Source organism: Maribacter sp. Hel_I_7, from assembly GCF_000688315.1.
In the GTDB taxonomy this organism is placed as follows: domain Bacteria; phylum Bacteroidota; class Bacteroidia; order Flavobacteriales; family Flavobacteriaceae; genus Maribacter; species Maribacter stanieri.
Genome location: NZ_JHZW01000003.1, coordinates 2018499 through 2076169, shown reverse-complemented (window position 1 = coordinate 2076169; position 57671 = coordinate 2018499). Strand labels below are relative to the sequence as shown.

58 protein-coding genes and 1 tRNA gene (2 of these 59 cut by a window edge) are annotated in these 57671 nt (G+C 35.6%); 28 read left to right on the top strand and 31 right to left on the bottom strand.

The annotated features are described in order from the left end of the window. The 5 genes from P178_RS0120690 to rlmN all read left to right on the top strand — a co-directional run. Window positions 1-1526, top strand: the 3' portion of a protein-coding gene (locus P178_RS0120690; RefSeq protein ID WP_027068034.1) for a DUF3857 domain-containing protein. Its footprint begins 451 nt before the window's first position; 1526 of the gene's 1977 nt are visible here — the last part of the coding sequence; its start codon lies off the left edge, out of view; its stop codon occupies window positions 1524-1526. A gap of 8 nt (window positions 1527-1534) precedes the next feature. Beyond that, on the top strand, window positions 1535-1861 hold the full coding sequence (locus tag P178_RS0120685) for a nucleotide pyrophosphohydrolase (protein ID WP_027068033.1): 327 nt from the start codon (window positions 1535-1537) through the stop codon (window positions 1859-1861). Window positions 1862-1898: 37 nt separating this feature from the next. After that, window positions 1899-3128, top strand: a complete 1230-nt coding sequence (gene aroA / locus P178_RS0120680) for a 3-phosphoshikimate 1-carboxyvinyltransferase (protein ID WP_027068032.1) — start codon at window positions 1899-1901, stop codon at window positions 3126-3128. A gap of 79 nt (window positions 3129-3207) precedes the next feature. Then, window positions 3208-4257 (top strand): tRNA preQ1(34) S-adenosylmethionine ribosyltransferase-isomerase QueA, encoded by a 1050-nt coding sequence (gene queA / locus P178_RS0120675; RefSeq protein ID WP_027068031.1) that lies wholly within the window; start codon window positions 3208-3210, stop codon window positions 4255-4257. A gap of 104 nt (window positions 4258-4361) precedes the next feature. Continuing rightward, on the top strand, window positions 4362-5405 hold the full coding sequence (rlmN, locus tag P178_RS0120670; RefSeq protein ID WP_027068030.1) for a 23S rRNA (adenine(2503)-C(2))-methyltransferase RlmN: 1044 nt from the start codon (window positions 4362-4364) through the stop codon (window positions 5403-5405). 197 nt (window positions 5406-5602) lie between these two features. Here rlmN and P178_RS23330 read toward each other — a convergent pair whose 3' ends face one another. Further along, window positions 5603-5836 carry a phosphotransferase gene (locus tag P178_RS23330; protein ID WP_155941678.1) on the bottom strand — a complete coding sequence of 78 codons (234 nt, stop codon included), beginning with the start codon at window positions 5834-5836 and terminating at the stop codon, window positions 5603-5605. A gap of 110 nt (window positions 5837-5946) precedes the next feature. Between P178_RS23330 and P178_RS0120660 the strand changes: the two genes are divergently transcribed. The 4 genes from P178_RS0120660 to P178_RS0120645 all read left to right on the top strand — a co-directional run bounded on the left by P178_RS0120660 (window position 5947) and on the right by P178_RS0120645 (window position 9533). Then, window positions 5947-6924 (top strand): polyprenyl synthetase family protein, encoded by a 978-nt coding sequence (locus P178_RS0120660; protein ID WP_027068029.1) that lies wholly within the window; start codon window positions 5947-5949, stop codon window positions 6922-6924. A gap of 134 nt (window positions 6925-7058) precedes the next feature. After that, window positions 7059-7619: an RNA polymerase sigma factor gene (locus tag P178_RS0120655; protein ID WP_027068028.1), complete on the top strand. Its 561-nt coding sequence runs from the start codon at window positions 7059-7061 to the stop codon at window positions 7617-7619. Next, on the top strand, window positions 7609-8361 hold the full coding sequence (locus P178_RS0120650; protein WP_027068027.1) for a hypothetical protein: 753 nt from the start codon (window positions 7609-7611) through the stop codon (window positions 8359-8361). Before P178_RS0120655 ends, P178_RS0120650 begins: the two co-directional genes overlap by 11 nt. Window positions 8362-8450: 89 nt before the next feature. Continuing rightward, on the top strand, window positions 8451-9533 hold the full coding sequence (locus P178_RS0120645; RefSeq protein ID WP_027068026.1) for a hypothetical protein: 1083 nt from the start codon (window positions 8451-8453) through the stop codon (window positions 9531-9533). Window positions 9534-9598: 65 nt separating this feature from the next. On the opposite strand, the gene P178_RS23080 is transcribed toward P178_RS0120645, so the two are convergent. Continuing rightward, on the bottom strand, window positions 9599-9841 hold the full coding sequence (locus P178_RS23080) for a zinc-ribbon domain-containing protein (protein WP_081819481.1): 243 nt from the start codon (window positions 9839-9841) through the stop codon (window positions 9599-9601). A gap of 69 nt (window positions 9842-9910) precedes the next feature. Between P178_RS23080 and dnaG the strand changes: the two genes are divergently transcribed. Continuing rightward, on the top strand, window positions 9911-11902 hold the full coding sequence (dnaG, locus tag P178_RS0120640) for a DNA primase (protein ID WP_027068025.1): 1992 nt from the start codon (window positions 9911-9913) through the stop codon (window positions 11900-11902). A 76-nt stretch (window positions 11903-11978) separates the two neighbouring features. Here the strand turns inward: dnaG and P178_RS0120635 are convergent, their stop codons facing one another. Continuing rightward, window positions 11979-12608, bottom strand: a complete 630-nt coding sequence (locus P178_RS0120635; RefSeq protein ID WP_027068024.1) for a response regulator transcription factor — start codon at window positions 12606-12608, stop codon at window positions 11979-11981. A gap of 164 nt (window positions 12609-12772) precedes the next feature. Continuing rightward, window positions 12773-13561, bottom strand: a complete 789-nt coding sequence (nadE, locus tag P178_RS0120630; protein WP_027068023.1) for an NAD(+) synthase — start codon at window positions 13559-13561, stop codon at window positions 12773-12775. A 58-nt stretch (window positions 13562-13619) separates the two neighbouring features. Between nadE and gldB the strand changes: the two genes are divergently transcribed. Both gldB and gldC read left to right on the top strand, forming a co-directional pair. Continuing rightward, a complete protein-coding gene (gene gldB, locus P178_RS0120625) occupies window positions 13620-14609 on the top strand; it encodes a gliding motility lipoprotein GldB (protein WP_231500578.1) in 990 nt (329 codons plus the stop codon). Between the two features lies 1 nt (window position 14610). Further along, the gene (gldC, locus tag P178_RS0120620) at window positions 14611-14946 is read left to right on the top strand and encodes a gliding motility protein GldC (RefSeq protein ID WP_027068021.1); all 336 of its coding nucleotides are present in this window, start codon (window positions 14611-14613) and stop codon (window positions 14944-14946) included. Window position 14947: 1 nt separating this feature from the next. On the opposite strand, the gene P178_RS0120615 is transcribed toward gldC, so the two are convergent. The 17 genes from P178_RS0120615 to P178_RS0120535 form a co-directional block, all read right to left on the bottom strand. Next, window positions 14948-15607 carry a hypothetical protein gene (locus P178_RS0120615; protein ID WP_027068020.1) on the bottom strand — a complete coding sequence of 220 codons (660 nt, stop codon included), beginning with the start codon at window positions 15605-15607 and terminating at the stop codon, window positions 14948-14950. Between the two features lie 296 nt (window positions 15608-15903). Then, a complete protein-coding gene (locus tag P178_RS0120610) occupies window positions 15904-16488 on the bottom strand; it encodes a hypothetical protein (RefSeq protein ID WP_027068019.1) in 585 nt (194 codons plus the stop codon). Window positions 16489-16575: 87 nt separating this feature from the next. After that, the gene (locus tag P178_RS0120605; protein WP_027068018.1) at window positions 16576-17211 is read right to left on the bottom strand and encodes a transglutaminase-like domain-containing protein; all 636 of its coding nucleotides are present in this window, start codon (window positions 17209-17211) and stop codon (window positions 16576-16578) included. 244 nt (window positions 17212-17455) lie between these two features. Next, window positions 17456-17860 carry a group III truncated hemoglobin gene (locus P178_RS0120600; RefSeq protein ID WP_027068017.1) on the bottom strand — a complete coding sequence of 135 codons (405 nt, stop codon included), beginning with the start codon at window positions 17858-17860 and terminating at the stop codon, window positions 17456-17458. A gap of 9 nt (window positions 17861-17869) precedes the next feature. Then, window positions 17870-18214: a cupin domain-containing protein gene (locus tag P178_RS0120595; protein ID WP_027068016.1), complete on the bottom strand. Its 345-nt coding sequence runs from the start codon at window positions 18212-18214 to the stop codon at window positions 17870-17872. Between the two features lie 100 nt (window positions 18215-18314). Next, window positions 18315-18698, bottom strand: coding sequence for a DoxX family protein (locus P178_RS0120590; RefSeq protein ID WP_027068015.1), 384 nt, complete (start codon window positions 18696-18698; stop codon window positions 18315-18317). Window positions 18699-18797: 99 nt separating this feature from the next. Further along, entirely contained in the window at window positions 18798-19301 is a 504-nt protein-coding gene (locus P178_RS22820) for a YegJ family protein (protein WP_051638380.1), read from the bottom strand. Between the two features lie 164 nt (window positions 19302-19465). Further along, window positions 19466-20194 (bottom strand): zinc-dependent peptidase, encoded by a 729-nt coding sequence (locus tag P178_RS0120580; protein ID WP_051638379.1) that lies wholly within the window; start codon window positions 20192-20194, stop codon window positions 19466-19468. 58 nt (window positions 20195-20252) lie between these two features. Beyond that, window positions 20253-20741 carry an AAA family ATPase gene (locus P178_RS0120575; protein WP_027068013.1) on the bottom strand — a complete coding sequence of 163 codons (489 nt, stop codon included), beginning with the start codon at window positions 20739-20741 and terminating at the stop codon, window positions 20253-20255. A gap of 61 nt (window positions 20742-20802) precedes the next feature. Continuing rightward, complete coding sequence (locus tag P178_RS0120570) at window positions 20803-21657, bottom strand: DUF5694 domain-containing protein (RefSeq protein ID WP_036147259.1); 855 nt, start codon at window positions 21655-21657, stop codon at window positions 20803-20805. A 52-nt stretch (window positions 21658-21709) separates the two neighbouring features. After that, entirely contained in the window at window positions 21710-22462 is a 753-nt protein-coding gene (locus tag P178_RS0120565; RefSeq protein WP_027068011.1) for a CPBP family intramembrane glutamic endopeptidase, read from the bottom strand. A 70-nt stretch (window positions 22463-22532) separates the two neighbouring features. Then, complete coding sequence (locus P178_RS0120560; protein ID WP_155941677.1) at window positions 22533-23123, bottom strand: hypothetical protein; 591 nt, start codon at window positions 23121-23123, stop codon at window positions 22533-22535. A gap of 41 nt (window positions 23124-23164) precedes the next feature. Then, a complete protein-coding gene (locus tag P178_RS0120555; RefSeq protein WP_027068009.1) occupies window positions 23165-23623 on the bottom strand; it encodes a DUF2750 domain-containing protein in 459 nt (152 codons plus the stop codon). A gap of 27 nt (window positions 23624-23650) precedes the next feature. Then, the gene (locus P178_RS0120550; RefSeq protein ID WP_027068008.1) at window positions 23651-24700 is read right to left on the bottom strand and encodes a nuclease-related domain-containing protein; all 1050 of its coding nucleotides are present in this window, start codon (window positions 24698-24700) and stop codon (window positions 23651-23653) included. 174 nt (window positions 24701-24874) lie between these two features. Beyond that, window positions 24875-25930 (bottom strand): YbjQ family protein, encoded by a 1056-nt coding sequence (locus P178_RS22815; RefSeq protein WP_051638378.1) that lies wholly within the window; start codon window positions 25928-25930, stop codon window positions 24875-24877. A gap of 148 nt (window positions 25931-26078) precedes the next feature. Beyond that, window positions 26079-26891: a hypothetical protein gene (locus tag P178_RS0120540; RefSeq protein ID WP_027068007.1), complete on the bottom strand. Its 813-nt coding sequence runs from the start codon at window positions 26889-26891 to the stop codon at window positions 26079-26081. A 234-nt stretch (window positions 26892-27125) separates the two neighbouring features. Further along, entirely contained in the window at window positions 27126-27467 is a 342-nt protein-coding gene (locus tag P178_RS0120535) for a hypothetical protein (protein ID WP_027068006.1), read from the bottom strand. Between the two features lie 204 nt (window positions 27468-27671). Between P178_RS0120535 and P178_RS0120530 the strand changes: the two genes are divergently transcribed. Further along, the gene (locus P178_RS0120530) at window positions 27672-28040 is read left to right on the top strand and encodes a hypothetical protein (protein WP_027068005.1); all 369 of its coding nucleotides are present in this window, start codon (window positions 27672-27674) and stop codon (window positions 28038-28040) included. An 861-nt stretch (window positions 28041-28901) separates the two neighbouring features. Here P178_RS0120530 and yihA read toward each other — a convergent pair. Together yihA and P178_RS0120520 are read right to left on the bottom strand one after the other, a co-directional pair. Then, window positions 28902-29519, bottom strand: a complete 618-nt coding sequence (gene yihA / locus P178_RS0120525; RefSeq protein WP_027068004.1) for a ribosome biogenesis GTP-binding protein YihA/YsxC — start codon at window positions 29517-29519, stop codon at window positions 28902-28904. Window positions 29520-29530: 11 nt separating this feature from the next. After that, entirely contained in the window at window positions 29531-30295 is a 765-nt protein-coding gene (locus P178_RS0120520) for an alpha/beta fold hydrolase (protein ID WP_027068003.1), read from the bottom strand. A gap of 152 nt (window positions 30296-30447) precedes the next feature. Between P178_RS0120520 and P178_RS0120515 the strand changes: the two genes are divergently transcribed. From P178_RS0120515 to P178_RS0120445, 15 genes are all read left to right on the top strand, one after another. Beyond that, window positions 30448-31032, top strand: a complete 585-nt coding sequence (locus P178_RS0120515; protein ID WP_316930016.1) for a division/cell wall cluster transcriptional repressor MraZ — start codon at window positions 30448-30450, stop codon at window positions 31030-31032. Continuing rightward, on the top strand, window positions 31022-31924 hold the full coding sequence (rsmH, locus tag P178_RS0120510) for a 16S rRNA (cytosine(1402)-N(4))-methyltransferase RsmH (protein WP_027068001.1): 903 nt from the start codon (window positions 31022-31024) through the stop codon (window positions 31922-31924). The genes P178_RS0120515 and rsmH overlap by 11 nt, the downstream gene beginning before the upstream one ends. Next, complete coding sequence (locus P178_RS0120505; RefSeq protein ID WP_394365313.1) at window positions 31911-32252, top strand: FtsL-like putative cell division protein; 342 nt, start codon at window positions 31911-31913, stop codon at window positions 32250-32252. The genes rsmH and P178_RS0120505 overlap by 14 nt, the downstream gene beginning before the upstream one ends. Then, window positions 32252-34258: a penicillin-binding protein gene (locus P178_RS0120500; RefSeq protein ID WP_027067999.1), complete on the top strand. Its 2007-nt coding sequence runs from the start codon at window positions 32252-32254 to the stop codon at window positions 34256-34258. Before P178_RS0120505 ends, P178_RS0120500 begins: the two co-directional genes overlap by 1 nt. Next, complete coding sequence (locus P178_RS0120495; protein ID WP_027067998.1) at window positions 34255-35718, top strand: UDP-N-acetylmuramoyl-L-alanyl-D-glutamate--2,6-diaminopimelate ligase; 1464 nt, start codon at window positions 34255-34257, stop codon at window positions 35716-35718. Before P178_RS0120500 ends, P178_RS0120495 begins: the two co-directional genes overlap by 4 nt. Before the next feature lie 30 nt (window positions 35719-35748). Then, window positions 35749-36969: a phospho-N-acetylmuramoyl-pentapeptide-transferase gene (gene mraY / locus P178_RS0120490; protein WP_027067997.1), complete on the top strand. Its 1221-nt coding sequence runs from the start codon at window positions 35749-35751 to the stop codon at window positions 36967-36969. Continuing rightward, complete coding sequence (gene murD / locus P178_RS0120485) at window positions 36969-38303, top strand: UDP-N-acetylmuramoyl-L-alanine--D-glutamate ligase (protein ID WP_027067996.1); 1335 nt, start codon at window positions 36969-36971, stop codon at window positions 38301-38303. The genes mraY and murD overlap by 1 nt, the downstream gene beginning before the upstream one ends. Before the next feature lies 1 nt (window position 38304). After that, complete coding sequence (locus tag P178_RS0120480) at window positions 38305-39507, top strand: FtsW/RodA/SpoVE family cell cycle protein (protein ID WP_027067995.1); 1203 nt, start codon at window positions 38305-38307, stop codon at window positions 39505-39507. After that, window positions 39494-40582, top strand: coding sequence for an undecaprenyldiphospho-muramoylpentapeptide beta-N-acetylglucosaminyltransferase (gene murG, locus P178_RS0120475; RefSeq protein ID WP_027067994.1), 1089 nt, complete (start codon window positions 39494-39496; stop codon window positions 40580-40582). The genes P178_RS0120480 and murG overlap by 14 nt, the downstream gene beginning before the upstream one ends. A gap of 1 nt (window position 40583) precedes the next feature. Then, window positions 40584-41939 carry a UDP-N-acetylmuramate--L-alanine ligase gene (gene murC, locus P178_RS0120470; protein ID WP_027067993.1) on the top strand — a complete coding sequence of 452 codons (1356 nt, stop codon included), beginning with the start codon at window positions 40584-40586 and terminating at the stop codon, window positions 41937-41939. Next, entirely contained in the window at window positions 41929-42648 is a 720-nt protein-coding gene (locus tag P178_RS0120465) for a cell division protein FtsQ/DivIB (protein ID WP_027067992.1), read from the top strand. The genes murC and P178_RS0120465 overlap by 11 nt, the downstream gene beginning before the upstream one ends. A gap of 6 nt (window positions 42649-42654) precedes the next feature. After that, the gene (ftsA, locus tag P178_RS0120460; RefSeq protein ID WP_027067991.1) at window positions 42655-43992 is read left to right on the top strand and encodes a cell division protein FtsA; all 1338 of its coding nucleotides are present in this window, start codon (window positions 42655-42657) and stop codon (window positions 43990-43992) included. A 41-nt stretch (window positions 43993-44033) separates the two neighbouring features. Beyond that, window positions 44034-45941 carry a cell division protein FtsZ gene (gene ftsZ, locus P178_RS0120455; protein ID WP_027067990.1) on the top strand — a complete coding sequence of 636 codons (1908 nt, stop codon included), beginning with the start codon at window positions 44034-44036 and terminating at the stop codon, window positions 45939-45941. Between the two features lie 88 nt (window positions 45942-46029). Continuing rightward, window positions 46030-46473: a GatB/YqeY domain-containing protein gene (locus P178_RS0120450; protein WP_027067989.1), complete on the top strand. Its 444-nt coding sequence runs from the start codon at window positions 46030-46032 to the stop codon at window positions 46471-46473. Between the two features lie 43 nt (window positions 46474-46516). Next, window positions 46517-46590 (top strand) — tRNA-Arg (locus P178_RS0120445). A 224-nt stretch (window positions 46591-46814) separates the two neighbouring features. Here P178_RS0120445 and P178_RS0120440 read toward each other — a convergent pair. From P178_RS0120440 to P178_RS0120405, 8 genes are all read right to left on the bottom strand, one after another. After that, window positions 46815-47792: a YpdA family putative bacillithiol disulfide reductase gene (locus P178_RS0120440; protein ID WP_027067988.1), complete on the bottom strand. Its 978-nt coding sequence runs from the start codon at window positions 47790-47792 to the stop codon at window positions 46815-46817. Next, complete coding sequence (gene rpe, locus P178_RS0120435) at window positions 47789-48439, bottom strand: ribulose-phosphate 3-epimerase (protein ID WP_027067987.1); 651 nt, start codon at window positions 48437-48439, stop codon at window positions 47789-47791. Before rpe ends, P178_RS0120440 begins: the two co-directional genes overlap by 4 nt. An 83-nt stretch (window positions 48440-48522) precedes the next feature. Next, complete coding sequence (locus P178_RS0120430; protein WP_036147254.1) at window positions 48523-51639, bottom strand: WD40/YVTN/BNR-like repeat-containing protein; 3117 nt, start codon at window positions 51637-51639, stop codon at window positions 48523-48525. A 222-nt stretch (window positions 51640-51861) separates the two neighbouring features. Next, on the bottom strand, window positions 51862-54495 hold the full coding sequence (locus P178_RS0120425; protein WP_027067985.1) for a c-type cytochrome: 2634 nt from the start codon (window positions 54493-54495) through the stop codon (window positions 51862-51864). Between the two features lie 50 nt (window positions 54496-54545). Beyond that, window positions 54546-54998 carry a tRNA (cytidine(34)-2'-O)-methyltransferase gene (locus P178_RS0120420; protein WP_027067984.1) on the bottom strand — a complete coding sequence of 151 codons (453 nt, stop codon included), beginning with the start codon at window positions 54996-54998 and terminating at the stop codon, window positions 54546-54548. Continuing rightward, window positions 54998-55222 carry a VF530 family DNA-binding protein gene (locus P178_RS0120415; protein WP_027067983.1) on the bottom strand — a complete coding sequence of 75 codons (225 nt, stop codon included), beginning with the start codon at window positions 55220-55222 and terminating at the stop codon, window positions 54998-55000. The genes P178_RS0120420 and P178_RS0120415 overlap by 1 nt, the downstream gene beginning before the upstream one ends. 30 nt (window positions 55223-55252) lie before the next feature. After that, window positions 55253-57235: a type I pullulanase gene (pulA, locus tag P178_RS22465; RefSeq protein WP_036147251.1), complete on the bottom strand. Its 1983-nt coding sequence runs from the start codon at window positions 57233-57235 to the stop codon at window positions 55253-55255. A gap of 259 nt (window positions 57236-57494) precedes the next feature. Further along, a protein-coding gene (locus P178_RS0120405; RefSeq protein WP_027067982.1) for an RNA polymerase sigma factor RpoD/SigA crosses the window boundary here: on the bottom strand, window positions 57495-57671 show its final stretch. 687 nt of this gene lie beyond the right edge of the window; the window shows 177 of its 864 coding nt (coding positions 688-864); the start codon falls outside the window, past its right edge — the gene reads right to left on this strand; its stop codon occupies window positions 57495-57497.

Here is a 57671-nt window from a genome sequence, read left to right as displayed (position 1 = left end):
AGTATGAATATGAAATGCAGTCACCTTTTCATTTTAATTTTCAGGGTTGGGAGTTTCAGACCGATATTCCTAAGTTATATTCTGAATTTTATGCTGAAATACCGGGTAATTGGCTGTATAACAGAAGTATTATAGGGTCTTTGAAACTTTCTGTGGATGAATCTAGAATAATAAGTTCTTGTTTTAAGTTTCCAGGATTAGAGCAAGATAGTGATTGTGAAGCGCTAAGATATGCCATGAAAGATATACCCGCCTTCAAGGATTCAGAAAAGTACATGCTTTCGGCAAATAATTACAGATCTAGAATTGAGTTTGAACTTTCTGAGTATAAAAGTTTTTATGGAGGCACAGATAAATATACGAAAACATGGAAAGCAGTAGATAGGGAATTTAAAACAGATGGAGATTTAGGTGTTCAGCTTAAAAAGAAAAATTTTTTTTCAAAAAGTGTTGATCCGGGTCTTTTGACTCAAGGTGATGATTTGACCAAGGCAAAGAATATTTATGAGTTTGTCAAAAATCATTTTATATGGAATGAAGAGTATGGGGTATGGAATGACAATAAAGTGAAAAATGCTTTTGATCAGAAAAAAGGTAGTGCCGCTGAAATTAATATCTCATTGATCAATTTACTAAATGCTGCGGGTTTAAATGTTAATATGATGTTATTGGCAACAAGAAACAAGGGTCTACCTAAGAAAACTCATCCCGTAATGAGTGATTTCAATTATCTAATAGCAAAAGTAGATATTGGTGAAAAAGCCTACTTATTAGACGCAACTAATAAATATATGCCTTTTGGAATGTTACCTTATCATAGCTTAAATTATTATGGTCGTGTTATGGATTTTGATAATGATAGTTATTGGTTTGATATTGTGCCAGAAAAGTCAAATGCCATCATGTTGCGTGCTCAAATGACAATCGATGCAAGCGAAAAAAAATTAACTGGAGTATTTGACCTTATAAATACAGGATATAAAAAAGTTGCTCAAGATGAAGTGTTGTCAACAACAAAAGAAGATAGTTATATTGAAAGATTAGAAGAAGAAATTTCAGATGATTTTCATATTATGTCTCATGAAAAAAAACTCAAATATTCTGATGAAAATAATTTGACAGAAAGATTCAATTTTGAAATGGAAAACTTGTTTCAAGGGGATAATATTTACTTAAATCCATTTGTGCTTAAATTTTTTGATAACAATCCGTTTACAGCTTCAGAAAGAACTTATCCGATTGATTTTGGTTATCCAATGAGATATCAGTACGTTTTAAATGTTAAAATACCGGATGGGTATATTGTAAAGTCGATACCTGAAAATAAGAACTTTTCCTTACCAGATAATGGTGGCGTATTAAAACTAAATGTATCTGATAATAACAGTGGTGCCCTTAATTTATTTTTTACTTTTGATTTGAATTCTGCACATTATAATAATGGTTATTATGAGGGTTTGAAACAACTTTTTAGTGAAGCTGTAAAAAGTCAGAGTCAATCTTTAATTGTTTTTGAAAAAATTTAAAGTACAATATGAACATTGAAAACGCACAACTAGAAGTAGATAATTGGATTAAGAAACATGGTGTTCGCTATTTTAATGAGCTGACCAATATGGCGCAGCTAACGGAAGAGGTAGGAGAGGTAGCGAGAATTATTGCCAGACGCTACGGTGAGCAGAGTGAAAAAGAGTCAGATAAGAATAAAGATTTAGGCGAGGAGTTGGCAGATGTAATGTTCGTTGTACTATGTTTGGCAAATCAGACGGGTATCGATTTGCAACAAGCTTTCGATAAAAAGTTAGATTTGAAAACAAAGCGTGATCATGACCGTCATCACAACAATAAAAAGTTGAAATAGGCGTATATTTGTCGCTTGATTTTTAAAACGATACGCATTGAAACTTCACCTAACCGGCCCAGCAAACAATCAGCTAAACAATACAATTACTATAACAGGTTCTAAAAGTGAATCTAACCGTAGTCTGTTATTGGCTGCATTATTTCCAGATATCAAAATTGAGAATATTTCAAACTCTGACGATGCCCAGGTTATGGCAAAAGGGTTGAAGATTTCAGATGGCACGGTAGATATACATCATGCAGGTACGGCTATGCGTTTCTTAACAGGGTACTTCTCTTCACAAGAAGGAAAAGAAGTAATTTTAACCGGGTCTAAAAGAATGACCGAAAGACCTATTAAAATTCTTGTTGATGCTTTAAAATCACTAGGAGCAGAAATCTCTTATGTACAAGAAGATGGTTATCCTCCAATAAAAATAAAAGGACAAAAAATAGTTAAAGATAAAGTGAGCTTGCCTGCAAATGTGAGTAGTCAGTACATTTCTTCACTACTATTAATTGCCCCAAGTTTAGAAAACGGACTAGAATTAGAGTTGGTCGGTAAGATTACTTCGGTACCTTATATTAAAATGACGCTAGCGTTATTGGAAGAAATTGGTGTAGAAACTTCTTTTGAAGGAAATATAATTAAAGTTTCTGCTAAAGATAAAGTTGCGCCTACAACCTTAGTAGTAGAATCTGATTGGAGTTCGGCATCTTACTTTTATGGTATTTGTGCACTTGCCGCTCCTGGAACAGAAATCACCTTATCTGCGTATAAGCAGAAGAGTCTTCAGGGAGATAGTGTCTTGGCAGATATTTATACTTCATTTGGAGTAGAAACTACTTTTGGTGAGAATAAGGTTACTTTGAGAAAGACCGATAAGAAAGTATTGGCAGAAAATGATTTTGATTTGGCGAATGCTCCGGACATAGCGCAAACAATAGCGGTAACTTGCTTTGGGTTAGGTGTGGGTTGTCATTTAATTGGGTTGCATACGTTGAAAATAAAAGAAACTGATCGTCTAGAAGCGTTACATACAGAACTTTCTAAACTGGGAGCTGATATTTCTGTAACGGATAAAACACTTACCATAATTCCTTCTAAAACCATTATTCCAGAGGTAGCTATTGATACATATAATGATCACAGAATGGCTATGGCTTTTGCTCCTTTAGCAATGAAAACGACCATGTTTGTAAACGATGCAGAAGTGGTTTCTAAGTCTTATCCAGATTTCTGGAATGATCTAAAACAATTAGATTTCAGTATAAAAGAATTATAATTAGGGATTTACTTGACAAGGCCTATCTGCAGATTGTATATTTGCAGCCGCAATTTGCTACATTAAATATAACAGCTACATGAAATTATCAAATTTTAATTTTGAGCTTCCAAAAGAATTATTGGCGGAGCATCCTTCTGAAAATAGAGATGAGTCTAAATTAATGGTCATCCATAGAGATACCGGAAAGATTGAGCACAAGATGTTCAAAGACATGATCGACTATTTTGATGAAGGTGATGTTATGGTTCTTAACAATACCAAAGTTTTTCCTGCTCGTTTATACGGTAACAAGGAAAAAACTGGTGCGCGTATTGAAGTTTTTCTTTTGCGTGAATTGAATGAAGAACAACGTCTTTGGGATGTTCTTGTAGATCCAGCACGTAAAATACGTATTGGTAACAAGCTATATTTTGGTGATGATGAAACATTGGTAGCTGAAGTTATTGATAATACAACCTCTAGAGGTAGAACATTACGTTTCTTATATGATGGAGCTTATTTAGATTTCAGAAGAAAACTAAGAGAATTAGGAGAGACTCCATTACCTAAGTATATTAAGAGAGAAGTTGAGCCAGAAGATGAAGGGCGTTACCAAACTATTTATGCAAAGCATGAAGGTGCGGTTGCTGCTCCAACAGCAGGTCTTCACTTTTCTAAGCACTTATTAAAGCGTTTAGAAATTAAAGGTGTTGATTTTGCAGAATTAACTTTACACGTTGGGTTAGGTACTTTTAACCCTGTAGAAGTTGAAGATTTATCTAAGCATAAAATGGATAGCGAAGAGCTCTTTATTGATGAAAAAGCAACTGATATCGTAAACAACGCTAAGTTGGAAAAGCGTCGTATATGTGCGGTTGGTACTACTGCAATGAGAGGATTGGAAAGTGCAGTTTCATCTAAGCATACATTAAATACATATGAAGGTTGGACAAACAAGTTCATTTTCCCTCCTTATGATTTTAGTATCGCTAATGCAATGATCACTAATTTCCACTTACCAAAATCTACATTATTGATGATGGTATCTGCATTTATGGGTCATGATTTAATGAACAAAGCATATAAAGAAGCAATATTGGAAAACTATAAGTTCTATTCTTATGGTGATGCCATGTTGATTATATAAGTTAAGAATACCTCCTTTTTTTAAAAGGAAAAATTGAAAATCCCGCTTTATCTGCAAATTGAGAAAGCGGGATTTTTATAATTAGTAATACCTACCTTTAAGTAATGGAAGAAATAAAGAAAAAAGATATCCGGGCATTAACGCGTGAGCAGCTTAGGGACTTTTTTGTTTCTAATGGAGACAAAGCTTTTAGAGGTAATCAAGTGTATGAATGGTTGTGGCAGAAAGCTGCCTATTCTTTTGATGTGATGACCAATTTATCTAAAGAAACTAGGGAAATGCTAGAAGCTAATTTCGTTATCAACCACATTAAGGTGGATCTAATGCAACGCAGTAGTGACGGTACCATTAAGAATGCCGTACGCTTGCATGACGATTTAATTGTAGAGTCGGTATTGATACCTACAAAGTCAAGAACAACAGCATGTGTATCTAGTCAGGTTGGGTGTAGTTTAGACTGTAGATTCTGTGCAACCTCTCGTTTAAAGCGTATGCGTAATTTGAATCCCGATGAAATTTATGATCAAGTAGTTGCTATAGACAATGAAAGCCGATTGTATTTCGAAAGACCATTGAGCAATATTGTTTTTATGGGTATGGGAGAGCCTTTAATGAACTATAACAATGTTCTAAAGGCAATTGATAAGATTACTTCTCCAGACGGTTTAGGAATGTCTCCAAAGCGAATTACCGTATCTACTTCAGGTGTACCTAAGTTGATTAAAAAAATGGCAGATGATGAAGTTAAGTTTAAGTTGGCGGTTTCATTACATTCTGCAATAGATGAGATACGTACGTCCATTATGCCTTTTAATGCAAAGTTTACTTTGAGCGATTTAAGAGAGTCGCTAGTGTATTGGTATGAAAAAACAAAAAGTAGAATTACCTACGAATATGTAGTGTGGGACGGTATAAACGATAGTCAAAAAGATGTAGACGCCTTGGTAGAATTCTGCCGCTTTGCACCATCTAAAGTAAATCTAATAGAATATAACCCTATTGATGATGGTGAGTTTAAACAAGCATCTAATGCAGCTATTGATCGTTACGTAAATACTTTGGAGAAAAATAATATTGTTGTAACCGTTCGTCGTTCTAGAGGAAAGGATATTGATGCCGCTTGTGGTCAGTTAGCGAATAAAAGTTAGAAGTATAAAGTAGTAAGTACGAGGTACAAAGTGAAAAGTACTAAGTATTGAGTACGAAGTCTAAAGTTAGAAGAGAGAAAATAGAGTATAGAAAATAGACTTGTTAGAAGATAAATTATTTAGCAAAGCTAAGCTTTAGAAATGGAAGGTATTAAGTAATACGAATTACTAGAGCAATTGCTAATATAATATCTTAGTTACTTAATACGAAAAACGCGAAGCGTTATAGCCAAAAGCCAAAAGCCAAAAGCCAAAAGCCAAAAGCCAAAAGCCAAAAGCCAAAAGCCAAAAGCCAAAAGCCAAAAGCCAAAAGCCAAAAGCCAAAAGCCAAAAGCCAAAAGCCAAAAGCCAAAAGCCAAAAGCCAAAAGCCAAAAGCCAAAAGCCAAAAGCATTCTTGAACTTGATTTTTGAGTTTGAACTTAAATTTCATTTTTACATCAACCAACAACCAACAACCAACAACCAAGTAATCATTATCTCCTCTCCGAGTACTGTTAACTGCTAGCTTTTACCTAATTTTAGCGTTCTAATTAAGAGCAACTGAAAATAGTAGCGCAAATAAAGGAACCTGTCTATCAGGAAATGGAGAAGTTTGAATCTAAGTTTAGAGATTCAATGACTTCTAAGGTTGCACTACTCAACAGAATAACCCATTACATCGTTAATCGCAAAGGGAAGCAGATGCGTCCTATGTTTGTATTTCTTACTGCAAAATTGCTGAATAATGGTGAGGTAAATGAGCGTACATATCGTGGTGCCTCGGTAATAGAGCTTATACATACCGCAACCTTGGTTCATGACGATGTGGTCGATGAAAGCAATAAACGCAGAGGATTCTTCTCTATTAATGCCCTTTGGAAAAATAAGATAGCTGTTTTAGTGGGCGATTATTTGCTCTCTAAAGGACTCTTGTTATCTATTGATAACGCAGATTTCGATTTGCTTAAAATAATCTCCGTAGCCGTTCGTGAAATGAGCGAAGGAGAATTATTACAAATAGAAAAAGCAAGGCGTTTAGATATTACCGAAGAGGTGTATTACGAAATCATAAGACAGAAAACTGCAACTCTTATAGCAGCATGCTGTTCATTAGGTGCATGTTCGGTAAAACCAGATAGTACAGATGTAGAAACATTCAGGAAGTTTGGCGAACTCTGTGGTATGGCATTTCAAATAAAAGATGACCTTTTTGATTACGGTGGTCAAAAAATAGGAAAGCCAACAGGTATAGATATTAAGGAGCAGAAAATGACGTTGCCGTTAATATACGCTTTAAACCACTGTTCCAAGAAAGAGAAAAGTTGGGCTATCAATTCTATTAAAAACCACAACAAAGATAAAAAACGCGTAAAGCAAGTTATTGCCTTTGTAAAAGAAAAGGGCGGACTCGATTATGCGGTTGGTCAAATGCTTCAATATAGGGATGAAGCTTTAGAACTACTAAGTACCTATCCAGAATCTGACTATAAAGCTGCTCTGGAATTGATGGTAAATTACGTGGTAGATCGTAAAAAATAATTTAATCTAAAAATTATTTAATTTTAAAGTACTGTAAAACAGTTATTTATAAATAAATTTTAAAATTTATTTATTTTCAGGCAACTATTATTAAAACAACTGCGTCTAGTATAATAGAAGACCAAACCAATATTTTGAAAATTATACCTTTTTATAAAAACGAAAACCAGCTCATTAAAAGAGCAATATCGGGAAGCCGAGATGCGCAAGAGCGTTTATATAAAAAGCATGCTCCAAAAATGCTAAGTGTCTGTAGACAATATATAAAAGACATTCATTTTGCCGAGGATGTAATGGTGCAAGGATTTCTGAAAATGTTCAATAAACTGGACACTTTTAAATTTGAAGGTAGTTTTGAAGGTTGGTTAAGAAGAATAATGATTAGGGAAAGTATCTCTTATTTAAGAAAGCAACAATTTGTTGTTTATGATGATGAGGTGTACGAAAAAAATCAGTCTGAAGAAATTTCGCAGAGTACAGATTTAGACATCGAACATATTCAGCTGTTAATAGATGCGCTACCGCAAGGATATAAAATGGTCTTTGTACTGTATACTGTAGAAGGGTACAAGCATAAAGAAATAGCAGAAATGCTTTCTATTACCGAGAGCACTTCAAAAACACAATTATTAAAAGCCCGAAAATTGCTACAAAATCAATTAAGGCAACAAAATATTATAGGGTATGGGAACTGATAAATTTGAGAAACATATAAAAGCCCAGTTCAAGGAAAGAGAAATTCAACCTTCAGAAAATGCTTGGGAAAAATTATCATCAGAATTAAATACTGATGACAGAAAAAAGAAACCTGTGTACTTATGGATGGGTATAGCTGCTAGTGTTATTGTTTTAATAGGAGTTACAATGTTCTTTTTTAACAGTGGAGATAAGGTTAACGAAACACAGTTTAAAGTTGTTGAAACCGATAGTAAAGAAGTATTGAAAGAGAATATACATACGGAAGAAGTACCGTTTGTAGAGAAAGAACAAGAAACTGTAGCTACAACTAGTGATTTAGAGAAAATTAATAACGTAGTAGAAAAGAAGCAAGAACCAATAAAAGAAATAGAGGTCATCAATACTACAAATGAAATTGAAATTGCATCTGTAGAACATATTGAGTCTGAAAAGATAGAGGATAAATTAGAAATTTCAGATGATATTATAAATACAAAAGTGGCAGGCATAGTTGCACAATTAAATGAGTTAGAACAGTATAGTGCTGTAACCGATGCGGAGGTAGACTCGTTATTGAAACGGGCACAGGACGAAATTTTAAGAGATAAAATTTTTAATACAAATAAATCTGTCGATGCAATGGCTTTGTTGACAGAGGTTGAGGGTGAACTTGATCAGTCATTCCGAGACCAAATATTTAATTCTTTAAAAGCCGGTTTTATCAAAGTGCGTACTGCCGTTGCAGACCGCAATAATTAATCAAACACCAATCGTTTTATTCTTCATCTCTATAAAATGCTATAGGGACAGGGATAGGAGTTTATTCATCAAAAAAAATCAAAATCGAAATGAGAACAATTACAATGTATTTAATAGTGTTACTGACCCTGTTTCTGGTGCAAAGTTCAGTAGCGCAAGAAGATTATCAAAAAACAGTAGATATTTTAAAAGAGCAAAAGCTAAGCGTAACTAGACAAGAAAAAGAAGCTTTGAAATTTGAAATAGCAGCTATTACTAAAAAGTTAGCTAATGCTGAAATTACACAAGAAGAGGCTGATAATTTAAAAATGGAAGCGGCTGAAAAGCGAGCTCTGAATATTGAGGATAGAATAGCTATAATTAATAATAAAATAGCTTTGTTAGAACGTAATAATGGAGAGGTGAAAGAATTGGATACCTTGAATTATAAATTTGCTTTTCAAATCGGTTTTGGCGATGATGACGGTGACGATGCAAAACTTTTCGGAATTCGACTAAATGAAAATCCGAATAGAAGAGAACCAATTTATGACAGAAGAACATATTCAGATTTGGTTCTTGCTGTAGGTCTCAATAATGCTATTGTAGACGGGCAATCTTTAAATGATTCACCGTATAAGATAGGAGGTAGTAGATTTTTTGAAATGGGATGGCAATGGCGTAACCGAGTATTTAAAAATACGAATTTCTTAAGATTTAATTACGGATTTTCATTTCAGTTTAACGGATTAAAACCTAAGGATAATCAGTACTTAGTGTCGCTGGATAATGGCCAATCAGAACTTCAGGAGTTCGATTATGAGCTAGATAAGTCAAAATTTAGAATGGATAACCTAGTTTTTCCTATGCATTTTGAGTTTGGACCATCAAAACAGAGTACAAGCGAAAAAAAGATGAGGTACTCTTTAAAAAATCAATTTAGAGTAGGGGTAGGAGGTTATGGCGGATTTAATATAGGCACACGTCAAAAATTGAAATACAACCTTGACGGTGATAATGTAAAGGACAAACTGAAGCGTAGTTACAATACCAATGATTTAATTTACGGTTTAAGTGCTTATGCAGGTGTTGACGGTTTTCTATTATATGTGAAATATGATTTGAATCCTATATTTAAAGATGCCGTTGTAGAGCAGCACAACATTTCACTAGGTCTTCGTTTCGACCTTTAATAAAATATTCATCAATCAAATTAGCTGTGGTGCCGTGTTTAAAAACCGGTTACTACAGCTATTTTTTATTTGGACAATTCCCGATTCATCTCCTCAGTAAATTCGTTTTCATAGTATCCACGTTTACAATGATTACATTCAATAGTGGTGTTGCTAGAAATTTTAAAGAGTTTTATCCAAAATATATGGAAGTAGTTTTTTAGTGTCACCGCTGTAAGTGTACCTCTTTGTTGGCAATACGGACAAGTGCTGTTAAAAAGTTTTTTAGTTTCTGGCTTTCCTGGTCTAGTGCCAAAGAATAGAATCATTTCACTATTTTTGATAGTTCTAATTTACACAAAATTATTTCCTTCTTGCAGAGGGATTAAGGTCAAAATATGATTTCAAAAATTACCATAGATAAAGTATATGAAACTGCTCGTTTAGAGGAGGTTATTGGTGATTTTGTACAGCTAAAAAAATCAGGGTCTAACTTTAAAGGACTTAGCCCTTTTTCTGATGAGCGTTCACCTAGTTTTATGGTATCTCCTGTAAAACAGATATGGAAAGATTTTAGTAGTGGAAAAGGGGGGAATGTAGTTGCTTTTTTAATGGAGCATGAGCATTTTACTTATCCAGAAGCTATTAAGTATTTAGCTAAGAAGTACAATATTGAAGTTGATGAGACAGAGCAATCTAACGAGCAGAAAGAACAGGCTAGTGAGCGTGAGAGCATGTATTTGGTATCAGAGTTTGCCCAAACCCATTTTAAAGAAATGTTATGGGAATCTGAATTGGGTAAAGCAATCGGACTCAGTTATTTTAAGGAACGTGGCTTTACAGATGAAACTATAAAAAAATTTGAGCTTGGGTATTGTTTGGATCAGTGGGACGGTTTTACTACCGCAGCATTGGATAAAGGTTATAAACTGGAATATCTTCAAAAAACAGGATTGACCATAGTTAAAGAGGATCCAAATAATCCTAACGGATCAAGAAAATTTGACCGATTTAAAGGTAGGGTTATGTTTCCTATACATTCCTTAAGTGGACGTGTACTAGGTTTTGGTGGTCGTATTTTAACCAATGATAAAAAGGCTGCTAAGTATTTAAACTCGCCAGAGAGTGATATTTACCATAAAAGTAAAGTGCTGTATGGAATTTACCATGCTAAACAATCTATCGCTAAAGAAGACAATTGTTATTTGGTAGAAGGGTATACAGATGTCATACAGTTTGCACAACGTGGTATAGATAACGTAGTATCTTCTAGTGGTACTGCTTTAACACCAGAGCAGATCAGGTTAATTAATAGGCTTACTAAAAATATTACGGTATTATTTGATGGAGATGCGGCAGGTCTGCGTGCATCGCTTCGTGGTATCGATTTAATCTTGGAACAAGGTATGAACGTTCGTATCTGTACTTTTCCGGAAGGTGAAGATCCAGATAGTTTTTCCAAGAACAATGAACTAGAAGAGGTGTTGTCTTATTTAGGGGATAATTCAAAAGATTTTATCCAGTTCAAGGCATCACTTTTGGTAAAAGAAGCAGACAACGATCCTATAAAAAGGGCAGATACGGTTAGGGATATTGTTAATAGTATATCTAAGATTCCCGATCGTATAAAGAAAGAAATCTACATTCAAGAATGCGCCCAGATTATGAATATATCTGAAGCGGTATTGTTTAATACCCTGGCGCAGATAGAGAAGAAAGAAGAGAAGGACGTAAAGAGCCAACCTAAAGAAGAGCAGAAAGCTTTTGATGTAGTTCGTGGTAAAGATGTAGATGAGCAAAAGCAAGAGAAAGTTGATGTACAATATGTTTTAGAGCGAAAGATTATAGAATCGCTTATGTTGTATGGTAACCATAAAGAAGAATTTGAAGATTTAGTCTTGAAGGAGAATGAGTCTGGCGACCTAGTCTTAGAGCCAGAGTCCTCTGAGATTAAGGTATATGAGAAAATATTTTTGGATCTTCAAGAAGATGAAATAGAATTGGCCAATGAAGATTTTCGTAAAATGTACGCCAAGTTAATTGAAGCTTTAAATGAGGCGGAAGAGTTTTCCATTACTACATTTGTAAATGGATTGGAGCAGGAAATGGCAAATCAGATTTCGTCCATTTTAATGGAAGAAGAGCGCTATGCTTTACATAATTGGGAGCGTAAAGAAATTTTTCCAAAGAAAAAAGAATTGGGAGTGGCTCAGTTGGTCAGCGAAACAATTTTAACCTTGCGTTGTTTCTTAATTAAGAAGAGAATGTCAACATTGCAAAGTACTACAGAAGGAACGGAAAAAGATAATAGGGAAGCGCTAGAGGAGATTATGAACTACATTCAGTTGAACAAATTACTAAATCAGAAATTGAATAGAGTATTGTCTTAGTATCTAAAAATGCTGTAAATAAAAAAAAGACCCACTAAAAGCAGGTCTTTTTTTATTCTATTCCAGTTGTAGGAATTTAGTACAATTCTAAGGCTTTTGCCTGTTGTAATAAATCTACCATATTGTCTACATTTAATTTTTTCATTAAACGAGCTTTGTAGGTACTAACTGTTTTTTCGTTTAGGTTTAATCCTAAAGCAACTTCTTTATTTCGTTTACCACTAGCTAAAAGTTTCAACACTTCTATTTCTCTAGTAGATAGTTTTCTAAAGAACCTTCTTGGTTTTTTAGTTCCTTCATCAAAAGCAAGACGTTGTGCAAGTTCGTTTGTAATGAACATGCTACCTTCACTTACTTTGGTAACTGCTGCAGTAATATATTCTACACCAGATGATTTTGATAAATACCCAAAAGCACCAGCTCTAATGGCGCTAAGAGCGTAAACATCTTCAGATTGACCGCTGTACATAAGGACTTTTACGTCCGCGTAATCTTTTTTGATTTTACGTAATGCTGCTATTCCATTAATATCTGGAATATCCATTTCTAGCATGACTACATCGGGGGTTGTGTCTTTAAGTTTTTCAAAAAGTTCTTCGGTAGTAGCTACCTCATCGATCAATTCAAATCCCTCAGCGGCTTCTAGAACCTTTCGTACTCCCATTCTTATGATAGGGTGGTTATCCGCTATTAAAACTTTGATCATTAATATTTTTTTATATAGATTTTAGAACCTATTTTGTCTGAAAAGACAACATGCAATGTAAGGCTTAAAATTCTAAATTAGAAGTCAAAGTTGCATTTTTTTATTAGTAACGTATAATTTCGAACTTTATTTTCGTTTTAATACCCTGATTCTTAGTTGAGTTGTTATTTTAACTCTTTTGGTATCTCACAAACAGGTATAGGCATCATTTTATGTTGGTTCATTGTATTTAATCGTGTAAATATAGTAAATACTTCCTTTTTTCTTCCCTCAAAATCATCCGTTGATTTGCCTTCGTCTTTCATCGTCATCGCCCATTCTAGCTCAGGATAAGAAGCGCCAATTTGGTCCTCGTCAGTTCTGTCATCACCCCAAAGTCCGTCTGTAGGGGCTGCACCGATAATCTCTTCGTTAATGCCTAAAACCTTTGCAATGGCATAAACTTCGGTTTTCATTAAATCTGCTATCGGGCTTAGGTCCACTCCGCCATCACCATATTTAGTATAGAAACCAACACCAAAATCTTCCACTTTGTTACCGGTACCTGCTACAAGATAGCGCTCAAGTGCTGCAAAATAGTAAAGACTCGTCATTCGTAACCTAGCTCTAGTGTTTGCCAAAGACATAAATCTATCTTCCTCATTCTCCACAGGAGGTAGTGTTGCTACCAAACTATCAAATACGGGAGTAAGGTTTACTGGTTGTCTTTTTACGGTAGAAAAATTCTTTTGTAACCAATCAATATGTCTAGATGCTCTGTCAGATTGGTTTTCGGCTTGGTGAATAGGCATTTCCAAACAAAGTAGGTCTAAACCTGTCTTTGCACATAGGGTAGAAGTAACCGCAGAGTCAATTCCTCCAGATACACCAATAACAAAACCCTTCTGTTTTGCATTAGTAGCATAATCCTTTAACCAATTAACAATGTGCTCAATTACCTTTTCCGTTTGCATACCACTCTAATTATTTAGTAAAATCAATTAACTTTGCCCTAAAAATAAGTTGAACACCGTGAATAATAAAATGTATTGTAAAATACTTGCTAAGGTCAAACCTATTTTTATACTATTATCAGTTTTTTTCATTCTTTCTAGCTGTAATGATAGTGATAAGGTAGCAGAAGAGATAGCCGCTATACCTATGGACCTGAAAATTTCTCGATTTGATCGTGAATTTGCATCTTCGGGTGAAGAAGGTCTGCCGGCATTGCGTAAAATGTATCCGTATTTATTTCCTGCGCCAGATAGTGTTTGGATAGCGAAGATGGAAGATTCTCTACAAATAGAATTGTTTCAAGAAGTTGGTAACTCCTTTCGCAGTTTTGAAGACGAAGAAGAAGGTCTGGTGCAATTATTTAAGCATATAAAATATTACTTTCCTGAGTATGCTGTGCCAAAGGTAATTACGGTAACTAACGATGTAGATTATAATAACAGGATTATAATGACCGATAGTCTTTTGTTTATTAGCCTAGATAATTATTTGGGTTCTGAGCATAAGTATTATGGAGGTTTTCAGCGCTACATAGCCGAATCTTTAGATCGTAATTATTTAGTTAGTGATGTAGCTAGCTCGTTTGCTAAGCAAGTGGTACCAAGACCAAGAGATCGTACATTTTTAGCCCGTATGATTTATTTTGGTAAAGAATTATACCTGAAGGATAAACTGATGCCACAGGCAGAAGATCGTAAGAAAATAGGATACTCTCAAGAGGATATTGATTGGGCTATTGCCAATGAAGAGCCAATGTGGAGAAATTTTATTGAGAATGAATATTTATACGATACCGATAATAAATTGAATCAGCGATTTTTAGATCCTGCACCATTTTCTAAATTTGGGTTGGAGTTGGATAATGAATCTCCTGGTAGATTGGGTCGTTATATAGGCTGGCAAATAGTGCGTGCTTTTATGGAGAATAATGATGTAAGCATGAAACAGTTAATGACGATGCCTGCAGATGATATTTTTAAGAAATCAAATTACAAACCAAGAATTTAAAATGGCAGATTTACATACTTCAGAAATTACGTTGCGCGTAGGATTAGATGAAAATAGAATTCCTGAAACATTAAACTGGTCTGCTCAAGACGGCGGAATTGAAAACGAGGAAGCTAAGGCAATGTTATTATCTGTTTGGGATAGCAAGAATCAAGAATCTTTAAAGATCGACTTGTGGACAAAAGATATGCCTGTAGATGAGATGAAAACATTTTTTCATCAAACATTGGTTTCTTTGTCAGAGACTTTTTTAAAGGCGACACAAGACGAGAAAATGACCGCTACCATGAAAGATTTCTGTGACTACTTTGCAGAGAACTTGAACCTAAAAGAATAGGTTAAGCAGTTTTTAGTTTCTTTTTACCTTTTACTTTTTTAATCCAGTAGATGATATAGACGGTACCAATAACCGACGGAATCATCCATGCCCAAAGGGTATCGTATTTCATTCCGGCAACTATAAATGCTGTAACGGATGCTATGAGTGCGCCTAACATTCTGCTAAGGTGGTAAATAAGCCAAAGCTTTCTGTTTTTTAGGGTATTCTTAAATAATTTGTAATCCCCATACGGTAGAAAAAGACCTATTAAGCCGAAGAAAAGAAAAAGTATAGCGTGCGAATAACCGTTTAGTAATCCGGTGATGCCGAAGCCTATCATTAGCAGTGCACTTATTACCATTGTACCAGAGACAAGTTTATCTATTAAATTGGCTTCTGTTTTTTTGACTGATTTAAATGTTAACGCTCTGTTACCTGCTAAGATCATGTAAATGGTAAATATGCCCACGAGAAATAAAAAGGTGTTCCTGTGGGTTGGTAAACGTGCTATTATCAAGGAAATGGCAGAGCTAATGATCATAGACCACGTAAACCATTTGCCTAAACGTTTATGATTTAATTTTCCTTTTCTAACGATGATACTTCCAATACCGGTAATAAGCCCTATGCCACCAAAAAAGGCATGTATGTAAATGAAGATTTCAATTATGTTTTCCATGGTTGGTTGGTTTTTTGTTACTCAAAGATGAGGTAAATGCCAACAACAAGGTAACTATAGTAACTCAATTGTAAGTTTAGTGCGCTGAGTTGAGAGGTTTTAAGAACAATATATTAACTATTGAGTATTAAGAAAAAAGTATTAGGTTTCAGATACAAAGTTAGAAGTGTGACAAAAAGGTTATTACGAGGAGTTTTTTACTACTAGGCAATCTGGTAGCTAGAGGTAGGATATTATTGTAAATGACATTCCATTTTTTAACTTTTGCTAACAGCTAACAGCTAACAGCTAACATACTACCGGTTTTTCTTTGGCTTGCAGGACTGACAGAAATCTGATAGGTTGTTTATTTCTAGAATAACTCTGTCGTGTTCTTTTTGTAACATTTCGGCATCTTTTCCAAAATCGGTCGCTTTAAATACCTGTGCGCTAACCGTATTCATTTCTTCTTGTAGCTCGTTAAAAATGGGCTGAAATAAACTGGAATCGCTAAAAGCTCCTTTTTCCTCATATATTTTCTTGCGTATTTTTCTAGCATAAAGCTCCACCAAATCAAAATCGTACCTACCAAATTGAAGTAACTGATTTGCAGTAACAGAATCTGGAGCGATCAATACCGCTAGATTCTTCTGGAAAATAGCTTTAACCTTGCTATTGAAGTTTTTGGTGAACATAAACGAGACCGAGTTCATATTAAAACTGAAATCGATTTTTGAGCCTGAATATATAGAGTAGGAGGTAAGTGTAGCATTAATCTCCGACTCTGGAGATTGGTAGTCGCTTAATTGCAGCTCATAGTCTGGGTTCCATTCTATCGGTTCTTGAGCAACTACAAATGTGGATGATAATGCTACTACTAAAATTAAAAGATAGTTTTTCACGTAAATCAGATTTTGGACCGAATGTACTATAAAAAGTAATTCCTTAATTGCCGAAAAACGGGTTAACGTATTAAAGTTTGTTAAAATCTATAATAGAAACTCCGTTTGCTTAGAATCTGCATTAAATATATTTGGGTAGTGTTCACGGGCATTTTTCACCATAAAAGCTATGGGTAAGTCTTCAAAATGACCGTAGTCTTCCAAGTACTCCATAAACTGGGTACCTTCTTCATTAAAAGGTTGTAGTACAGCATCATTTTCTCCATCAAAATCTAAAGGAGCAACGTTAAGCATAGCGCATAAAGATGCATTAAACGTTGGAGAAATTTTAAGCCATTTTTCGTTTAGAAAAACATCTACCATGCCATGAGGTGTAAGTTCGTTAGAACCGAATTTTTCTATTAATCGTTCAACGCCAATGTGGTTTTTAACTTTCGCCAAATGAATTCTAGCAGGTATGTCTAAGGCACGAAGGCTGGCAATTAACACAATAGATTTGTCTATACAATGCCCATTAGTACGTTTGGCAATTTCGCTGGCACGGTATTTTTCTTTGTTAAGGCTTAGGTTATATGGGTTGTATCTCCAGGTGTCCCTTACTTTTAAATATAGCTGTTTGGCTATTTCCTTCTTAGAAAGCGTGGTATTTCTGAACTCAGAAATAAAAACTTCGATTTCGTCACTTTCATAGTCGTAAAAATAGGTAGGTGATAGATAATCCATTAGGCAGTGTATTTGGGTATTTACTGTAATCTGTTCAATTAAATACGTTAGACTAAGGTAATAAAATTTTATGCTAGGAGCGAAAAGCGCAGCACGCCAAACGCTAAATACATAGTACAATTTTATGGAATACTAATTCTGCCAACTGAACACTGAATACTGATACTGAACACTGATACTGTCTACTGATACTGAATACGGGTACTGCCTACTGATACAGCCTATTGATACAGCCTATTGAAAACTACTCACCTTTAAATTCTTCCGGTCTATTCTGCCAAATATGAATATACTGCCCGGTAGACATTCTACGTGCCATGTCTTTTGCATTATTGGCTAATTCGCCCTCAAAAAGCTCATCAATAGTTTCAAACCAAAGCTGTAGCCATTGTGCAAAATGGTTTTGAGAAATGGTATGCTTTAGGTTTTTATCAACGTTTACGTGTGCCTTAGACGGACTCCCTCTAAACGTACGAACACCAAAGAGGTTAGACTCCCAAAAGTCGGTAAGCTTGCTTAAATGCGCAGGCCACTGTTCGTCAGTAATGTGTCCGTTGAAAATAGGGCCTAACATTTCGTTCTTCCTTATTTTATCGTAAAAGGTATGCACCAATACGCTAACATCTTCTCTATTGGTAATTTGGGTCATGGTCTATTTTTAAGAATCAGCAACTACTTTTTCTACCCGTTCAGCAGCATCTTGTTTAGAAAGGGTAAGACGCACAATACTATCGGATAGTGCTAAAAGGTCATGCGGTACATTGGCATCTAAGGTAATGATATCTCCTTGTTTTAGTTGGTGCAAAGTACCTTGAACTCCAAAATCTATAGTCCCTTGAATTATATGGACTATGATAGGAAAAGGAGCTTTGTGCTCTTTCATTTGTTGTCCTTCCTTTAATAAAATACGAATCTCTTTAGAGAACGATGTTTCTAAAAGAACCTTAGTGACAATTTTGTGGTCGTTAAATTCTAGATTTTCAGTGAAAGATATCTTTTGCATTGTAGTTTTTCACAAAAATAGTAATGAATACAGGCTAGAAATATGACACTTCTCATACTACAACGATAAAGGTAGTTGTCCAATCAAAAAGGCATTAATTTTATAGCAATGCACGTAGCTTTTTATTTCTGATTAAAACACTTACCCAAACAAGAATTCCGAAAATAACTGGAAAAATCGTTAAGGTCATATGGTCTTTATGAATTACATGAGTTGCTACTGCGCCACCTAACCATGCGGTTACAAGCAAAGCGCCAATAAACATGGTTTTGGGCATGGCATATAGTACCGTAGATACCAACAATATTATGCCCAAGTACATGACATAATCTGAAGGATATCCCATTTCTACAGCTCCTTTAACTGCCGTTTCAGTCTGTAAAACATTATTTACAGCACCCATTAAAAGCATGATAATAACAAAGCCTTGTAGAATATAAGAGATCCACAAGAGACTTTTTGGTGTTTTTTTTACAGTTTCCATATCATATAGGTTGATTTGATTATCAACTATAATATACGTCTTATTTCGTTAAAATACATCTATTTATACTGTCGTGAATTGTAAAAAAAATAGAAGTGACTATTTAAAAATCAATCCGTTTTCAGCGTCAAACGCAGCTTGTTCTTCAGGAGATAATGCATCACGAATGGCACGTATGGTATAACCACCAACAACTTTACCCTCGTCATAATACATCCAATCACTTATACTGGCTCGGTTTACTTTAATAGTGTCTCCTAATTGAACTTTATCGGTATACACAGGTTCATTGGCAATAATGCCCATAAAATCTGAATCTACTAATTGAATATCTCGTACCCAAATATGTTCTGCGCCATCGTTTGCAGCAAATTTTTGTTTGATGGTGAAAAACTCGTAACTAGTATTCTTACTGGTAAGTGCAATTTTAAACTCTTCAATAGAATTTTTGGCATCTACCATCGCCTGGTTCATTTTAGCATTATCATCTACAACATTGTAAACATCTGGCTCACCAGTGCGTTCCGTTTTATTGGTTGAGGTTTCTTTACAAGAAATTAATATGATTAGGAAAGAAGCGATGAAAATGAATGACTTTTTCATAAGGTAGCTGTTGGTTTTATTTAGGTGAATCCAGTACTACGAAACACAACGCATTAATTCTTCTATTGTTTTACACAATAATCGAGATTTTAATACTCCTAGGATCCCATAGAAATTATTCGATTGTTCTCTTTCGTTTGGGTTGTGGACTTGCCAGAAGTAGTTTACTTCGGGTTTTTACCATTTCGAGGATCTTGTTTTAGCACTTTGGCGGTCGTACGGTAAAATGTAGGTGCGTACGAATAAAACTCGTGAGGTTGCTCAAAAAAGGTTTCTAGCGTAGTGGCAAATAGCTCCATTAAGTTGGTGCCGCCATAATCCCTGAATATTTTATACTTGCCCTCTCTAATAAGCGGCAGTTTTTTAGTCGCTATATCTTTCCATTGGTTAAGGTCGTTCTGGTTGATGTTCTTAGAAAGTCGCGATCTTTTGGTATTTTCAATGATTAAGCAATGCGCAAACTCATGAATGGCAATATTTAAACCGTCATTGGTAATAATAAAACCCTTTTCTACGGCAGGCCACGAAAGATTGACCCTTTTAGTAACCGTATTTACATCACCATTAAAAAAAACATCTCTGTTTGCATATTTGTAAGAAGTAGGCGTAACAAAGATGGTATTGAAAATACGCAGTACATCTTGTTTTAGACCAAATGTAATTTGAACAAAGGCACTAGAAATTACCAATTTCATTTCTAAGGTCAGTTCAAAACCTTCTTTAGAATCAAAATCTGTAGTGTTCAGGAAAAGTAATGTTCTAACGACAAAAGTTTTTTTGTGCTTTTCAGATAAAGCTTCGTAGTACGTATTCCATCTACTTAATACAATATGGCATTCTTGTTTGCTACTTCTCTTAAGAAAAAGGTTGACAAAAGTGTGTTTTGCGTTCAAATGGTTGGTTTGGTTGTGCTTATGTTATAATAGTGTAATAAGAACGGCAAAGCTAGTATTATTCGGTGATAGTAACACTACCAATAAGTTCATTTTCGCTAGGTATTTCAAACCAATTTTCCATAAAGTCGAAATTTTCTTGAGATACATCAAACTCATAAGTAGCTCCTTTTTCGGTATTGCGCTGTTGTACTCTTTGCCAACGCGTTTCTTTGGGGATATTCAAAAAATGAAGCTGTATTTCGTAACCGTGTATGGTGGCAAATTGCCTGAATTTTTCTCGGTGCTCATATTTTGATAATCCAAGGTCTAGAATAGCATCGGTGTTAGATTGTTCTAGCTGTGCTACGATGTTAAGGATCATGGTTTCGGCTCTTTCTATACGCTCTAAAAACCATGCTAAACCATCAGTCTCTTTCTTGTCTGGCATAAACAAGGTTTTGTTCCAAGTATCAATAGAAAAGAGCACTCCGTTGGTCTTGCTTTTTAATTGGTTTGCATAGGTAGTTTTACCTGATCCTGTGTTGCCGACGATGAGGTGTAGCATGGAGTTTTTGAAATTTTAAGTTTTAGAATAATCTTTTTTATGGATAGATAACTATTGGTTCCTACTTCAAATACTCAAACGTATCTACCATGTCATACTTAGCATCTCTGCGCATAAATTCTCTAAGAAAAGCGGTGTGGCTTCCGCCGGATATAATAAAAACTCTCTCTGTAGTATCTAGTTTAAGTCTATTTAGGTTAGAGTAGATTCTCAGATTTCTCTGATAATACTTTGCGGCTTCATCAGCACCTTCAAAACCATTTTCAGTACCTACATAGGTGAGCATATCAGCATTTGCAGTAATGAGTAAATCCAGTATTTTAGGATGATTCATTCGAGCTAATTTCTCGTATAACGATATACCTTCCTCAAAAATGTTTTGACCAGGAACGGACTCAAACGGATTGGACATGAATTCTTTATACGTTAAAGAATCAATTGCATTTGTAATTTCTGAACCAATGGCATAATTATATTCCATTTTATGATCAACACCATAAATACGTTTTACACCCGCTAATCTTCCCAATTCAAAAGCAAGAAGTTCAACTTCATTTGGTTCTTCAAAATTAGTCTCTGGCGCCTCTAAATAAGTAGCGTAGTTCTTTTGTAAAGTCTCGTTGTATTCAGGTACGGTTTCTACGATAATAACAGTAGGTTTAAACGCAGATAGCATTTTAGCTATTTGGTGGATAGAGTCTTTATTTTTCTCATTGTTTTCATCAAAATCCATGGTGTGGGCATCGCTGGTATACCCCATGTGGAAAGTAGCAAAGTTCAATACTTTTATGCTAGAACCTTCTGTTGTTATTGGCGTGGCTTCGGTGCTTTTTTCTTTTGCTTCTTTAGGAGTCTCTGCGCAAGAAATAAAGAATGATACGATCAGAAGACCTGCTACAATTTTTAAGTTTTTCATTTTTCGTTGTTTAAGTTGGTGGTCGGTGGCTTGTAATTGCTTAATATCTATTTCAATTACCGGATAATGGGTAGAAGATACAATAAGTCATTCCTAAATTGAAAGCGGCATGGCATATTATTGCTCCTAGAATAGAGCCAGAACGTTTTCTGCAAATGTAAAATAGAATACTTACGGCAAACATACTCAATACCCATATTAGCGATGGAAGAAGTAGAAACTCCCATTGTTGGTTATGGAATACAAGTCCGAAATGTGAAATATGAACTAGGGCAAATGCAGCACTATCAATTATAGAAGCCTTGGTGTCACCTACGGAATTTGCAAAACTTGAATGTACAATACCTCTAAAAAATAGCTCCTCTCCAATAGGGCTAAATGACATACCAATGAAAGCGGAAATACCAAACATGATGAGTTTGCTCTGCTCATTCATTTCTTGTGGAATGTTATAAGACTTGGCAATGTATTGATACCAATTCTGGTAGGTATTGCCATAAAGTGTATCGCCTAAAAAGTACAGTAAAATACTAAATGCGATACCGATACCCAAAGCAAAAAATAGCCAGCGATAATTGGTTGGTTTTTGTATTCCTATTTTTCTTCTGCCATATTTGCTTAAGAAAAGGAAAGGTATAATAGCCATTACAAGCATTAGTATGCCTACAAATTGCATATTGGCAATTTCATTGCCATGTAAGACTAAAATAAAACGTGGAATACAGATAAGAAGAATTAAAAAGAGTCCAAATTTCCAATCGAAATTGAAAATTTTACTCCATAAAGGTTTTAATTCTTTCTCCATTACTTATGTTTAATATCAGTACTATAGAGGAGTTAATGATAAAAGTTTAATTTTTTACAATTCCTCTTTTTTAAATTTCATCTCTATGCTTTTCAGCATATTTACGATATAAATCTGGCATTGGTCCGTCTGGATAATTTATGAATAAACTATTTAATGTCATCATAAATCGATCAGAGTTTTCTGTGGGATTATCGAAAAAAGAACTACCATCTTTTGGAAGTAAGGTAACTGCAAGTTTTATGCTTTCTGCAGATTTAACTGCGCCTATTTCAGTTAATGATATAATTACTTGTTCTCTCTTGTCAGGGAACCATTCTTCTAAAAAAGTCAGTATAGTTCCTGATTGACCTGCATTTTCTAAATGCATACACAAAAATAAATCCCATTGAATTTGATTCAGCGAATCTGGATTCTTTTCATATCTATTTACAAGGATTTGATGCAATGCTATGGAAAAATCGGAATTGTCTTTTAATAAGAATAGGCTTTCGATATCTTCTTCACTTACAATTTCATTTAGATTTTTCTGTTCAGAAATAACATCTTTTTCGATATCGGCTTTAAGGTTGTCCTTGCAACTTTGTAATGTGAATACAGATATAGTCGTGATAATAGATAAAATTATGAACCCGTCTTTTTTCCAATTTTTGAATTTCATAGAATTTATCTATTGCAATATATAAGGTATGATTTATTATACTACCCATTTGCAACTTTCGCCTGTTCTTCTAAGTCCGCTATGCCATTAAATTTTTGAAGAGATATACTCTTTTTGGTCGTTTTAATTTCAGCTACTAAGTCCAGAATTAAATCTAAAGGTTTCGCCTCATAGCCGAACATATTTTGGTCAAACTCGATACCAGCTAGTATTCCGTCATTTTCCATGCCTACACCCCAGTTTTCTATAAAGTCTGCTAATGCTATTTCAGTAAGCTGGTAGTTTGCCCAATGATTTATGGAGCAAGATTTCGCCCTGCCACTTTCTGCCCAGAAACAAAGTACACCAACAGGTCTGTCATTTTCATCATCATACTGCACAGAGGCTGAGGTTGCAAAACCTTCATGGTTTTGAAGCGCGTAAACAATGTCTGTTTCGCAAACCGTTTTTATAAATTTCTTGTATCGATTTGTAATGATATTGGAGCCTTGTTGTTCCATGTTTTGTGTTTGCGTTGTAGTCTTTATTTAAACTAATTGACTTGTTATTTTATTAAGTTGTTCTTCGGTTAAAATTGGTTCAAAGTAATTAATATAGGCATTTAGTTCTCTCAATAATTTTATACTTACATATTTAAATTGAGTATTTGGTTTGTTATTAATCATAACTATAAGGTTGCGAATTGGAATTTTTTGTTCTCCCCAATGATGTTCGTTTAAAGTTATATTTTCCGAAATGTATATATAAAGAGCAAAATTCGACCTTCTAATTTGTTCAACGGGTGACCTCAGACTAATAGAATTGACAGATTCTTTGCTCCAGTTTTTTGTTTCTATTATAAAGATACCTGCTTTTGAGATTAAAAGGTGGTCTATTTGTATAGAGTAAATTCTCTCGTTTTGTTGTTTGTGAAAAATCGGCGGAGAAAAATCTAATTTAAAATCATTGATCAAAATAAAATCGTCAGAAAGTTTTTTGATTTCTTTTACAACCAAGTTTTCTCCTATTGCTCCGGAAATTAGGTTTTTACATTCTTCTAAAACATCACGGGTGAATTCTAATTCTTTAATTTTAATTTGGGCACTTCTTTCAATCAGAATTTGCTTATTAGATTCGTATTTATTTATAAATACCTGGTCGATTTTAATTTTTTGAGATAATGGCTGAACAATTTTATTGAGTATTTTAGATTTCCTGCCTTTAAAATCATTGCATTGTTTGTTTAAATAATAAAGCTTTACACTTGATAGTATTTTGTTTATAAAATTAAGACTGTTCTTTTTATGAATTATATTAATTTTCGATTGTAAATCTGCAATTTGTCCATCAATCTTTTCTGTCGCTAAGTTGGTTATTTCAATCTTTTTTTGGGTGTTATTTTTAAGACGTATACAGGTTTTATGATATTCTTCATCCAGTTCGTTTTTAGTGTCATTTAGAACTGTTTGTTTTTCCGAATCAAATTTTTTTAAAAAATCTTTAATATCTCTAACAGATTTAAATCTAGTAACACCTCTACTTTCTAATTCATATTTAAGAGATTTTAATGATTCTATGTTTCTATATATTCTTGCCATTAAGGATAAAACTTAAATAAGCGATAACGTATTTACAATTGATTAGTTGTCTTGTGATTTACAATTATTTTTTTAAAAAAAAGCTCAAAGAATCTGATTTTAAATTTATTGGCATAGAATTATATTGTCGTAGATGAAGGAAGATTTTTGTTGTTTTTTTATCTCAGTTCTTTGTTAGGCAAAGTTTTTTTCTAATATTTCTAATCTATGTTTTAAATTTTCTTTTATTTCTTTCAGATTAATGTTTGAGTTTTTAAAACCGTGAATGTCTTTATTACAACCTCTGCAAATTTCTCGTTCCAAGCTATTTTCTTTTCCACATTCGCATTTCCAAACCTCAATGTCTTTTCTTGACAAATTGTCTAATGTTTGGTAAAACTCAACTTTAATAGGAAACTTACTTTCCAGTTTATCAATAGTTTCTTTGATTGCTTTTATGTCCGATTTGAAATAGGTTTTTTTATGAACTCCAGATATTAAAGCTCCAACGTTGTTAAGATTTTGATTGTCGCTTGATAGTAAGGAAAGGTTTTTGTCAAAGTCAACTAAATTTAATTCTTTAACAATGCTGAAAACTGGTTTTAAATCGTGTTCTTCATTATTTTCTATAAATGCAAAGATCTCTCTTGTTGCCAATTCTCTATCTATATTTTCAAAAAAAACCTTTAAGTTTTCTTTGAAATCCGTTGAGTTTTGGCTTTCGGTCATTTTGTTTAAAAGAAATGGGCTTAATTCCGAAATCTGATTTTCTATTATTAATTTCCAATTATTTTCGGTCAAATTGAGATTGTCGCTTTCTGCTTTTTTTAGAAGTTTAGTTTTTAGTTCAAGTTGTTCAAAAGCTTCTAAATCTATTAATGTGGAATTATTTGTTAATTCTTTATTTTTTCCTGCAGCTCTAACAGCAGTTCCCATTGCTGTAACCATTAACATTGATTTTCCTTGAGCGGCAATTTCGTCGTTTTCGATTGTCAGTCCGATGACGTAGTTTGCTTTTAAATAATGAGCACGCTTTTTTAATTCGTAAATAGCTTGTTGATTAATTTTTTCTAATGATTTTGTGTAAGTATTTGATTTTCCTCCAAAAATATCTCGAAAACCAGATAAAAAGTCTTTAAAAAAGTTCATACCAATTACAATACTTACTGAAATCGGTTCAATATATTCCTCAATTTCTACATTTTGAAGTGAAGAAGTTGTTGTTACTTTTATGTGTTTAAAGTGTTCCATTCAAATTTTGCCTAACGGTCTAGTAAAAGAATAGTAGCAGATTTTCACTCCATAACTTTTCGGTTAAACACAGACCTTTTTTATTTTTACTTATTTTCGATTTAGCGATTCAACCGCTATTGTTTTAATACATTGTAGCCAGTAGTAATTATTTTTTTTCATTAATTATTATTTCATAATGATATTCATTCCCACAAGGACAATCCTCTATCAAGTTCGGTTCATAGAAATTCACTAAATTTCTAACAGCATTTATCGCTTTTTCATAGTCAAAACTTATTATTTTTCGGTAGAGAGATTTATACTTTGTATTAGTTTTATCTGAATTAGGCGTAAGATGAATAATCTCATTTCTAATTTCAATTACTTTCCTTACTCTTAAATTGTCACGTTTAAACTTAGTTCTAAATCTTTTTCCGTAAACTTTTGGAAGTAAAGTATCCAGTTTATGAGTTATAGAAGGGTCAAAAATGTCACCATTTTTATCAATACATTCATCCAAAATATTTTTCGGAATTCTCCTATTTGAAAAACATTCAACTGTAGCTTGTAGATTAATAATACAATTTGATGCGTATTGAAAAAACTCACCGAAGATTTTTAAATCAATCGGTTTATTAAATTCATTAAGTGTCGGTGATTTTTCAAAAAGGTTTACTCTAGACAATATTAAATTTTTATAAAACATTGTAGCGTTAGAGTATAATATTGTCGTTGGATTAATTTCTGGAATTACATATTTAACTCCCGCATTTAAAAAATCAAAACCAAAAATCATAGAATTGTCAAATTCCAATAATAAGTCGTGATTTAAGTCATCAGAGAGTTTCTTATTTTTCAAATAGTTCTTGGCCAATTCCCTACTTTTAATAGGTATCTCAATGTTTTTCAGCGTGTCAGATAAGTCGAAATTTTTTTCAATATTCCTTGTTGGCTTTAAAATAATGTGGCTTTTTTCCATTAGTATCTGAGTGGTTTTATTGCTGGCAATGGTTGCGCTAACCGTAGTGCAGAGGCAAGAAAAATATTCGTTTACGTCTGGATACTTAGCTAAAGCTTTTTATTTAGTTTTATCTTTTCTTGTTCAAAGCTAAATCCATAAGATTTAACAACTTATAAATATACACAGACCTTTCAGTTATGTCCTAAAGTCTGCATTACGTTTAGGTTTCCTAAGTTAGTCTTCTGTTGGCTTTTACCTTGGAGGAGTCAATTTAGATTCCATCTCCTCATTTGTCCTATATATTTTATTATTATTTGGCCAAGAAACATAGTAATTCCAGTTTTTTCCGTCTTGCGTACAGGCAATTACATATTCTCCCTCCGTAACCTCTTTTACGTGGTATTCCCCGCAGCCTTTGATTCCGTTAGCAAGCATTAATTTTCCGATTTTCAGAAACTCGTCTTTGATTGGTGTCCGCCACGACTTATTATAAGTCCGTTCGTCCTCAATAATATTTGAATTTTCGCTGTTCAAATTTCCAATAACCATTGTTGCGATTATCATTCCGATAATTATTAAAATCCATTTTTTCATTTAGGTTATTTTTCAAGCTTGCAGCTAACTAGTGCATTTGATTGCAATTATACATATTGCACTATACTAAGAAATATGTGCAATCGCACTCCTAATATACCACTAAAGAATAAACCTACAATTTCCATTTCATACTACATTACGGGAAACCATAACTGGTCAAATTTCATGTATGGTTTGGGTATTTTATACGACAGATAGCGTATGTCAAAGAAAATTCTATTTATCTATAATGCCAATAGCGATGCTGGTAGCAAATTGCTAGATTTCGCTCATAAAATTATAAACCCAGCTACGTATAATTGCGCGCTGTGCTCGCTAACTTTTGGTTCGTTTACAGAAAACAAGCAGTGGAAAGCGTTTAGGGAGCGTTTGTTAGCGAAAGGCTTTGAACTAGAATTCTTCCATAAAGACGAGTTTCAAGAAAAGTACAAAAGTAAGTTTGGGCATAAGTTTACTTTTCCTATCATATTAGTAGAAACGGATCATGATTTGGAAGTGTTGGTGTCTACTGAGAAAATGAATGCTATGGAGACCGTGGAGGAGCTTGTTAGTTCCGTTGGCAGTTTTTAGTGCCAGTTTTCAGTTGGCAGTGTATATTGCTTTGATTGGTTGATAGTTGTTGGTCTTACTCGGTCGCTGAGCATAGTCGAATTGATTTGTGTTCCAAACAGGCAGATAGCCGCGCTATGCTCGCTATGACGGTTAATTCAGAAACGTCATTGCGAGAAGCTTTTCGCGACGTGGCAATCTGTTGAATGTGTGTTTTGTGTTTGGTTGATAGTTGTTCGTTGTTGGTCTTACTCTGTCGCTGAGCGTCGCCGAATTGATTTGTGTTCCAAACAAGCAGATAGCCGCGCTATGCTCGCTATGACGGTTAATTCAGGAACGTCATTGCGAATAGCTTTTCGCGACGTGGCAATCTATTGAATGTGTTTTGTATTTGGTTGATAGTTGTTGGTTGTCGGTTGTTGGTTTTACTCGGTCGCTGAGCATAGCCGAAGTGATTTGTGTTCCAAACAAGCAGATAGCCGCGCTATGCTCGCTATGACGTTGACGAGAGTTAGTAAAGTGTTCAGTTGGCAGTGCCAGTTTTCAGTTGTTTTCGTTAGTAAGTAACATTATCAGTTCGAGTGAATTTTCGAAGTATGAGAAAATTTGTATCGAGAACAGGTTTGGAACACGCGACGGTTCTCGATATAAATTTTTCACCTCCGCTATGCTTCAGTAAAAAATCCACACGAACTGACATTTCGTTTTTGAAGAGTAAAAAGTACAGCGTATTAAGTACAAAGTACAAGGTAAGAGGTACAAAGTATTAAGTAAAGAGTATTAGGTCATTAATAGCGAAAGGTAAAAAGTGAGAATTACTAAGAACTAACACAAAACGCGCAGGGTTCAAAAATCGAACAGCCAACAACGAACAACCAAAAACTATTTTTTAGTTGCCTCAAAAAATTTCTCGTTAATATCGTCTATATAGGCTAGTACTTCATCTCGACCGCTACGGTGGCTAGAGCTAGTAATAAAGTGTGGTGGTGTTTCTTCCCACATATCGGCTAAAAGTTGGTCTAAGTATTTTTGAACTTGACGCTCAACTGCCTTAGGCTTTAATTTATCTGCCTTTGTGAAGATAATGGCAAAGGGTACTCCGTTTTCGCCCATCCATTGCATAAACTCCATATCTATAGGTTGCGGATCGTGGCGTACATCTACAAGTACAAAAGAACAAACCAGTTGCTCTCGTTGTAAAAAGTAGTTGGTAATATATTTTTGAAAGGTCTTTTTATCTCTTTTGGAAACACGGGCATAACCGTAACCAGGTAAATCTACCAGAAACCAATTCTCATTGATTTTAAAGTGGTTAATAAGCTGTGTTTTACCGGGTCTACCAGAAATTTTAGCCAAGCTTTTACGCTCGGTCAACATATTTATCAAAGAAGACTTACCTACGTTAGAACGACCAATAAAGGCATACTCGGGTAAGGGTTCTTTTGGGCATTTGGCAACATCAGAATTGCTCATTACAAAGTCGGCCGACTTTATTTTCATCCGTAGGGTATTTAGAAATTGTTTTTCGTCAACCAATCATCAAGAATGGTATTGAATTCGTCTGGGTGCTCCATCATAGGTGCATGTCCGCATTTATCCAGCCAAAATAAATCTGAATTAGGTAAAAGCTCATCGAACAGTTCTGCAACATCTGGCGGAGTAACGCTATCATTTTTTCCCCAAATAATGCACGTAGGGGTTTTCATTTTTGGTAAATCTTGTGCCATGTTATGGCGTATGGCGCTTTTTGCAATTGCCAAGGTCTTTACCAATTTTACACGATCGTTAACCGTAGCAAAAACTTCATCTACTATTTCTTTGGTAGCAACTTCTGGGTCATAGAAAACATCTTGTGCTTTCTTTTTAATAAACTCATAATCACCACGTTTGGGGTAACCGTCGCCCATAGCACTTTCATAAAGTCCAGAGCTACCGGTAATTACCAAGGCCTTTACTTTTGCCGGGTATAATTTGGTATGTAAAAGACCAATATGGCCACCTAAAGAGTTGCCTAGAAGAATAACATCGTCTAGCTCTTTATAATCTATAAATTTCTTAAGGTATTTGGCAAAGTTCTTAACCGTTGTCTTCAACATCGGCATAGAGTACAAGGGCAATTCAGGAATAAGTACTTTATAACCTTTGGGAGGGAAATAGTCAGATACTCCTTGAAAATTACTAAGTCCGCCCATTAGTCCGTGAAGAATAATTATGGGTTTGCCTTCGCCTTTCTCTATATACTTAAATCCTCCTTCGTTGATCAAATCGTTTTCCATGCGCACTACTCATCAGTAATTGTCCAAATATAGGTAATTACAGAGAATAGCAAACAACTCTTTTCGATAAGGTGAGTACTTGAAACTTTAAGATTTGAATTTTTAGAGAATTACGGGGCGAGTGGGAAAATTATCCCATAAAAATCGATGAAGTGCAAAAACGTGCTCAAAAGTGGGGTAATTTATTAACAAAGTGGTTTTTAGTGGTAAAATGTGGTAATAATATTTATATATTTGAGTTATATAAACTAAACACATCCAATTTGGACATTTATTTCTTTGGGACATTTAACTGCAAAGCTGATGCTAAGGGGCGTATTATGCTCCCGGTTGCGCTGCGCAATCAAGTGGCTCCGATCCTAAAAGATGGGTTTTTTATAAAAAAATCATATTTGAGCGAGTGCTTGGAGTTATATCCGGCATATGAGTGGCACAGAGTGATGGCAGAATTGAATGAAAAGAGCAGGTTTGATGAAGAAAACCTACAATTTATAAGAATGTACACGGCAGGTTTGCGTCAAGTAGAAGTAGATGCTACCGGAAGATTGTTGATACCAAAGGATATTATTTCGTTAGCGGGCATTTCTAAAGAAGTGGTAATTGCACCAATAGGTAAGCGATTAGAGATTTGGGATAAGAAAGCATACGATGAATCTATAAGTGCAACAAAAGAAGAGAAGGTGAAGTTGGCAAAGCGTGTAATGTTAGGTGAAAAACCAAGTGGAGATGTATCATAACCCAGTATTACTGAAAGAATCGGTTGACGGTTTAGACATCAAAGAAGGTGGAATTTATGTAGATGTGACATTTGGTGGTGGCGGTCACTCTAAAGAAATATTAAAAAGGTTGGGTGCAGAAGGCAAATTGTTTGCTTTTGATCAAGACGAAGATGCGCAAGCAAATACGTTAGGTGATCCAAGATTTACGTTGATAGCGGAAAATTTTAGATACATCTCTCAATTTTTAAAGTTCTATGGCATTCGTAAGGTTGATGGAATATTAGCTGATTTTGGCGTTTCATCGCATCAATTCGATCAAGCGGAAAGAGGATTCTCTACCCGTTTTGATGCAGATTTAGATATGCGAATGAGCAAGCGTAATACGCTATCTGCTTTTGAAGTAGTCAATAAGTACACGTATGATGATTTGCGTAAGGTATTGTTTGAATACGGAGATATAAGAAATGCGAACGCTATGGCAAAAGTAATTATTGCCAGTAGGGAGGTAGAGCAGATACAAACTACAGATGCGCTAAAAGTAGCGTTGAAGCAGTTTTTGCCAGAGCACAGGCAGCATAAGATTTTGGCACAGATATACCAAGCGATTCGTATAGAGGTGAATCAAGAGATAGAAGTGATCAAAGAGTTTTTGGAGCAAGTGCCAGAATTATTGAATGATAGCGGTAGACTAAGTGTAATTAGTTACCACTCTTTAGAAGACAGGCTTGTAAAAAGATTTATAAGAGCAGGACAGTTTGAAGGAGAGCCAGAAAAGGATTTTTACGGGAATATAGATGTACCGTTAAAAAAGGTTGGCGGATTGATAGTGCCAACTAGAGAAGAAATAAAATTGAATAACAGAGCACGTAGTGCAAAATTGAGGATAGCAGAGCGAAATGGCAAAAAATAAAGTGAAAACGGGTGTTTTAGACCTTTTGAAGGGTAAATTTTTGGTGAGCGGTGACGCCCCTAAAAATTGGCTGTTCATTATTTTCATTTCTTTTTTGGCGACTGTAATGATCAGTAGCTCTCATAGTGCCGACCAAAAAGTACACCGTATCGCTTTATTAAATGAAGAGGTAAAAGAATTGCGTAATGAGTTCGTAGATATGCGATCAGATGTGCAGCAGTTAAAATTAGAGTCGAGCATTACAGGTAAAATTTCCGAAAAAGGACTTTTTCCGTCAGAAACTCCCCCGCAGAAAATTAAAGTGAAATCTTTAAATGTTGAGGAATAATGGCGACAACAGATAAAAGCATATTAAAAAGGCTCTACGTAGTAGCAGGGTTCATGGTACTCTTTGCTGGTGCGGTGCTATTTAAGCTGGTCTCCATACAAATTGTTGACGGTGAAAAATACCAGGCAATGGCAGATACGCGTACAGAGCGTATGTTCACTATTGAGCCCAATAGAGGTAACCTATATTCAGATGACGGTAGCCTTTTGGCAACTTCAGTATCTAAGTACACGGTACATTTTGATGCTGTTACCGTAAGTAACGAAGATTTCAAGGAAAATGTAAAACCACTTTCAGATGCCTTGGCAAAAGAATTTGGGAAAACATCTTCTCACTATCAGCAGATTTTAAGAAAGGCAAGAGAGAATAAAAATAGATATGCATTAATAGTGCGTAATCTAGATTATTCAGAATACATGGCGGTAAAGAAATTTCCGCTGTTTAATAAAGGAGCGTTCAAAGGCGGGTTGATCATTGAACAACATGTAAAGAGAGAGCACCCGTTAGGTAAAATTGCAGAACGTAGTGTTGGGTACGAGCGTAAAGACGAAAACGGATATTATACCCGTGTGGGTATGGAAGGTGCTTTTGGTGAATACCTAAGAGGTATATCTGGAAAGCGTTTAAAGCAAAAAATAGCAAAAGGGCAGTGGAAACCTATTGGTAACGATAATATCATAGAGCCAAAAGATGGTTATGATGTGTATTCTACTATTGACATTAATATACAAGATATAGCGCACCATGCATTATTGGGTCAGTTAGAGAAATACCAAGCAGATCACGGAACGGTAATCGTAATGGAGGTGAAAACCGGAGAGGTAAAAGCAATTTCGAATTTGGGTCAAACCACTGACGGAAAATATTACGAGCGTTTAAACTACGCTATTGGCGAGTCTCATGAGCCAGGTTCTACTTTTAAGTTGATGAATTTGGTGGCGGCTCTAGAAGATAAAATAATAGATACCAGTACCGTAATTGATACTGAAAACGGTAGATGGAAAATATATAAGCACTGGGTAAAGGATACCAAGCGTGGCGGACACGGTAAAATATCAATGTCCAAAGCATTTGAAGTTTCATCTAACGTTGCCTTTGCTAAAATGATAAACAATGGGTACAAGAACGACCCAGAGAAATATGTGAACAGGCTAATGAGTATGGGTGTTCATAAAGAATTAGGACTTCCGGTTGTGGGTGAAGGTAAACCTGTATTGCGTTACCCAGGTGACAAAGGTTGGTCTGGACTTTCATTGGCACAAATGGCTTATGGTTATGAGGTTTCTATGACTCCGCTACAGACTTTGGCTTTTTATAATGCCATTGCAAATGATGGGGAAATGGTAAAACCAAGACTTTTAAAAGAAGTTAAGGAGTGGAACAAGTCTATTGAGAAGTTCGATAAAAAAGTATTGAATCCTGCAATTTGCTCACAGTCTACAGTAAAGAAGGTACAGCAGATATTAAAGAATGTAGTAGAAAAAGATCACGGTACAGGTCACGGTATGTATTCAAAGAACTTTTCTATGGCAGGAAAAACGGGAACAACGCAGACTAATTATGTGTCTAAGGATAAATCTAAGTACGAGTACATTTCTTCGTTCGCAGGTTATTTTCCGGCAGATGATCCAAAGTACTCTTGTATTGTGGTAATTCACAAGCCAGACAAAAGTGTAGGGTATTACGGTGCAGATGTATCTGGTCCGGTATTTAAATCTGTAGCACAAAAAGTATACGCTACCTCTCCATTAACAAGTGAAGTTGATGTTAGAGATGTATTGATCGCTAAAAACGAAGATTCTCATAAAGGGTATTACAAGGCGGCACAACAGAAATATTCAGAAGTACCTAATGTAAAAGGTATGTGCGGTATGGATGCCGTTGCCATTTTAGAGAATTTAGGAATAGAAGTAATAGTAAAAGGAAATGGAAAGGTTAAAAACCAATCCATCAACAAAGGCACGGATTTAAAGTCTGTGAAAAAAATAGTATTAGAATTAATATGATGCCATTAAAAGACATATTGTATGGAGTGCGTATTGCTGCTGTTAGCGGTACTACTTCTTGTAATATAGCGTCTGTTCGTTTTGACTCTCGTGAGGTTCAAAAAGGAGATGCCTTCGTTGCTATAAAAGGCACGTTGACAGATGGTCATAAATATATAGATGCAGTAGTTGCGGCTGGTGCAAGAGCTATTGTTTGCGAGCAATTGCCGGCAAACATGGTAGATGAGGTTACGTATGTAGAGGTAAAAAGCGGCAATCAAGCATTAGCGTTGATGGCGTCTAACTACTATGGTACACCATCAAAGAATTTAAAATTGGTTGGGGTTACGGGTACAAATGGTAAAACGACCGTATCTAGTTTGTTGTATCAGTTATTTAAAAAAGCAGGATTTAAAGTTGGGTTATTATCCACCATTAAAATCATGGTCGATGATACTGAATTTGCAACAAAACATACCACACCAGATGCATTGGTGATCAATAAGCATTTGAAATTGATGAACGATGCCGGTGTAGAGTATTGCTTTATGGAAGTAAGCTCTCATGGTATTCACCAAAAAAGAACAGAAGGTCTGGTATTTGAAGGAGCGATTTTTACGAATCTTTCTCATGATCACCTAGACTACCATAAAACATTTGCAGAGTACCGCGATACTAAGAAAATATTATTCGATCAATTGCCTAAAAAGGCATTTGCACTAACGAATATAGACGATAAGAACGGTTTGGTCATGTTGCAGAATACCAAGGCTAGAAAAGCAACTTACGCCTTAAAAAACTATGCGGATTACAGAGCACAGATTTTAGAGAATCAGTTCGATGGTCAATTATTGAAAATTAATGACAATGAGCTTTGGAGCAAATTAATAGGTCATTTCAATGCCTATAATATGCTGGCAATTTATGCTACTGCAGATTTATTAGGATTGGAGCATTTAGAAACCCTTCGTTTAATAAGCGAGTTGGAGAATGTGGATGGAAGGTTCCAATATTATATATCGAAAAATAAAATTACGGCAATAGTTGATTATGCCCATACGCCGGACGCCCTAAAGAATGTGCTTGAGACAATCAACACGTTGAGAACTGGAAATGAAAACGTCATCACCGTTGTGGGGTGTGGTGGCGATAGAGACAGATCAAAGCGTCCGGTAATGGGTAATATCGCATCAGAGATGAGCAACAAGATTATTTTCACCTCTGACAATCCACGTACCGAATCCCCAACTGAGATAATTGCGGAAATAGAGGCAGGCGTAGAGCCACAGAACGTAAAGAAAATATTGTCTATTGAAAATAGAGAGCAAGCCATTAAAACGGCATGCCAACTAGCAAATGATAACGATATCATATTAATAGCCGGTAAAGGTCATGAGACCTACCAAGAAAGCAATGGCGTTCGTATAGATTTCGATGATTTTAAAATAGTAAAAGAGCTTTTAACAAGCTTAGATAAATAACCAAGGCTTAGTAGCAAGAATACAGAATATATGTTAACCTACCTGTTCGAATATTTAGAAAAACAATACCAGTTGCCTGGAGCTTCGCTGTTTCAGTTTAGCACATTCCGTGCGGCAATGGCTATTTTGTTTTCGCTAATGATAGCAACTGTTTACGGTAAGCGTGTTATTCTTTTTCTACAAAAGCAGCAAGTAGGTGAAACTATTCGTGATCTAGGTTTAGACGGTCAAAAGCAAAAGGCAGGTACGCCAACTATGGGTGGTGTTATCATTATAATGGCAACATTAATACCGGTGTTACTTTTTGCTCGATTAGAAAATATTTACATCATCCTATTGATATTCACCATGTTGTGGATGGGGGCTATTGGTTTTTTGGATGATTACATCAAAGTGTTTAAAAAGAACAAAGAAGGCTTAAAAGGCAGGTTTAAGGTATTAGGTCAGGTAGTACTAGGGCTTATCGTAGGTGCCGTGCTTTATTTTCACCCAGAGGTGACCATGCGTGATCACGATAAAACGATAATTACACAAGCGTATACAGTAGAGCAAGTAAAAGGAGCGGAAATTAAATCGACCATGACAACGGTTCCTTTCTTTAAAAACAATGAGTTTGATTATGAGAGCTTAATAGCATGGGCAGGAGATGATGCAAAAGATTATGCGTGGTTAATGTTCATTCCAATTATCATTCTAATTGTAACTGCAGTATCTAACGGAGCAAATTTAACTGATGGTATAGATGGGCTTGCGGCAGGTACATCGGCAATAATAGTATTTACGCTGGGCATATTCGCCCTGGTGTCTGGTAACATCATATTCTCCGATTACTTGGATATTATGTACATACCGCGAGTAGGAGAATTATTAATATTCATAACTGCTTTTGTAGGGGCGTTGATAGGGTTTTTATGGTACAATGCTTTCCCAGCACAAGTATTTATGGGAGATACAGGAAGTTTGACCATAGGTGGAGTTATTGCTGTAATTGCGATAATAGTGCGTAAAGAATTATTGATACCAGTGTTATGCGGAATCTTCTTTGCGGAGTCACTTTCGGTAATGATGCAAGTAGGGTATTTCAAATACACGAAGAAAAAATTTGGAGAGGGCAGACGTATATTTTTAATGTCGCCACTACATCACCATTATCAGAAAATGGGGTACCACGAGAGTAAGATCGTAACCAGATTTTGGATTGTGGGAATACTATTGGCCATTGTAACTATAGTGACTTTAAAAATTAGATAATGGCACTGTTAGTAGTTCTAGGCGGAGGAGAAAGTGGAGTAGGAACAGCCATTTTAGGATTAAAAAAAGGATACGATGTATTTGTGTCCGATAAAGGAAAAATTAAAGAGAAGTATAAAAACGTTCTTGAACATTTTGGAATTGATTGGGAAGAAGAACAGCATTCAGAAGACCGCATACTAAAAGCCAATTTAGTAATGAAGAGTCCGGGTATACCAGATAAAGTAGCCTTGGTGAAGCAGTTGGTAGCGAAAGGCATTCCTGTAATATCAGAGATAGAATTTGCATCTAAATACACCGATGCAAAAATTATTGGTATCACGGGAAGCAATGGAAAAACAACGACTACCATGCTAACGAACCACATTTTGGCGAACGCCGGATTAAAAGTGGGAATGGCAGGGAACATTGGTGATAGTTATGCGAAAATGGTTGCAGAGAATGATTTTGAGTATTACGTGCTTGAGATCAGTAGTTTTCAACTAGACGGTATTGTAGATTTTAAACCGCACATAGCGGTGATTACGAATATTACGCCAGATCATTTAGATCGGTATGAGTATGAGTTTGAAAATTATATCGCTTCAAAATTTAGAATAGCGGAAAACCAAGACGAAAACGATTATTTGATATATGATGCAGATGATACCGTTTTGGTAGAATGGTTGAACAAAAACCCGGTCAAGTCAAAATTGATGCCCTTTTCACTGAACAAACAATTTGAACAAGGTGCATTCATAGAACAAAACGAGATAATAATAAAAACAACAACAGACACTATTAGCATGATTAAAGACACTTTGGCCTTAGAAGGTCAGCACAATGTAAAGAACACGATGGCAGCTTCCACAATTGCAAAATTGATAGGAATCCGAAAGGAGACGATTAGAGCTTGTGTTTCTAATTTTCAAGGGGCTCCCCACCGTTTGGAGAAGGTGTTGAAAATACATCATGTAGAATATATCAATGATTCTAAGGCAACGAATGTAAACGCTGCTTATTATGCATTAGATAGCATGAAATCACCTACAGTATGGATCGTAGGCGGTGTAGATAAAGGAAATGAGTACATGGAGTTAATGCCATTGGTACGTGAGAAGGTAAAAGCAATTATTTGCTTGGGCGAGGATAATGAAAAGATAAAGCATGTATTTGGTAATGCGGTAGATCTATTGGTTGAAACATATGCAATGGAAGAAGCTGTGAAAGTAGCTTATAAAATTGCAGAACGTGGAGATACGGTTTTGTTGTCGCCAGCATGTGCAAGTTTCGATTTGTTTAAGAACTATGAAGATCGTGGAGATCAATTTAAGAACTGTGTAAAGAACCTATAAGGTGTTGAATATATTCCAAAATATAAAAGGAGATAAAGCTATTTGGGCCATTGCGGCGCTCTTGGCCTTATTTTCATTTTTACCTGTCTACAGCGCCAGTAGTAATTTGGTGTATGTGGTAGGTAACGGTACACCTGTAGGGCATTTGGTAAAACATGCCATCTTGTTGTTTTTAGGATTTGGAATTATTTATGGAGTACATAAAATACCTACGCACTTTTTTAAAGGGTTGTCTATGATAGCCCTGCCAATAGTACTGGTATTACTCATATTCGTATTGGCGCAAGGTACATCTGGTGGTGGTACCAATGATAGTCGTTGGATTCGTATTCCTTTAGTAGGTTTCGGTTTTCAGCCATCTAACTTGGCGGCAGTTGTTTTAATGATTTATGTGGCACGGTATTTCTCTAAAGTAAGAGAGATTAAAATAACCTTTAAAGAAAGCATATTGCCATTGTGGCTTCCGGTTTTCTTAGTGGTAGCCCTTATTTTACCGGCGAACTTTTCTACGGCGGCTATTGTATTTTCAATGGTCATGGTGCTTTGTTTCTTAGGAGGGTATCCTATGAAATACTTGTTGGGAATCGTTGGAACGGGAATTCTATTTCTGTCCATATTTATACTAACGGCAAAAGCTTTTCCAGATTTATTCCCAAATAGGGTAGATACTTGGATGAGCCGTATAGATAGCTTTTCCAACCCAGACGATACGGAAGGAACCTATCAGATCGAAAAAGCTAAAATTGCAATAGCTACTGGTGGTATAATGGGTAAAGGTGCAGGTAAGAGTGTGCAAAAGAACTTTTTGCCACAGAGTTCATCAGATTTTATCTATGCAATAATAGTAGAGGAATATGGCTTAATTGGCGGATTTGTGTTGATGCTATTTTACCTATTTCTATTGTTCAGGATTGTGGTAGTAGCCAATGGTTGTGCTTCAATTTTTAGTAAACTGCTGGTGCTAGGCGTAGGGTTGCCGATTGTGTTTCAGGCGTTGATAAATATGGCGGTAGCGGTAGAATTGTTTCCGGTAACAGGACAAAATTTACCACTGGTAAGTAGCGGAGGTACATCTAGTTGGATGACCTGTTTGGCAATAGGTATCATTTTAAGTGCAAGTAATAAAAGTATAGTACAAGAGAGTGCTTCTGATAGTGATATAGATGAGACGAACCCTTTAGAAATTTTAAGTGGGCAGTTATAAGTTTATTCTATCGGGAGGTGGTACTGGCGGACATATTTATCCGGCGATAGCCATAGCAAATGAATTGAAAAGAAGATATCCTGATGCGGAATTTTTGTTCGTGGGCGCTAAGGATAGAATGGAGATGGAAAAGGTACCCCAAGCAGGGTACAAAATAGAAGGATTGTGGATTACGGGGATTCAGCGAAAATTGACCCTTAAAAATCTACTATTTCCTATAAAATTGATAAGTAGTTTAATGAAAGCAAACAGCATCGTATCTAAGTTTAAACCACACGCCGTAATTGGTACAGGTGGTTTTGCTAGCGGTCCATTGTTAAAAATGGCCACCGTTAAAGGGGTGCCATGTTTGTTGCAAGAGCAGAATTCTTTTGCAGGAATTACTAATAAACTATTAAAGGATAAAGTGGAAAAAATCTGTGTGGCCTATGAGGGTATGGAGAAGTTTTTCCCTAAGGATAAAATTGTGTTGACGGGCAACCCGGTACGCTCAGATTTGGTAGAACTAAAGGCTACTAAAAGTGAAGCCTTGGCTTATTTTGATTTAGATGCCAATAAGAAAACATTATTGGTGTTAGGTGGTAGTTTAGGTGCTAGACGCATTAACCAATTAGTGGCAGATCATTTAGCATATTTTGAAGAACAAAGGTTGCAAGTAATCTGGCAATGTGGAAAAGGGTATTACGAAACCTATAAATCTCATGAGTCAGCAACTATAAAAGTGCATGCTTTTTTGAATACGATGGATAAAGCCTATGTAGCGGCAGATTTCATTATTTCAAGAGCAGGAGCAGGTGCGGTATCAGAATTATGTTTGGTGGGTAAACCAACATTCTTTATTCCGTCGCCAGTAGTAGCAGAAGATCATCAAACAATGAATGCATTATCGTTAGTTGGGCATGATGCGGCTATTATGATCAGAGAGAAAGAATTGGATGAGCAGTTTAAGACAGTATTTGAATCGGTTGTTAAATCGCCTGAAAAACAAATAGCATTATCAAAGAATATAAAAGCATTGGCATTACCGAATGCCACTGCGGATATCTGCGATGAAATAGAAAAAATTTTAAAGTAAAATGAATTTAACGCAAATACATAAGGTGTATTTTATTGGCATAGGAGGCATTGGTATGTCTGCTTTGGCGCGTTATTTTGCTTTCATAAATAAGGCGGTAGGCGGGTATGACAAAACCGAAAGTCCGCTTACACAAGAGTTAGCGAATTCAGGTATTGATATTCATTATACAGATGACATAAACGCTGTGTCAGATGAGTTTAAGAAAGATATAGAGCATACGTTGGTGGTGTATACGCCGGCAGTTTCTTCTAATCACTCTGAATACCAGTATTTTTTAAACAATGGATTTACAATTAAGAAAAGATCAGAAGTTCTTGGTTTAATTACAAAAGATTCTTTTTGCTTGGCAGTTGCAGGTACACATGGTAAAACGACGACATCAAGTATTCTAGCGCATTTATTAAAAGAAACAGGAGTTAAAATGACAGCCTTTTTAGGTGGTATTTCTGAGGATTTTAATAGTAATTTCTTGTTAGAAGGTACGGAGTACTCAGTGGTAGAAGCAGATGAGTTTGATCGTTCATTTATGCAGTTGACACCAAATGTAGCCTGTGTTACTTCAATGGATGCGGATCACTTGGATATTTATGGAAATGCTGAGGAATTAGAAAGAACATTTGTTGATTTTACAAAACGATTAAAACCGGGCGGAAAATTATTTGTCCGCAATGGTTTGCCTTTAGAGGGGTTGACTTATGGTATTGAAGACAATTCGGATTATTGCATCCGAAATATAAAAATAGAACGTGGCACCTACATATTCGATTTGGAGACCCCTGACCTCAAACTAGAAGGGGTTGAATTTAACAAACCTGGACGACATAATTTGTTGAATGGTTTAGTGGCTTTCGCAATGGCGATGCAAGCAGGTTCCCCACCGCATCGCCTTGCAGAGGCATTAGCAACTTTTAAAGGTGTACAAAGGCGTTTTTCATATCGAATTAAGAGTGAAGATTTCATTTTTATAGATGATTACGCACATCACCCTACGGAAATCAATGCTGTTTTTGAAGCAATTTCAGAAATGCATCCGAACAAAAAGGTATTGGCAATTTTTCAACCACACCTATTTTCTAGAACACGGGATTTTGCAGATGCATTTGCAAAAAGCCTGTCTCAATTCGAAAATGTGCTGTTGTTGGATATCTATCCGGCTAGAGAAGAACCACTTAAAGGAATAGATTCTAAATGGTTGTTGGGTAAGATAAAAAGTAGTAATAAAAAATTAATTTCAAAGGAGCAAATCATATCTGAGATTAAAAGTCAGAATCCAGAAGTTTTAATAACAATGGGTGCTGGAGATATCGGTTTAGAAGTTGTGAAAATAAAAAAAGAAATGTCGTATGCAGGTTAATTGGAATTTTATAAAGTTATCGGCTTTAGTTCTGGTAATCATGGGGTTATATGCTTTTTCTAATGAGCGTAATAGTGCTAAGCATGTTGCGGGAATGAAGGTAGAATTCGTTGGCAATCAAAATTTGTACCTCACTGAAGGGACGGTTAATAAATTGTTAATACAAAATTATGGTAGTCTCGAAAATGTGCCTAAAGAAAATATAGTTTTGAATACTGTAGAAAAGGCCCTTGAGGCCAATGAAATGGTGAAAAGTGCCGAAGTCTATCTAACAATAGATGGTGAGCTTACGTCGAAAATAGTCCAACGGAAACCAATAGGACGCATAGAAGGGGAAAATAAGTTCTATTTGGATGATGAAGGAAAGAGGATGCCTTTTTCTAATAATCATTCAGCAAGAGTTCCCATTATCACTGGTACTATCAGTGGTAAAAGCCTTGAGGATGTCTATGTGATATTGGAACACGTGAATAAGGACGATTTTTTTCGTGAATCGGTAATCGGTATTCATATAAAAGGAGAAAGTGAATATCAATTACGATTAAGGCTTAACAATTTTGTTGTGAACATAGGCGGTATTGAAGATTTGGAAGCTAAGTTCAGCAATTTTAAGGCGTTTTATGCCAAAGCGAACAAGGATCAAACCTTGGAAGATTACGCGGAAGTAAGTTTAGAATTCAATAACCAGGTGGTGTGCACTAAAATATAATAGAAAATGGAACAAACTAAATATTCAGTCGGTTTAGACATAGGAACAACGAAAATCGTTGCCATAATCGGAAAGCAAAACGAATATGGTAAGATTGAGATTTTGGGTATCGGTAAGTCCAAAAGTTTAGGTGTACACAGAGGTGTGGTAAATAATATTACACAAACCATAAAATCTATTCAACAGGCGGTTGAGGAGGCAGAAGCAAATTCTGGTCTTAAAATCGGTTCTGTTGTAGTTGGTATAGCAGGTCAGCATATAAGAAGTCTTCAACATAGCGATTACATTACCAGAAAAGATTCTGAGGAAGTAATTGGCGAGGAAGATGTGGATCTTTTATGTAATCAAGTGCACAAATTGATTATGCTACCAGGTGAAGAGATTATACATGTTTTACCACAAGAATACAAAGTTGACGGACAAGCTGAAATCCGTGAGCCTGTTGGTATGTATGGTGGTAGGCTAGAAGCTAACTTTCATGTAGTAGTTGGTCAAGTAGTATCTATAAAGAATGTTGGTCGTTGCATTAAAAGTGCAGGACTAGATTTAGGGAATATTACACTAGAGCCATTAGCATCATCTGACGCAGTATTGAGTCAAGAAGAAAAAGAAGCAGGTGTAGCATTGATCGATATAGGAGGTGGTACTACTGATTTGGCCATTTTTAAAGATGGAATTATAAGACATACAGCTGTAATACCTTTTGGTGGTGGAGTAATCACAGAAGATATTAAAGAAGGTTGTTCTATTATAGAAAAGCAAGCAGAGTTGTTAAAAACTAGGTTTGGTTCTGCATGGCCAGGAGAAAATAGAGACAATGAAATTGTTTCTATACCAGGTTTACGTGGTAGAGAGCCGAAGGAAATATCTCTTAAGAACCTTTCAAAAATAATTCATGCACGTGTTGTTGAAATTATTGAGCAAGTATATGTAGAGATCAAGAACTACGGTCACGAAGAGCAAAAGAAGAAACTAATTGCAGGTATTGTGTTGACAGGTGGCGGTAGCCAACTAAAACATTTAAAGCAATTGGTAGAATATATAACAGGGATGGATACTCGTATTGGGTACCCTAACGAACACCTAGCAGGAGATTCTGATGAAGAAGTTGCTAGTCCACTATACGCAACGGCAGTTGGTCTTTTAATGAACGCCATTAAAAATCAAGAGAAACTGAAGTTGACGCAAGAGGAAATTTTAGAAGAGCAAGAGCAGGAAGAAGAATTAATGTATGCGGAAAATGATACGAAAGTAGTAGCACGCCCCGATATACATAAAGAACGAAAATCTGTTTTTGATAAGTGGTCTGAAAAATTGAAAGAATTTTTAGATAACGCGGAGTAAGAAGCATAGTATAAGAATACATAACCAGTAATAATTAGAATATGAGTAAGAACAGCGAATTTGATAATATCTCTTTTGATCTACCAAAGAATCAAAGCAACGTTATAAAAGTCATTGGTGTAGGTGGTGGTGGTAGTAATGCCATAAATCACATGTTCCAAGCAGGTATTAATGGGGTTGATTTTGTAATCTGTAATACAGATTCTCAAGCTTTGGACAATAGTCCTGTGCCAAACAAAATACAACTAGGCATGTCATTAACAGAAGGTTTGGGTGCTGGTGCCAACCCTGAAGTTGGTGAACAGGCTGCCATGGAAAGCATGGAAGAGATTAAAGGTATGTTGGATACAACTACCAAAATGATCTTTATTACTGCTGGTATGGGCGGGGGAACAGGAACTGGTGCTGCTCCCGTAATTGCCAAGTTTGCAAAAGAATTAGATGTTCTTACTGTAGGTATCGTTACTATGCCGTTTCAATTCGAAGGTAAAATGCGAGTTGAACAAGCACAACGAGGTATTGAAAAATTACGTAAAAATGTCGACTCGCTGATCGTCATTAATAACAATAAATTAAGAGAGGTTTACGGAAACCTTGGTTTTAAAGCTGGTTTCTCTAAAGCTGATGAAGTGTTGGCAACAGCTGCAAGAGGTATTGCAGAAGTTATTACACATCACTATACACAAAACATAGATTTACGTGATGCTAAAACGGTACTGTCTAACAGTGGTACTGCTATTATGGGTTCTGCTATTTCATCTGGTTCGGCAAGAGCAAATGAGGCTATCATGAAAGCGTTGGATTCTCCGTTATTGAACGATAACAAAATTCAAGGTGCTAAAAACGTATTGTTATTAATCGTTTCTGGTGCTCAAGAAATTACTATTGATGAAATAGGAGAAATCAATGATCATATCCAAATAGAAGCAGGTTACGGAGCGAACATTATTATGGGTGTTGGTGAAGATGAAAGCTTAGGGGAAGCTATTGCTGTAACGGTTATTGCAACTGGGTTCAATATTGAGCAACAAGATGATATCGTAAATACCGAATCAAAAAAAATAATTCATACTTTGGAAGAAGGGCAACGTGCAGAGGCAATGTTGTTATCTAACACTAAAACGGTCCATACGTTAGAAATGGATGATGAGGAAGAGGAGGTAAAAGAAGTCAAACCCGTAAAAAAGTATGAGTTCGTTGAGGAAGAAGATTTCGATTTAATACCTACAACGAACTACATTAAGAATTTCAATGTTTTTTACGAGGAAGTATTAGCTGAAAATGTTTCTGAAGATGATTTTGTAATAGTAGATAAGCCAACAACTTTAAGAGATATTGAGGTAGTAGAGCCAGAAGTATTACGAGTACAAGAAGAGGAAAGATTTACATCTAATTTCGATTCATCAAGAGATGAAGAGGAAAAAGAAAACGTAATCATGTTCGATTTACATGACGAAGTAAAGGATTTAGATGTAAACGATAGTATAGAGATAGTACCTGTACTTGAGTATAACAAGAATGGTGAAAAAAGATATAGTCTTGATGATTACATGCAGTTAGAAAGTAAACTAACCGGTGCTAAATCTAAAGCAGAGGAGTTTGAGCCTAAAGTTATTGAAGATGAATTAGTCTTCGAGAAAAAGACAGTAGCTCCAAAAAGAGAGTCGTACCCAGAGGAACAATTAGATCCAATGGAAACTCCTATCGAAGAGTTGTTAAGAGAAAGAGCGGATGAGCGTAGAAGAAAATTGAAAGACTTCAATTATAAATTCAAAAATAACGCGCCAACTAGTTACGATGAAAAGAAACCTGCTTACCAAAGACAGGGTGTTAATTTGAACGATAATCCAAGAGAGAAGAAAATTTCTAGAACCTCTTTAAGTGGTGATAGTAGCGACGATATTCAATTGCGTTCTAACAACTCTTTTTTACATGATAATGTAGACTAGTAGTAGGCTCACAATAATTTATAAACCCGAAAACTAACTTAGTTTTCGGGTTTTATTTTTTATCTTCGCTGATCAAAATATACAAGCAATGGGTTTACAGCAAAGAGTAATGGAGCAGTTGAAATTAGCTATGAAAGCAAAGGATTCAGTAGCACTAGAATCGCTTAGAGCTATTAAATCTGCGCTATTGGTAGCAAGTACTAGTGGAGGTGGAGAAATCACTGAAGATGACGAAATACAGATAGTACAGAAATTAGTAAAACAAAGAAAAGATAGCGCTGCTATTTTTATAGAGCAAGGAAGACAAGATCTTGCTGATCCAGAAATGGCTCAAATCGCTGTTATAGAACAATTTTTACCAGAACAACTTACTGAAGAAGAAGTAGAGAAAGTAGTGGTACAAACTATAGATTCTATCGGTGCTTCAGGGATGAAGGATATGGGTAAAGTTATGGGAATTGTTTCAAAAGAATTAGCAGGTCAAGCTGATGGTAAATTGATTTCTACAATTGTAAAAAAGAAATTGACATAAGTTAAAAGTGTCAGGATAAGTTTTAGTTTTAATAACTAGAAATGGCCTCGTGGCGCAACTGAATAGCGCATCAGATTTCGGCTCTGAGGGTTGGGGGTTTGAATCCCTCCGGGGTCACAATTTAAAAAAAAAACCTAATCAACAGTAATATAGTTGGTTAGGTTTTTTTAGTATTTCTAAATGTTATGTGTTGGTGCAATAAACGGTATGTTAAAGTATACTAATCATGTAAGTTTTGATAACTTTAAATGGCTGATTGCGTTTATCCGTAAAAACTATTATAATCTTCTAAATAAATTAAAAAAGAATTAATTGGTTAATCCTCTTCAATAAAAAATAAATTATGAGGTAACCGTATTAGAAATAATATCTGATACAATCATTTTAGCATGTATTCTTGAGTTTTCTATGAACCATTTATGTGTTTCCATTCCGCCACAAATTACACCAGCTAAATACAAACCATCAATATTGGTTTCCATAGTATCCGGGTTATATTCAGGTAGTTTTTTAGCGTCATTACTAATGTTGACACCTAATTTCTCCAAGAAGTTAAAGTTGGGTTTATAACCTGTTAATGCCAGTACAAAATCGTTTTCAATTTCTACAACGTCATTTTCTGTATTCAAAGAAATACTATTCTCAGTAATCGATTTAACCGTGGTGTTGTAATAAGCCTTTATGCTACCTTCTTCAATACGATTTACAATGTCTGGTCTAACCCAATATTTTACACGTTGCCCCACTTCAGAGCCTCTGATAATTAAAGATACGTCAGCTCCTTTTCGCCAACATTCAAGTGCTGCGTCAATTGCAGAATTACTTGCGCCTATAACGGCAACTTTTTGACCTGAATAATAATGAGGGTTATCATAGTAATGAACAACCTTTTCTAAATCCTCACCAGGTACGTTAAGTAAATTAGGTAAATCGTAAAAACCGGTGGCAATTACAACTTGTTTAGAAATGTAGGTGTTCTTTTCAGAGACAACAGTAAATGTACCCTCATTCTTCTGAACGTTTTCTACTTTTTCAAATAGCTTAATATTTAGTTTGTTAGAGGTTACTATACGTCTGTAATATTCTAATGCCTCGTCTCTTTTTGGCTTTGCTTCTTTACTAATAAATGGAATTTCATCAATTTCTAGCTTCTCAGATGAAGAGAAAAATTGCATATTAGACGGATAATGAAAAAGTGAATTTACAATAGGTCCTTTCTCTAATATTACATAAGTAAGACCATTTTTCTTAGCTTCTAATCCGCATGCAATACCTATTGGTCCACCACCAACTATAACGATATCAAGTTCAGTTTTCATCCCTTTAATTCTTTTATAGTTTTAACTGGATCAGCACTTTTAAATACAAAGCTTCCGGCAACTAAAATATCTGCGCCAGCATCCACTAACTTTTGAGAATTGGCAGTAGTTACTCCGCCATCAATTTCAATTAGGGCAGCAGATTTTTTTCTGTTGATTAAAGCCTTGGTAGCTCTTATTTTATCATAGGTGTTTTCAATGAATGATTGTCCGCCAAAACCAGGGTTTACGCTCATTATTAAAACCACATCAATGTCTTGAATAATATCTTCTAAAAGCATAATATTGGTGTGTGGGTTTAGTGCAACACCTGCTTTCATTCCTAAAGCTTTTATAGCCTGTATAGTTCTATGTAAATGTGTACAAGCTTCATAATGAACAGTTAATATATGAGCTCCAAGATTAGCGAATTCTTCTAGATAACGGTCAGGGTCCACAATCATTAAGTGCACGTCTAAAGGCTTGGTAGCACTCTTTTTAATAGCTTTTACCACAGGCATGCCATAAGAAATATTAGGAACGAAGACTCCGTCCATGATATCGATATGGTGATACTCCGCTTCGCTTGCATTTACCATTTCTACATCTCGCTGTAAATTTCCAAAATCAGCTGCTAATAGTGATGGTGCTATACTTGGCTTTTTCATTTTATAAAACGATTATTATTCAGTACAAAAATACGGATTTGTAATTCGATGTGCTGTTGTTTTTCTTTTTGCTTTTACCTCATTTAGTCAATTGTAGTACCACCGTTTTTAGATAAAATAGGGTTTATTTTAGATTTGTATTTTCCTAGTATGCTATTCAATTTGTTTAATTCTACGTCTAACTCTGCGGAAAGTTCTTCAAAAACTTTGTAAGCTCCATTTGTTGGTTTTGCTTCACCAGATTCAACACTACGTCTTAGTGATGCTAATCTATTATTTAGTTTTATAGGAAAATTTAAAGGGTCTTGCCCTGATTGATTTTTAACTTGGTACAGTGCCTCTTCTACCTCTGATAATTCATTTAAAAATGGAGTTACCGAATTATTGAAATCATTTGAATCTATGTTGTCTTTATTAGCCATTAAAGCCTTTTTTATCTCTCGAATTTTAATGACTGCTTCGTTGGCGGCTGAAGTTTTAGCCATTATTTTGTTGGATAAAGTAAATTGTTCATCTAAATCTTCTTTGGTAATTCCCTTTAAGTTTGGATCCATTTCAATATTAAAAGCATATACTTTCTCATAATCACCAGATTTCATTTTTACCTTGTAAGTACCTAAGGGTGCTTTTGGACCACGAGCTGGTCTTGCGCTCCAAATAATCATTCCTTCAAAAGTGGTAGCTCCCGGGTATCTCATGTCCCAAGTGAAATTATTAATTCCTTTGGCAGTGGTAGGTTTAGATGAGCCGCCTTTTAACCAATATGGGAGATTGGGGTCTACTTCATACTTTGGTTTGCTACCCGTAAAGGTGTCTATTAGATTATCTTTTGCGTCATAAATTTCAAAAGTTATCGTGTCTTTCTGCTCTTTTAAATAATATTGAATAGAAGCATCGGTTAAACCTCTTAAGGCATTTGTAGGTTTAAAAAGTACGGCTTCTTGTTTCTCCATTTCTGGGGTAAATTGTCTTAAAGGTTGAATATCATCAAGTATCCAAAATCCTCTACCGTGCGTACCAAGAACAACATCGTTATCTTTTATAACTAAATCTCTAACAGGTGTATCTGGAAGTTTTAGTTGAAGGCTTTGCCATAATTCCCCATCGTTCATAGAAAAATAGACACCATGTTCTGTAGCTAGAAATAGTAAACCTTCACGAACAGGATCTTCGCGAACTGCTCTTGCAAAATGACCATCTTCAATACCGGTTATTATTTTTGTCCAGGTTTTACCATAATCATGCGTTTTAAATACATAGGGTTGTCTATCATCAACTTGATATCTATTTGCCGCTACGTATAAAGTACCAGGGTTGTGTAGCGATTCATCAATAATACTTACCCTAGAAAATTTAGGTAACTCTTTAGGGGTAATGTCTGCCCAGTTTTTACCACCATCTCTTGTGATATGTATTTTACCATCATCAGAACCTGCCCAAATAGTATTAATATCATGGTTTGATGGAGCCAACGCAAAAACGGTAGCATAAATTTCTGGTCCGTTCATATCCATGGTGATAATGCCACCGGTTTTACCTAAGGTTGATGGGTCGGCATACGTTAAATCTGGACTTATCTTTTCCCAAGATTGTCCATCATCGGTTGTTTTCCAAATATGTTGAGAGCACGTATACATTACATTTGAATCTTGTGGCGCAAACATAATAGGGAATGTCCATTGCCAGCGCTCAGGTAATGCGCTTGCAGGTTCACCAGAGAAAAACCTAGGGTATACTTGAATGTCTCTAGATTGACCGTTACTTCTGTCGTATCGTGTTAACAGCGCACCTTGGCTGCCTGCATAGAAAATATCTAGATTTTCAGGATGCTGGGTAATCCAACCACTTTCTCCGCCACCAACGGCATACGCCCAGCCATCTCCTTGACCTCTAGCCTGCATATGACCCCAACCATCACTAGGTACTGCAATGGTACTATTGTCTTGTTGTGCACCCGCTACGTGATAAGGAACATCATTAGTTGTCATTACATGATACAGCTGTGTGGTAGTGTAATCTTCTTCTGTCCAAGACTTACCGCCATTAATACTTACAACACCACCCCCATCATTGGAAGAAATCATACGATCAGGATTATTAGGGTCTATCCATAAATCATGATTGTCGCCATGTGGCACTTTAATTTTAGTGTCAAAAGTTTTTCCGCCATCAGTAGATTTCCAAAAATCTACATTAAGTCCGTAAACTGTTTCTTTATCAATCGGATCGGCATAAATTCTAGAATAGTAAAAAGCACGTTGTCTTAATTTACGCTCGTCATTAGTACGTTCCCAAGTTTTACCCGCATCGTCTGAACGAAAAACACCACCTTCATTAGCTTCTACTATAGCCCATACACGGTTAGAATCTGCAGGCGATACAGTAACACCTATTTTTCCTAACGGTCCTTCTGGCATACCTGGGTTCTTGGATAAATCTGTCCAAGTTTCTCCGCCATCTGTAGATTTCCAAAGTTTGCAATCTGGTCCGCCGCCCCACATTTTCCATGCTTTTCTTTGAACTTGCCAAGTACTCGCATATAAAACCTGTGGGTTATTTCTATCTATTATTAAATCTACTGCACCTGCTTTATCACTTACATACAATGTTTTTTTCCAATTTTTACCACCATCTGTACTTTTAAAAACACCGCGTTCTTCATTGTCTCCATAAGGGTGACCTAATGCAGCAACGTAAACAATATCTGGATTTGTTGGGTGAATTCTTATTCTTGAAACGGCTTGGGTTTCTTCAAGTCCTAAATGACTCCAGGTTTTACCGGCATCAGTAGATTTGTAAACTCCGTCCCCTTGAGTAATGCTACCTCGTAATTGTACTTCGCCCATACCAATATAGACAATGTCAGGATTCGTTTCTGCTACAGCAACTGCGCCTACAGAAGAACTGGTAATCTGTCCGTCGGTAACAGCTTCCCATTCATTACCGCCATCGGTAGTTTTCCAGAGTCCGCCACCAGTTGCACCAAAATAATACTCATTAGGTCTGCTGGGACTACCTGCCGACCCTAAAGAACGACCGCCACGTACAGGTCCAATATTTCGCCATTCCAAGTTTTCATAGAAAGCTTTGTCAAGCGTTGCGTTGTCAACTTTATTTTTAGATGATTTTTTTTGAGCAAATGAAATGCTACAAAATGATAAGAAAAGAAAAATAAAAGCGTGTAAAAATTTTGAGTTCATCAGGTTGTTGTTTGGTAGGTGATTAGAAAAATATCAGTTTGAAATTAATAATTTAATCTGCCAATTGTAAATGATTAGACAATTTTAACTGCTGGATTTTAGGTTTAATATCATACTGGTAATTAGAGGTAAAGTAGGTAGTGATTATCCTAATATTAGATTCTAAATTTGAAGAATTAATAAAACCAAATCTCAACTTTTTTTGAGATTTGGTTTAGATATTTAATTTTCTTCACCCGTATAAAATTTATGATTTTCATCTCCACCAGAAATGATATAGACAAATAGATCGGCTACTTCTTGTTCGTTCAATCTATTTAATAATCCCGGTGGCATTGGTGATATTGGGGAGAGTTCTTTTTTAGTAATAGTGTTTTTAGCAATACTTACCGTATAGCTTTCATTAAAGGGATTTGGCATTATTACAATACTGTCGCCAGCTTCAGATTTAATACGACCCGCTATTTTTTCATCTTTGTCTAAATGAAATAGGGTATTGGCATATTGGTCAGATATTTCATCGCTAGGGCTGTAAATAGCAAACATTAAATCATATGTGCTAAATTTTGTGTGAGCCTGGGTTAAATCTGGTCCTGCGGCACCACCTTCTCCACGAATTCTATGGCATACTGTACATGTTGCCGAAGCAAAAGCTCTTTTTCCGGCCTTTATGTTGCCTTGGTAATTATCTAGACCGCGCCAAACGACATCTCCCATATTCTCGCCATTATAGTTTTTACCCGGACCGAAAGGTTGGGGTAAATCTGCAATTGAGCTGGATGGGGAATAGACACCGGAGATTTCTTGAAAATACTCTCTTTTATCTTCAGGTACATTTAATATGGCCCGCTGTCTAACATTTTCCATATATGCTTTAAAGCTCATGCCTCCTTTAGAACGAAGAACATCAAAGTACCAAGAAAAATAGCGTTTTCTTAAATCTTCGTTCCAGCCTTTTTTAGCATTACTAAGCAACATTCCATAATAGATAGCCTCACTAGGTGGCATTTTTGCGATAACTTCTCTAATTAGTGGACCGTATTCCTCGCTACGAAGCGTTGCTTCTTCAGAAAGCATTTCTACACCTTTTGTGACTGTTTTTTGTTTTGTGTGATATTCAAGACGTTCAACTAATTTTTCTATTATACCATTTGCTTCTAGAAATAATAAAATTTGAGATAACTCTTTGCTTACCGCGCCTTTGGAACTAGCGAATGAGGGATTTAAAGCATTGATTATTTTTTGGCTTTGTCGGTTATCCGGTTTTCCCATTCTAATAAAATTTAGGGAGTAGGCTCTTAGAAGGTCTACTTGTAAATTTTCGTCTAGCGATTTAATGGGAATACTTAGAAGTTTGTTTAAGATTAAGGGCTGTAAATCACTTTTCCCTTGATGAATTAAAGCTATACTGCTCTCGATAATTTTTTGACTGTCTGTTTCTTTTTTGTAACTATTTAACCAAGAATCTATAGGTTGGTGTTCTAGAGCTATTCGTGAAGCATATCTTATAAATCTATCCGGATTGTCTAAATGATTCCAACCCAATTCAGTTCCCGATGTAGAAATTTTTGTATGATATTCTTCTAGTTGCTTACGAAGATTTCGTTCTTCGCTAATCAATGATTTTTCTTGACTTCGTGCGGTATTCTCTGTTCCTGTATATCGTAATCTATATAAATGGGAATCAAGTCTGCGACCGCCTGTGGCAAAGTAAATGTTGCCATCGTTACCTGCAATCATATCGGTCAAGGGTAGGGGAGTTCCTGACAGGAATTCTTCCCGCTTGGCTTCGTAAGAACTACCTTTTGGTTGCAGTTCTATAAAGTAAACGGTGCCAAAACTCCAGTCCATAGCAAGTAACCCATTTTGGTATTTTTCAGGAAGATTTAAATTTGTTGTCGATAATACGGCTGTGGGAGAGCCTTGCTCTAAATTGTGTACAGCGGGTAGATTATCTGGATAATATGCAGGCCATTTTCCAGAACCCGTTCTCCAGCCAAATTCACTGCCACTGGTAACATGGCAAATTCTTGTAGGTCTGTACCATGGCATTCCAATGTCCCATTCCATATCGGCATCATAAGCAAAAAGTTCACCATCAGTATTGAAAGCCATATCAAAGGGGTTTCTAAATCCTGCGGAAATTAATTCGAAAGACGAACCATCGGGATTGAATTTTGATATCCATCCGCCAGGCGCTTTTACATCGTTAGCATGGCCTCTAGCATCTAAATACGGAGTAAATAAATTGCCTTCACCCCAATTGGTGGGGATTCTACTATTTTCTTTTACTCTTTCGGGAATTAGAGTGTGATTACCCGCGATGAAGTAAATTTCTTTGCCATTTGGCGATAACGCAAAACTATGCGGACCATGTTCGCCGCTACCTTCTAAGCGAAGTAACATTTTGGCAGCGTCTAATTTTCCGTCATTATTAGTGTCGGTAATTCTATATATTCCGCTGCCTTTCTCTTGATCATCTGGTATGTCATCATCCCAATTCTTATTAACGGCAACATACAAGCTGTTAAATGCCCATAGTAAACCATGCGCCTCACCAATTTCAACGTCTAAAGGAGTTACATCTTTCTGTGAGAGAACAGCTCCTATTTCAGGAACTTTAAATTGATAAAGTTTGCCATATTGGTCACATGCATACATGGTATTACCATTACCTTGTGCCAAAGCTACCCAAGAGCCTTGTTCAGCATTACTAGGGTGGTAAATTTCTTCTAGCTCAAAATCTGCGGGAGTATTAAATGCAATGGAAGTTTCTGTGGTATCTTCCTTTTTCTGATTGCAAGAACTTAAAATTAAGATAAGAGATAAAATGAAAAAGTGGTTGATTGTTTTCATCGGTTCTTTGTATTGGTCTCTTAAAGATACAAAGTAACCTAAAGCAAAAATCAGTCTAATTGGCGCAATCCCTCATAAACGGAAATAGCTACGGCATTAGCTAAGTTTAAACTGCGAATATGTTTGCTGTAAAGTGGAATTTTCACGGCATTATCCTCATTTTCAGTTAAGTTAGATTTAGGTAAGCCAACAGATTCTTTTCCAAAAACTAAAAACATATCGTTGGTGTATTCAATTTCCCAATGGTTTTTGGTAGCTGTAGCAGAAAAGAAAATCATTTTTTTGTCTTGATGCTGCTTAAAGAAAGCATCGACATTATCATACATGATTACGTTAAGGTGTTGCCAGTAATCTAGACCAGCACGTTTAAGACGTTTATCACTTAGCTCAAATCCAAATGGTTTTACTAAATGTAACGTGGATCCTGTAGCGAGTGCCAATCTGCCAATATTGCCTGTGTTATTAGGTATTTCTGGCTCTATGAGTACAATATTTAAGCTCATTATTTTTTAAAGGATTGTAAGTATAAATGTTCCACTTTTTCTCTTGCCCATGGTGTTCTGCGTAAAAATTTGAGGCTTGATTTTATAGACGGATTACTTTTAAAACAATTAATATTGATTTGACCAGCTAAATCTTCCCAAGAATATTTCTCTGTTAGTTCTTCAAGCATGGTGGCTAACTTTACACCATGAAGTGGATTATTTGGTTGTGAATCTGAACTCATGACTGATTATTTATTTAACAGTAAAAACGGTTATTTTTGAAAAGCAACATACATTGAAAGTGCGGGTACATCAATAGTATTCTTTATTGATTTTGAGCCCTGAAGGTCAAAGGTACTACCAGAAATGGCTTTTTGCCAAGTACCATCAATTTTATAATTAATGTTTTTATTGTGTGCATTGTAAATAACCAAAATATTCTTCCAAGTATCACCATTTGCATGCTCTTCTAAAATGAAGGAGACAAGGCTGTCATTTGCTTTTTGAAATTTTAAATGCTTTTGTATATCAAGGGCATTGTGCATGGTAAATGCCGAATGTGCTTTTCGTAATTGAATAAGGTTTTTATAATACTCAAAAACCTCTTTATGGTCATTTTTCCAATTCCAGTTTATTTGATTAATACTATCCGGAAGGTTATAAGAATTATGCGCTCTGTTTTTTGTACGCAACATTTCTACACCAGCATGTAGAAATGGAGTTCCTTGAGATGTTAATACTATAGCATTAGCCAATTTGTCCATAGCAATTAATTCACTTAAAGCTGCATCTGGTCTTGAAATTTTTAATTTATCGAAAAGTGTGTGATTATCGTGACAAGAAACATAATTTATAGATTGCCAAGATTCTAAGGTCCAGGGAGCATCTGAATAGTTGACGTTACTATAGTTAATTTGTGGATGTTGAATAGCACCAACAATTCCAAATTTAATGGACGCTTCCGTATTCTTTGCGCCACTTACAAAACCCAAACTCTCATCTTCAAAAACAGAACCTTTAAGTCCGTCACGAAGGTCATCATTGAAAGCTGCAAAATGTGGAAGCTGTTGTACGTGTTTTTTTAACGCTCGTTTTTCTTCTGGTAGAGGGGATTCTTTTGCTGACCATCCTTCGCCATAAAGCAAAGCATCAGGATTAATTTTTAAAACAGCGTTAGAAATTTTATTCATAGTTTCTATATCATGAATTCCCATGAGGTCAAATCTAAAGCCGTCGATATGATATTCCTTAGTCCAATATGTGACAGATTCAATAATGAATTTTCGCATCATGGCTCTCTCTGATGCAGTTTCATTACCACAAGCAGCAGCATCTGCGTATGAACCATCTTCCCATTGGCGATAATAATAACCAGGTACTTCTTGGTTAAAATTAGATTCTTCTGTTTTACCTGTATGATTATATGCAACATCCATAATTACACCAATACCATTATCGTGAAAAGTCTTCACCATTTGTTTGAATTCCTTTATTCGAACTTCAGCATTAAACGGATCGCTTGAAAAAGAACCTTCAGGCACATTATAATTTTGAGGGTCATAGCCCCAATTAAATTGCGGGGTATCTAAATTACTTTCGTCAATAGAATAATGGTCAAAAGTGGGTAAAAGATGCACATGTGTAATACCTAATTCCTTAATGTGGTCAATACCAGTTGCTATATTATTTGGACCTATAGTTCCTGTTTCTACTAAACCTAAGTAGGTGCCTGGCATTGTAGATCCAGATTGAGGATGAATTGTCATGTCACGAATATGTAATTCATAAATAACAGCTTCATTTTGGCGCTTTAAAACAGGCGATTTGTCTTGTTTCCATCCAACAGGGTTGGTTGTCTTCATATTTAAAACCATAGCTCTATTTCCATTTACGCCAACAGCTTTAGCATAAATACCAGGTGTTTCTTTTAGCCATTTATTCTCGGTTTTAATTTGATAGGTGTAATAGATGCCGTTTAAGTCTTCTCTAACTTCCTTTTCCCAAACACCTAAATCTTTATAGGTGAGATTAAACGTAGAAAATGCCTTTGAGTCATCACCTGTTTTAAATAATCTTAAAACGATTTCTTCAGCATTCGGTGACCATAATTTAAATAAGGTAGATGCTGTGGTATACTGTATCCAAAGACTTTCTTCTACAGGTGTAGGGTACAAATTAAAATCTGTAATTGTCTTTTGATTATTGCAAGAATTAAACAAAGTGAGAATCGTTAGTATTAGTAAAAGATGTTTCATTAAAACAGTGATGTATGCTCTAAGATAGGGAAAGATTTTACTATATAAATATCTAATGGTAGAGGTATGAAGAACTTAAAGATATTAGAAACATTTATAAATGAAAAAACTCCGGTAATCAGCCGGAGTTTATTCATCAATCAAAAAACGAACAGTCATGATAAACTGTTGTTACCGTTAAAATTACAACTAATATGCCAATATTGCCAATTTAAGGAATATTTAACGTGTAATTTTTATAGCTTAAACGCTAAGGTTTTTAACCCAAATACGTTTTTAATATCTTACTTCTAGAAGTGTGCTTTAATCTTCTGATCGCTTTTTCTTTAATTTGACGAACTCTTTCTCTTGTAAGATCAAAAGTTTCACCAATTTCCTCTAAAGTCATAGAATGTTGACCTGCAAGACCAAAATACAAACGAATAACATCTGCCTC

Bases quoted from the DNA above. Each gene is read 5' to 3' on its own strand.
- P178_RS0120685 (WP_027068033.1), top strand. From the start codon at position 1,535: ATGAACATTGAAAACGCACAACTAGAAGTAGATAATTGGATTAAGAAA.
- queA (WP_027068031.1), top strand. From the start codon at position 3,208: ATGAAATTATCAAATTTTAATTTTGAGCTTCCAAAAGAATTATTGGCG.
- rlmN (WP_027068030.1), top strand. From the start codon at position 4,362: ATGGAAGAAATAAAGAAAAAAGATATCCGGGCATTAACGCGTGAGCAG.
- P178_RS23330 (WP_155941678.1), bottom strand. From the start codon at position 5,836: ATGAAATTTAAGTTCAAACTCAAAAATCAAGTTCAAGAATGCTTTTGG.
- P178_RS0120650 (WP_027068027.1), top strand. From the start codon at position 7,609: ATGGGAACTGATAAATTTGAGAAACATATAAAAGCCCAGTTCAAGGAA.
- P178_RS0120645 (WP_027068026.1), top strand. From the start codon at position 8,451: ATGAGAACAATTACAATGTATTTAATAGTGTTACTGACCCTGTTTCTG.
- P178_RS23080 (WP_081819481.1), bottom strand. From the start codon at position 9,841: ATGATTCTATTCTTTGGCACTAGACCAGGAAAGCCAGAAACTAAAAAA.
- dnaG (WP_027068025.1), top strand. From the start codon at position 9,911: ATGATTTCAAAAATTACCATAGATAAAGTATATGAAACTGCTCGTTTA.
- P178_RS0120635 (WP_027068024.1), bottom strand. From the start codon at position 12,608: ATGATCAAAGTTTTAATAGCGGATAACCACCCTATCATAAGAATGGGA.
- nadE (WP_027068023.1), bottom strand. From the start codon at position 13,561: ATGCAAACGGAAAAGGTAATTGAGCACATTGTTAATTGGTTAAAGGAT.
- gldC (WP_027068021.1), top strand. From the start codon at position 14,611: ATGGCAGATTTACATACTTCAGAAATTACGTTGCGCGTAGGATTAGAT.
- P178_RS0120615 (WP_027068020.1), bottom strand. From the start codon at position 15,607: ATGGAAAACATAATTGAAATCTTCATTTACATACATGCCTTTTTTGGT.
- P178_RS0120605 (WP_027068018.1), bottom strand. From the start codon at position 17,211: ATGGATTATCTATCACCTACCTATTTTTACGACTATGAAAGTGACGAA.
- P178_RS0120600 (WP_027068017.1), bottom strand. From the start codon at position 17,860: ATGACCCAAATTACCAATAGAGAAGATGTTAGCGTATTGGTGCATACC.
- P178_RS0120595 (WP_027068016.1), bottom strand. From the start codon at position 18,214: ATGCAAAAGATATCTTTCACTGAAAATCTAGAATTTAACGACCACAAA.
- P178_RS0120590 (WP_027068015.1), bottom strand. From the start codon at position 18,698: ATGGAAACTGTAAAAAAAACACCAAAAAGTCTCTTGTGGATCTCTTAT.
- P178_RS22820 (WP_051638380.1), bottom strand. From the start codon at position 19,301: ATGAAAAAGTCATTCATTTTCATCGCTTCTTTCCTAATCATATTAATT.
- P178_RS0120575 (WP_027068013.1), bottom strand. From the start codon at position 20,741: ATGCTACACCTCATCGTCGGCAACACAGGATCAGGTAAAACTACCTAT.
- P178_RS0120570 (WP_036147259.1), bottom strand. From the start codon at position 21,657: ATGAAAAACTTAAAAATTGTAGCAGGTCTTCTGATCGTATCATTCTTT.
- P178_RS0120565 (WP_027068011.1), bottom strand. From the start codon at position 22,462: ATGGAGAAAGAATTAAAACCTTTATGGAGTAAAATTTTCAATTTCGAT.
- P178_RS0120560 (WP_155941677.1), bottom strand. From the start codon at position 23,123: ATGAAATTCAAAAATTGGAAAAAAGACGGGTTCATAATTTTATCTATT.
- P178_RS0120555 (WP_027068009.1), bottom strand. From the start codon at position 23,623: ATGGAACAACAAGGCTCCAATATCATTACAAATCGATACAAGAAATTT.
- P178_RS0120550 (WP_027068008.1), bottom strand. From the start codon at position 24,700: ATGGCAAGAATATATAGAAACATAGAATCATTAAAATCTCTTAAATAT.
- P178_RS22815 (WP_051638378.1), bottom strand. From the start codon at position 25,930: ATGGAACACTTTAAACACATAAAAGTAACAACAACTTCTTCACTTCAA.
- P178_RS0120540 (WP_027068007.1), bottom strand. From the start codon at position 26,891: ATGGAAAAAAGCCACATTATTTTAAAGCCAACAAGGAATATTGAAAAA.
- P178_RS0120535 (WP_027068006.1), bottom strand. From the start codon at position 27,467: ATGAAAAAATGGATTTTAATAATTATCGGAATGATAATCGCAACAATG.
- P178_RS0120530 (WP_027068005.1), top strand. From the start codon at position 27,672: ATGTCAAAGAAAATTCTATTTATCTATAATGCCAATAGCGATGCTGGT.
- yihA (WP_027068004.1), bottom strand. From the start codon at position 29,519: ATGAAAATAAAGTCGGCCGACTTTGTAATGAGCAATTCTGATGTTGCC.
- P178_RS0120520 (WP_027068003.1), bottom strand. From the start codon at position 30,295: ATGGAAAACGATTTGATCAACGAAGGAGGATTTAAGTATATAGAGAAA.
- rsmH (WP_027068001.1), top strand. From the start codon at position 31,022: ATGTATCATAACCCAGTATTACTGAAAGAATCGGTTGACGGTTTAGAC.
- P178_RS0120505 (WP_394365313.1), top strand. From the start codon at position 31,911: ATGGCAAAAAATAAAGTGAAAACGGGTGTTTTAGACCTTTTGAAGGGT.
- P178_RS0120500 (WP_027067999.1), top strand. From the start codon at position 32,252: ATGGCGACAACAGATAAAAGCATATTAAAAAGGCTCTACGTAGTAGCA.
- P178_RS0120495 (WP_027067998.1), top strand. From the start codon at position 34,255: ATGATGCCATTAAAAGACATATTGTATGGAGTGCGTATTGCTGCTGTT.
- mraY (WP_027067997.1), top strand. From the start codon at position 35,749: ATGTTAACCTACCTGTTCGAATATTTAGAAAAACAATACCAGTTGCCT.
- murD (WP_027067996.1), top strand. From the start codon at position 36,969: ATGGCACTGTTAGTAGTTCTAGGCGGAGGAGAAAGTGGAGTAGGAACA.
- murC (WP_027067993.1), top strand. From the start codon at position 40,584: ATGAATTTAACGCAAATACATAAGGTGTATTTTATTGGCATAGGAGGC.
- P178_RS0120465 (WP_027067992.1), top strand. From the start codon at position 41,929: ATGCAGGTTAATTGGAATTTTATAAAGTTATCGGCTTTAGTTCTGGTA.
- ftsA (WP_027067991.1), top strand. From the start codon at position 42,655: ATGGAACAAACTAAATATTCAGTCGGTTTAGACATAGGAACAACGAAA.
- ftsZ (WP_027067990.1), top strand. From the start codon at position 44,034: ATGAGTAAGAACAGCGAATTTGATAATATCTCTTTTGATCTACCAAAG.
- P178_RS0120450 (WP_027067989.1), top strand. From the start codon at position 46,030: ATGGGTTTACAGCAAAGAGTAATGGAGCAGTTGAAATTAGCTATGAAA.
- P178_RS0120440 (WP_027067988.1), bottom strand. From the start codon at position 47,792: ATGAAAACTGAACTTGATATCGTTATAGTTGGTGGTGGACCAATAGGT.
- rpe (WP_027067987.1), bottom strand. From the start codon at position 48,439: ATGAAAAAGCCAAGTATAGCACCATCACTATTAGCAGCTGATTTTGGA.
- P178_RS0120430 (WP_036147254.1), bottom strand. From the start codon at position 51,639: ATGAACTCAAAATTTTTACACGCTTTTATTTTTCTTTTCTTATCATTT.
- P178_RS0120425 (WP_027067985.1), bottom strand. From the start codon at position 54,495: ATGAAAACAATCAACCACTTTTTCATTTTATCTCTTATCTTAATTTTA.
- P178_RS0120420 (WP_027067984.1), bottom strand. From the start codon at position 54,998: ATGAGCTTAAATATTGTACTCATAGAGCCAGAAATACCTAATAACACA.
- P178_RS0120415 (WP_027067983.1), bottom strand. From the start codon at position 55,222: ATGAGTTCAGATTCACAACCAAATAATCCACTTCATGGTGTAAAGTTA.
- pulA (WP_036147251.1), bottom strand. From the start codon at position 57,235: ATGAAACATCTTTTACTAATACTAACGATTCTCACTTTGTTTAATTCT.